Origin of the sequence: Neobacillus sp. GCM10027624, from assembly GCF_042675345.1 — a bacterium.
Lineage (GTDB): Bacteria > Bacillota > Bacilli > Bacillales > Cytobacillaceae > Neobacillus > Neobacillus cucumis_D.
Genome location: NZ_JBHTHD010000010.1, coordinates 1 through 57,671 on the forward strand (window position 1 = coordinate 1; position 57,671 = coordinate 57,671).

General features: G+C 42.2%; 51 protein-coding genes (1 of these 51 running past the window's edge). 36 read left to right on the forward strand and 15 right to left on the reverse strand.

All coding sequences use genetic code 11. From position 1 onward, the window contains the following. Positions 1-103: 103 nt before the first annotated feature. The 5 genes from ACFQZ9_RS14480 to ACFQZ9_RS14500 all read right to left on the reverse strand — a co-directional run bounded on the left by ACFQZ9_RS14480 (position 104) and on the right by ACFQZ9_RS14500 (position 2,139). Positions 104-286 carry a hypothetical protein gene (locus ACFQZ9_RS14480; RefSeq protein WP_026575729.1) on the reverse strand — a complete coding sequence of 61 codons (183 nt, stop codon included), beginning with the start codon at positions 284-286 and terminating at the stop codon, positions 104-106. A gap of 96 nt (positions 287-382) precedes the next feature. Continuing rightward, on the reverse strand, positions 383-820 hold the full coding sequence (locus tag ACFQZ9_RS14485) for a universal stress protein (RefSeq protein ID WP_198310651.1): 438 nt from the start codon (positions 818-820) through the stop codon (positions 383-385). 389 nt (positions 821-1,209) lie between these two features. Continuing rightward, on the reverse strand, positions 1,210-1,533 hold the full coding sequence (locus ACFQZ9_RS14490; RefSeq protein WP_498944311.1) for a BC1872 family protein: 324 nt from the start codon (positions 1,531-1,533) through the stop codon (positions 1,210-1,212). A 207-nt stretch (positions 1,534-1,740) separates the two neighbouring features. Further along, a complete protein-coding gene (locus tag ACFQZ9_RS14495; protein ID WP_198310649.1) occupies positions 1,741-1,938 on the reverse strand; it encodes a YwbE family protein in 198 nt (65 codons plus the stop codon). Positions 1,939-1,944: 6 nt separating this feature from the next. Beyond that, entirely contained in the window at positions 1,945-2,139 is a 195-nt protein-coding gene (locus ACFQZ9_RS14500) for a hypothetical protein (RefSeq protein WP_498944312.1), read from the reverse strand. Between the two features lie 185 nt (positions 2,140-2,324). Here ACFQZ9_RS14500 and ACFQZ9_RS14505 point away from each other — a divergent pair, with 185 nt between their 5' ends. Further along, complete coding sequence (locus ACFQZ9_RS14505; RefSeq protein ID WP_498944314.1) at positions 2,325-3,128, forward strand: prohibitin family protein; 804 nt, start codon at positions 2,325-2,327, stop codon at positions 3,126-3,128. 144 nt (positions 3,129-3,272) lie between these two features. Here the strand turns inward: ACFQZ9_RS14505 and ACFQZ9_RS14510 are convergent, their stop codons facing one another. Both ACFQZ9_RS14510 and ACFQZ9_RS14515 read right to left on the reverse strand, forming a co-directional pair. Then, a complete protein-coding gene (locus ACFQZ9_RS14510; RefSeq protein ID WP_498944315.1) occupies positions 3,273-3,536 on the reverse strand; it encodes a hypothetical protein in 264 nt (87 codons plus the stop codon). Positions 3,537-3,969: 433 nt separating this feature from the next. Further along, a complete protein-coding gene (locus ACFQZ9_RS14515; RefSeq protein WP_498944316.1) occupies positions 3,970-4,794 on the reverse strand; it encodes an aldo/keto reductase in 825 nt (274 codons plus the stop codon). Between the two features lie 300 nt (positions 4,795-5,094). Between ACFQZ9_RS14515 and ACFQZ9_RS14520 the strand changes: the two genes are divergently transcribed. After that, positions 5,095-5,580: a CBO0543 family protein gene (locus ACFQZ9_RS14520; RefSeq protein ID WP_498944318.1), complete on the forward strand. Its 486-nt coding sequence runs from the start codon at positions 5,095-5,097 to the stop codon at positions 5,578-5,580. Between the two features lie 92 nt (positions 5,581-5,672). Here ACFQZ9_RS14520 and ACFQZ9_RS14525 read toward each other — a convergent pair whose 3' ends face one another. Next, positions 5,673-6,182 carry a DoxX family protein gene (locus tag ACFQZ9_RS14525; protein WP_498944319.1) on the reverse strand — a complete coding sequence of 170 codons (510 nt, stop codon included), beginning with the start codon at positions 6,180-6,182 and terminating at the stop codon, positions 5,673-5,675. Positions 6,183-6,557: 375 nt separating this feature from the next. On the opposite strand from ACFQZ9_RS14525, the gene ACFQZ9_RS14530 reads away from it, so the two are divergent. The 5 genes from ACFQZ9_RS14530 (at position 6,558) to ACFQZ9_RS14550 (ending at position 14,186) form a co-directional block, all read left to right on the forward strand. Further along, positions 6,558-8,429, forward strand: a complete 1,872-nt coding sequence (locus tag ACFQZ9_RS14530; RefSeq protein ID WP_498944320.1) for a sigma 54-interacting transcriptional regulator — start codon at positions 6,558-6,560, stop codon at positions 8,427-8,429. 159 nt (positions 8,430-8,588) lie between these two features. After that, on the forward strand, positions 8,589-9,767 hold the full coding sequence (locus tag ACFQZ9_RS14535) for an iron-containing alcohol dehydrogenase (protein WP_498944584.1): 1,179 nt from the start codon (positions 8,589-8,591) through the stop codon (positions 9,765-9,767). A gap of 18 nt (positions 9,768-9,785) precedes the next feature. Continuing rightward, entirely contained in the window at positions 9,786-11,243 is a 1,458-nt protein-coding gene (locus ACFQZ9_RS14540) for a CoA-acylating methylmalonate-semialdehyde dehydrogenase (protein ID WP_498944322.1), read from the forward strand. Positions 11,244-11,375: 132 nt separating this feature from the next. Continuing rightward, on the forward strand, positions 11,376-12,668 hold the full coding sequence (hisD, locus tag ACFQZ9_RS14545) for a histidinol dehydrogenase (protein WP_498944323.1): 1,293 nt from the start codon (positions 11,376-11,378) through the stop codon (positions 12,666-12,668). Between the two features lie 75 nt (positions 12,669-12,743). Then, on the forward strand, positions 12,744-14,186 hold the full coding sequence (locus ACFQZ9_RS14550; protein WP_498944324.1) for a GntP family permease: 1,443 nt from the start codon (positions 12,744-12,746) through the stop codon (positions 14,184-14,186). A 95-nt stretch (positions 14,187-14,281) separates the two neighbouring features. Here the strand turns inward: ACFQZ9_RS14550 and ACFQZ9_RS14555 are convergent, their stop codons facing one another. Together ACFQZ9_RS14555 and ACFQZ9_RS14560 are read right to left on the reverse strand one after the other, a co-directional pair. Next, positions 14,282-14,791 (reverse strand): DoxX family protein, encoded by a 510-nt coding sequence (locus ACFQZ9_RS14555; protein WP_498944325.1) that lies wholly within the window; start codon positions 14,789-14,791, stop codon positions 14,282-14,284. 214 nt (positions 14,792-15,005) lie between these two features. Continuing rightward, positions 15,006-15,788: an IclR family transcriptional regulator gene (locus tag ACFQZ9_RS14560; protein ID WP_498944326.1), complete on the reverse strand. Its 783-nt coding sequence runs from the start codon at positions 15,786-15,788 to the stop codon at positions 15,006-15,008. A 288-nt stretch (positions 15,789-16,076) separates the two neighbouring features. Here ACFQZ9_RS14560 and ACFQZ9_RS14565 point away from each other — a divergent pair, with 288 nt between their 5' ends. From ACFQZ9_RS14565 to ACFQZ9_RS14575, 3 genes are all read left to right on the forward strand, one after another. Then, positions 16,077-17,240 carry a Gfo/Idh/MocA family protein gene (locus tag ACFQZ9_RS14565; protein WP_498944327.1) on the forward strand — a complete coding sequence of 388 codons (1,164 nt, stop codon included), beginning with the start codon at positions 16,077-16,079 and terminating at the stop codon, positions 17,238-17,240. 33 nt (positions 17,241-17,273) lie between these two features. Beyond that, on the forward strand, positions 17,274-17,561 hold the full coding sequence (locus ACFQZ9_RS14570; protein WP_498944328.1) for a putative quinol monooxygenase: 288 nt from the start codon (positions 17,274-17,276) through the stop codon (positions 17,559-17,561). Positions 17,562-17,674: 113 nt separating this feature from the next. After that, positions 17,675-18,649 (forward strand): Gfo/Idh/MocA family protein, encoded by a 975-nt coding sequence (locus tag ACFQZ9_RS14575; RefSeq protein ID WP_498944329.1) that lies wholly within the window; start codon positions 17,675-17,677, stop codon positions 18,647-18,649. 52 nt (positions 18,650-18,701) lie between these two features. On the opposite strand, the gene ACFQZ9_RS14580 is transcribed toward ACFQZ9_RS14575, so the two are convergent. Further along, entirely contained in the window at positions 18,702-19,319 is a 618-nt protein-coding gene (locus tag ACFQZ9_RS14580) for a TetR/AcrR family transcriptional regulator (protein WP_198310632.1), read from the reverse strand. A gap of 157 nt (positions 19,320-19,476) precedes the next feature. On the opposite strand from ACFQZ9_RS14580, the gene kynU reads away from it, so the two are divergent. The 4 genes from kynU (at position 19,477) to kynB (ending at position 23,842) form a co-directional block, all read left to right on the forward strand. Then, on the forward strand, positions 19,477-20,751 hold the full coding sequence (kynU, locus tag ACFQZ9_RS14585; RefSeq protein ID WP_498944330.1) for a kynureninase: 1,275 nt from the start codon (positions 19,477-19,479) through the stop codon (positions 20,749-20,751). Between the two features lie 110 nt (positions 20,752-20,861). Then, the gene (locus ACFQZ9_RS14590) at positions 20,862-22,253 is read left to right on the forward strand and encodes an amino acid permease (RefSeq protein WP_498944331.1); all 1,392 of its coding nucleotides are present in this window, start codon (positions 20,862-20,864) and stop codon (positions 22,251-22,253) included. Between the two features lie 16 nt (positions 22,254-22,269). Beyond that, on the forward strand, positions 22,270-23,109 hold the full coding sequence (kynA, locus tag ACFQZ9_RS14595) for a tryptophan 2,3-dioxygenase (RefSeq protein ID WP_498944332.1): 840 nt from the start codon (positions 22,270-22,272) through the stop codon (positions 23,107-23,109). 109 nt (positions 23,110-23,218) lie between these two features. Next, complete coding sequence (gene kynB, locus ACFQZ9_RS14600; RefSeq protein ID WP_498944333.1) at positions 23,219-23,842, forward strand: cyclase family protein; 624 nt, start codon at positions 23,219-23,221, stop codon at positions 23,840-23,842. A gap of 54 nt (positions 23,843-23,896) precedes the next feature. Here the strand turns inward: kynB and ACFQZ9_RS14605 are convergent, their stop codons facing one another. Then, a complete protein-coding gene (locus tag ACFQZ9_RS14605) occupies positions 23,897-26,113 on the reverse strand; it encodes a glycerophosphodiester phosphodiesterase family protein (protein WP_498944334.1) in 2,217 nt (738 codons plus the stop codon). A gap of 275 nt (positions 26,114-26,388) precedes the next feature. Then, a complete protein-coding gene (locus ACFQZ9_RS14610) occupies positions 26,389-28,503 on the reverse strand; it encodes a helix-turn-helix domain-containing protein (protein ID WP_498944335.1) in 2,115 nt (704 codons plus the stop codon). 147 nt (positions 28,504-28,650) lie between these two features. On the opposite strand from ACFQZ9_RS14610, the gene ACFQZ9_RS14615 reads away from it, so the two are divergent. The 18 genes from ACFQZ9_RS14615 (at position 28,651) to ACFQZ9_RS14700 (ending at position 51,133) form a co-directional block, all read left to right on the forward strand. Continuing rightward, positions 28,651-29,832 carry a M20 metallopeptidase family protein gene (locus ACFQZ9_RS14615; protein ID WP_498944336.1) on the forward strand — a complete coding sequence of 394 codons (1,182 nt, stop codon included), beginning with the start codon at positions 28,651-28,653 and terminating at the stop codon, positions 29,830-29,832. A 71-nt stretch (positions 29,833-29,903) separates the two neighbouring features. Then, positions 29,904-31,100, forward strand: a complete 1,197-nt coding sequence (locus ACFQZ9_RS14620; protein ID WP_498944337.1) for a hypothetical protein — start codon at positions 29,904-29,906, stop codon at positions 31,098-31,100. A gap of 409 nt (positions 31,101-31,509) precedes the next feature. Next, complete coding sequence (locus ACFQZ9_RS14625; protein ID WP_498944338.1) at positions 31,510-31,647, forward strand: hypothetical protein; 138 nt, start codon at positions 31,510-31,512, stop codon at positions 31,645-31,647. A gap of 255 nt (positions 31,648-31,902) precedes the next feature. Then, on the forward strand, positions 31,903-33,591 hold the full coding sequence (locus ACFQZ9_RS14630; protein WP_498944339.1) for a PucR family transcriptional regulator: 1,689 nt from the start codon (positions 31,903-31,905) through the stop codon (positions 33,589-33,591). Between the two features lie 172 nt (positions 33,592-33,763). Continuing rightward, a complete protein-coding gene (gene eutB / locus ACFQZ9_RS14635; RefSeq protein WP_498944340.1) occupies positions 33,764-34,768 on the forward strand; it encodes a threonine/serine dehydratase in 1,005 nt (334 codons plus the stop codon). A 295-nt stretch (positions 34,769-35,063) separates the two neighbouring features. Then, on the forward strand, positions 35,064-36,248 hold the full coding sequence (locus ACFQZ9_RS14640; protein WP_498944341.1) for a M24 family metallopeptidase: 1,185 nt from the start codon (positions 35,064-35,066) through the stop codon (positions 36,246-36,248). A gap of 25 nt (positions 36,249-36,273) precedes the next feature. Then, a complete protein-coding gene (locus ACFQZ9_RS14645; protein ID WP_498944342.1) occupies positions 36,274-37,278 on the forward strand; it encodes an ornithine cyclodeaminase family protein in 1,005 nt (334 codons plus the stop codon). 15 nt (positions 37,279-37,293) lie between these two features. Next, complete coding sequence (locus ACFQZ9_RS14650; protein WP_498944343.1) at positions 37,294-38,499, forward strand: cystathionine gamma-synthase family protein; 1,206 nt, start codon at positions 37,294-37,296, stop codon at positions 38,497-38,499. 30 nt (positions 38,500-38,529) lie between these two features. Beyond that, positions 38,530-39,774 carry a M20 metallopeptidase family protein gene (locus ACFQZ9_RS14655; protein ID WP_498944344.1) on the forward strand — a complete coding sequence of 415 codons (1,245 nt, stop codon included), beginning with the start codon at positions 38,530-38,532 and terminating at the stop codon, positions 39,772-39,774. Further along, positions 39,764-40,819 (forward strand): homoserine dehydrogenase, encoded by a 1,056-nt coding sequence (locus tag ACFQZ9_RS14660; RefSeq protein WP_498944345.1) that lies wholly within the window; start codon positions 39,764-39,766, stop codon positions 40,817-40,819. The genes ACFQZ9_RS14655 and ACFQZ9_RS14660 overlap by 11 nt, the downstream gene beginning before the upstream one ends. A gap of 25 nt (positions 40,820-40,844) precedes the next feature. Then, entirely contained in the window at positions 40,845-42,287 is a 1,443-nt protein-coding gene (locus ACFQZ9_RS14665) for an aldehyde dehydrogenase family protein (protein WP_498944346.1), read from the forward strand. A 36-nt stretch (positions 42,288-42,323) separates the two neighbouring features. After that, positions 42,324-43,499 carry a M24 family metallopeptidase gene (locus ACFQZ9_RS14670; RefSeq protein ID WP_198310613.1) on the forward strand — a complete coding sequence of 392 codons (1,176 nt, stop codon included), beginning with the start codon at positions 42,324-42,326 and terminating at the stop codon, positions 43,497-43,499. A 56-nt stretch (positions 43,500-43,555) separates the two neighbouring features. Beyond that, positions 43,556-44,839: an MFS transporter gene (locus tag ACFQZ9_RS14675; protein WP_498944347.1), complete on the forward strand. Its 1,284-nt coding sequence runs from the start codon at positions 43,556-43,558 to the stop codon at positions 44,837-44,839. A gap of 187 nt (positions 44,840-45,026) precedes the next feature. Then, the gene (locus tag ACFQZ9_RS14680) at positions 45,027-46,475 is read left to right on the forward strand and encodes a UDP-glucose dehydrogenase family protein (RefSeq protein ID WP_498944348.1); all 1,449 of its coding nucleotides are present in this window, start codon (positions 45,027-45,029) and stop codon (positions 46,473-46,475) included. After that, on the forward strand, positions 46,468-47,487 hold the full coding sequence (locus ACFQZ9_RS14685) for a Rossmann-fold NAD(P)-binding domain-containing protein (protein ID WP_498944349.1): 1,020 nt from the start codon (positions 46,468-46,470) through the stop codon (positions 47,485-47,487). Before ACFQZ9_RS14680 ends, ACFQZ9_RS14685 begins: the two co-directional genes overlap by 8 nt. A gap of 5 nt (positions 47,488-47,492) precedes the next feature. Continuing rightward, positions 47,493-48,332 carry a glycosyltransferase family 2 protein gene (locus tag ACFQZ9_RS14690; protein ID WP_498944350.1) on the forward strand — a complete coding sequence of 280 codons (840 nt, stop codon included), beginning with the start codon at positions 47,493-47,495 and terminating at the stop codon, positions 48,330-48,332. Between the two features lie 387 nt (positions 48,333-48,719). Continuing rightward, positions 48,720-48,908 carry a hypothetical protein gene (locus ACFQZ9_RS14695; protein ID WP_498944351.1) on the forward strand — a complete coding sequence of 63 codons (189 nt, stop codon included), beginning with the start codon at positions 48,720-48,722 and terminating at the stop codon, positions 48,906-48,908. A gap of 179 nt (positions 48,909-49,087) precedes the next feature. Continuing rightward, a complete protein-coding gene (locus ACFQZ9_RS14700; RefSeq protein ID WP_498944352.1) occupies positions 49,088-51,133 on the forward strand; it encodes a GW dipeptide domain-containing protein in 2,046 nt (681 codons plus the stop codon). 116 nt (positions 51,134-51,249) lie between these two features. Here ACFQZ9_RS14700 and ACFQZ9_RS14705 read toward each other — a convergent pair whose 3' ends face one another. Further along, positions 51,250-51,792, reverse strand: a complete 543-nt coding sequence (locus ACFQZ9_RS14705) for a hypothetical protein (RefSeq protein WP_498944353.1) — start codon at positions 51,790-51,792, stop codon at positions 51,250-51,252. Positions 51,793-51,882: 90 nt separating this feature from the next. Then, positions 51,883-53,571 carry an Ig-like domain-containing protein gene (locus ACFQZ9_RS14710; RefSeq protein ID WP_498944354.1) on the reverse strand — a complete coding sequence of 563 codons (1,689 nt, stop codon included), beginning with the start codon at positions 53,569-53,571 and terminating at the stop codon, positions 51,883-51,885. Between the two features lie 231 nt (positions 53,572-53,802). Here ACFQZ9_RS14710 and ACFQZ9_RS14715 point away from each other — a divergent pair, with 231 nt between their 5' ends. From ACFQZ9_RS14715 to ACFQZ9_RS14730, 4 genes are all read left to right on the forward strand, one after another. Further along, positions 53,803-54,177 (forward strand): transposase, encoded by a 375-nt coding sequence (locus tag ACFQZ9_RS14715; protein ID WP_498944355.1) that lies wholly within the window; start codon positions 53,803-53,805, stop codon positions 54,175-54,177. 575 nt (positions 54,178-54,752) lie between these two features. Continuing rightward, positions 54,753-56,321 carry a glutathione ABC transporter substrate-binding protein gene (locus ACFQZ9_RS14720; RefSeq protein WP_498944356.1) on the forward strand — a complete coding sequence of 523 codons (1,569 nt, stop codon included), beginning with the start codon at positions 54,753-54,755 and terminating at the stop codon, positions 56,319-56,321. 235 nt (positions 56,322-56,556) lie between these two features. Further along, positions 56,557-57,480 (forward strand): nickel ABC transporter permease, encoded by a 924-nt coding sequence (nikB, locus tag ACFQZ9_RS14725; RefSeq protein ID WP_308914153.1) that lies wholly within the window; start codon positions 56,557-56,559, stop codon positions 57,478-57,480. Between the two features lie 12 nt (positions 57,481-57,492). Continuing rightward, a protein-coding gene (locus ACFQZ9_RS14730; RefSeq protein WP_498944357.1) for an ABC transporter permease crosses the window boundary here: on the forward strand, positions 57,493-57,671 show its 5' end (the start). 718 nt of this gene lie beyond the right edge of the window; 179 of the gene's 897 nt are visible here — the first part of the coding sequence; it begins with the start codon at positions 57,493-57,495; the stop codon falls past the right edge of the window.

The window sequence follows — 57,671 nt, forward strand, 5'->3', positions numbered from 1 at the left end:
AAAGGGCATGAGTCCGGTTGAATACCGAATTCATGCCCAGGAAGCTGCCTAATATTTGTGTCTAACTTTTTGGGTTCAGATCAGAAAAGGTCCTCTTTCTTAACTATCTACTATTCAAATAATGGTCATACATTTCCAGACATTCCAGTAGTTCGGTTTTATAGACCATTAATGCCTTTTTTACAGTTTCAGTATGGCTTTTCTGAAGCTCTCGGTTACATTCCTCTAAATCTATTGTTTTCATAACCGTAAGTTCATGATAAATACTGGTCAAATCTCTACTCATTTCTCCGTTCCCCACTTCTATTTTTTGTATTCTGCTCTCTGCAATCAGCATCGCCAAAATACTCACTTTTTAAACAGAAGCAGAACCCCCATCAACTTATTTGATGATAAATACTGGGCACGGAGATTTTTGGACCACGTAATGGCTGACGCTTCCGAGGAATAGCTCTTTTAATCCACTCAATCCACGGCTTCCCATCACAACAAGATCGGCGTTTTCTTCTACAATGAAATTGACAATCGAGGTGGCCGGGCTTCCTTCAATGATGAAGGTTCTTACCTTGTTTGGCAGTTCTGAAAGCTTTTCTTTTACCGCATTGAGCATTTCTTTCGCTTCAGCTAACTGCGCCTGCCGTACGGGATCACTGTCAAAATTAACATAGTTATAAATAGTTGTTTGTGTATTAATAACGGTAACAACATTCACTTCGATTTTTTCATCCTGTTTGGCCATCGTAATCGCTGTTTCCAACGCCCTCTTACTTAATTCAGATTGATCATACGGAACCACAATTCTAGAGCAAATCGTTAACATCTTCATCATCCTCCCAGAAAAATCAATTTCCTCTTCCTTGTCTTCATTGTATCAGCATATATCAATCTATAACCCACTAAGATTTGACAATATTAAGGCATTGTAAAAGTGGTTTTGGCGCCCTTTTTGGTGCCTGTCACCACCCGAGATTTGTCGAAAAACAGATTGGATATACATGATTAAAAGATGAAGTGGAAAAATCAATGGATTTTTGAGGTTGGTAACTTTTGAGATTTCTAGCGCCTGAAAAGGCGAGGTCAGATAGAATTCGGTAGGCAATAAAGGCAAGGGTAAAATAGCTGGCAAGAAAGAAAAAGTGTCCTTCGATGCTCAATGAAGGACACTTTTTCTTTGGGGAATCTGATAAATTTCCTTCGAAAAACCAAGACTTAGCATAATTTCTGCCATACTCTTGAGCTGCTAACCACTGAGTTATTTTCAATAATGGTGTAGGCTGCATTCGTAATCGCCTGAGCCAACGTTGCCCCAGTTCCGCGCACTTCATTGAAGCAAGCCTCTGAATTGCCTTTTGTCGTAAATTTATACCCAAACTCCTCTAATCTTTCCACAATACGCATCGCATGATTAAGGTTATGCTCAGGCTGAAAATCGTTGTCATGAATAAAAGTATGGTTCTCATAATCATACCAACGATCCCAGCGATTTAACTTCCACCCTAAAATTCTCCGTGCAATTGAATCCGTTTTGTTCATACCCATTACCCTCTTTTCATTTTTTTGATCGTTCTATTATATAACAGTTTTGATTGATTAGTAATATTATATAACACAATCTCGAAAAACGACCACTATTTTTGGTTGGAATTTCATATTTTCATTCGACAAAATTCGGGTGGTGCCTGTCACCACCCGAATTTTGTCAAAAATAAAAAGCATTCAAGGTATAGGCCCTGAATGCTTTTATGTGTTGTGAATAACTTGGACTCGTCCAATTCTTCCATCTGTCAGCCTTACTTTGATTCCGTGTGGATGGGTGGCTGATTTGGTGAGGATGTCTTTTACAATGCCTCTGGTTAGTTTTCCTGTTCTTTGGTCTGCTTTTAAAACGATATCAACCGTCAATCCCGGAAGTACGTCTTTTCGATTTTGTCCGTTCATTCCACACTAAACGCCCATTTTTCTACGGGTATTGCTAGGTTTCTTTGTTTGCTGGCTTTTCATTTTTTTCGTGGAAAGATCGCCAGTGGACTTACCATTCCCAGCAGAGTTTTGGTTCTTTTTGTTTTCAAGCTGCTGCCTCATTGCTTCCTGCAGGCTGATTTTCTTTTTTGGTGCATCGGGTTGTTGATTTTCTGTCATCGTTAAATCCTCCTTTTTTCAAATAAGGTAGTTAGTCCAGTATAATCTTTTTCGATCATTTAGGAAAGTGGAAGAGGGATTAGGTTTGAAAATCATAGGGACAATCCCGAAAAAATTAAAAACCTTCATAAATAGGGCGCAACACTCATAGGTTATTTTAATGACCAACTAAGGGGGCCGAAGGAATGAAGTACAGAAAGTCGATAGTAGGCGGTCTTGTGGCGATTGTGGTCTTGCTACTTGTGTTTTCTTCCCTCACGACAGTGTCATCAGGTAATCGAGGAGTTCTTTTGCAATTCGGTGCGGTGAAACCGACCATTTTATCGGAAGGGCTTCATTTTAGGATTCCATTTATGCAAACCGTTCAACAGATTGAAGTTCGCGTGCAAAAAGAAGAAAGCTCGCAGTCTGCTGCTTCAAAAGATCTTCAGATCGTCACGACCAAGGTAGCGGTCAACTATTCGGTAGATCCCGAAGCAGTCAATAAACTTTACCAAGAAATCGGCTTGGAATATCGTTCCAGGATTGTGGATCCTGCGATAGCCGAGTCGCTCAAAGCAATTACGGCACAGTACACGGCAGAAGAGCTTATATCCAAGCGGCCGGAGGTTTCAGCCGAAGTGAAGGATATGCTTGGAAAAAAATTAACGAAGTATTATATGAAACTTGAGGATATCAATATTAAGGAATTCGCTTTTAGCGAGGAATTCAATAAAGCGATTGAAGCCAAACAAACGGCTGAACAAAACGCACTTAAGGCCAAACGAGATTTAGAGCGAGTCAAAATCGAAGCCCAGCAGCAAGTCACTCAGGCTGAAGCAGAAGCCCAATCCTTAAAACTGAAAAAACTCGAAGTGACCCCAGAACTTATCCAACTCAAACAAATCGAAGTCCAAGAAAAAGCCCTCGAAAAATGGGACGGGAAACTGCCAAACGTCACCGGCGGCGCCACTCCTTTCATCGATGTAAGTGGGATTACGAAGAAATAGTGGTTCGACAAAATTCGAGCGGTGCCTGTCACCACTCGAATTTTGTCGAAAAGAACAGTCTGATCTAAATCGGGTTTAGCGTCTATTCCTCTCTTTTATTAGACACATACACTATGTTGAAATTGATCTAAAGAGGAGAGATTGTTATGGAAAATAAGCCCTATACAGGTTCAAATGTAATGCCCAATCTACCGATGGCGCCGGCGAATGTGATGCCTTCAAATATTGCGCCAAATGTAATGCCGAATGTGGTGCCTTCAAATATGCCTTATGTAGCTCCGCAAGTGCAGCCGCAGCCATGTATGGTGCCGTATTATCAAAATTGCTGTTATCCGATGCAAAATCCGTGTTGTTATCCGATGTATAACCCTTGCTGCTATCCTGCTTACAATCCTTGTTGTTACCCAAGTTACCATCCTTGTTGTTAAATGGTGTTTGTTGCAAATAATTATAAAGCCCCATTTCCGTGGATCATCGGGAACGGGGCTTTTCTATGTGTGTATCAATAATATTTCGGGTCTTTCTTTTATCGATGCCTAATTATGAATTTTGGGAAAATTGATTAAGCAACTGAATAGAAAGTGCCATTCTTGTTGATATTGAGAGTATAGATGCAAATTAAAAAAGGGAGAGTTGTCTTATGCAAAAATTAGATGTGGAATTTTGGGAAGAAAAATATGCTCACTTAGGTGCGGTTGCAGCCATTACGGAAATGCTTAATTATGCGTCACATGAGGAATAGGGAATCCAAAATTCGACAGGCGCCTGTCACCACCCGAATTTTGTCGAAAAAAAGCCCATTTCAGCCATTAAGCTGGAACGGGCTTTTTGTGTGTAAATCTTATCGCACATGCATATCGTTTGGATGTGAACCCCTGCGGCGATTGCGATTAAGCTGATGAATTTGCTGCATTTCATCTGCAGTTAATTCGAAATCAAATACATTAAAGTTCTCCTCGATTCTCGATGGAGTAACAGACTTTGGAATTACAATTGTGTTGTTTTGTAAATGCCAGCGCAGCACGACCTGTGCAGGTGATTTGCTATGTGCTTCGGCAATTTTTAGAATTACTTCATCCTTCAGCACTTCTCCGCCCTGTTCAAGCGGGCTCCACGCTTCCACAAAAATATCATGTTTTGCACAGAAATCTTTTAATTCTTTCTGAGAAAGGTATGGATGGCACTCCACTTGGTTTAATACAGGTTTTACTTCACATTCGTTTAAGAGGCGCTCGAGATGTTCGATTTCAAAATTACAAACACCGATCGCTTTCACCCGGCCATCATGATAGAGCTTTTCTAAAGCTTTGTATGTATCAACGTATTGATCGAATTTAGGGGTCGGCCAGTGAATCAAGTATAAATCCACATAATCAAGGCCTAATCTTGCCAGGCTTTCGTCAAAGGCCTTTAGTGCATTTTCATAGCCTTGGTCGCTATTCCACACTTTTGTTGTAATAAAGAGGTTTTCGCGGGGAACAGGGGATTCTTTAATTGCTTTACCCACACCTTCCTCATTTTTGTAAATCATCGCTGTATCGATGGATGTATATCCGACTTCAAGTGCTTTCGCTACGGCAGTGGTAGCTTGGTTATCTTCAACCTGCCAAACACCAAAACCAAGCTGCGGCATTTTAACACCATTATTTAAAGTAACAAAATTCATTCGAACTTTCTCCTTTACCATTTATTTGTTTCCCAACAACAAAAGTAGTCTTCCCACTACTATTGGAAAAACACCCCAAATCACATGTTTATTATACTTCAGCGGCAGTGGGAAAGTATAGAATTTAGGATTACGAAATATTTGTGCAGCTGGTTGATTGGTTCGACAAAATCCGAGTGGTGCCTGTCGCCACCCGGATTTTGTCGAAAATTATTGATAGTTTGAACCCTTAGTCTCGGTGGAATCTCTAGGATAATATTCTTCCTTTTGGATATACTTCTGCGAGAGGGAGGTCGAATTATGTCGAAGGAAAAGAGAATAATTATTTCCTCTTTGATCGTTTCCTTATTGTTGCTTTTGTTTTTAACGCCTAAAAGAAAGATCCGTCAGGCTGCCCTTATTATTTTGTTCCAGCAAACCTATTCATGGATTACGGGGTTATTTGTGGTTGAAAAGGGATGGATTGCTTATCCGAAACGGATGTTTTTTAAGAAATCCTATAAAGGCAGCTTTACTTTTGAACATTTTGTCTTCCCAATTGTTTCTGTCCTTTTTAACCTTTATTATCCAGTTCAAAAGAAATCGGGATTTAAAGCACTTTACTATTTATTTTATTGCTCCGTTCTTTGTACGTTAGAGGTAATCGGCGTCAAATATACTCGAGTTATTACATATAAGAAATGGCACTGGTATTTTAGTTTTAGCAGTATGTGGATTTCATTTTATGTCTCTAGGGCTTTTTATAGGTGGTTTTTTCAATATGGAATTGTCAAAGATGAAAAATAGTTCTACAAAAATCAGGTGGTTACCACCTGATTTTTGTAGAATCTAAAAAAGCACCTCATTCCTGATTTTGGTCAGGAGGAGGTGCTTTTGCGTTAAGCAGTGTGGTTCACTGTTTTATTTCCTTTTGCAGTTGTTCTACGAATAAACGGTACTACCCAGCGGTCTAAACCGAAGCGGCCTGCGTTATAGCCGGCTGCAATGATGATTGCTCCCATGATAATATCAGTTGGGCTGTGAGAAACGGTTCCTGCCATTATGAATGAGAGGTTCATAACTACTCCAAAGAACGCAGCAGCAGCAGTTAAGCATCCAAGAATTAATCCTAACCCGACAAGGAATTCACCTAAAGGAATAATGGTATTGAAAAGATCTACATTTGGTAATGCAAAATGTTGTAAGAAACTTACATACCCCGCATAGACGGCGCTGCCATCCGGACCTTTGACCGGGTTGGCGATTGCGCCTTTTAGGAACCCAGCAGCGTCAAACCCGCCTGTTAGCTTGTGAAATCCAGCTGTTAACCAAGAATATCCAAGGTATAAACGAACGACGGTAAGAAGGGCAGCAGCGACTTTGTTCTCTCTTAAAAATTTGTTAAACATATAAAAGACCCCTTTAGAAAAAGTTTTATTAATAACTTGATTACACTTATAGTATAATCCGTTTATCTTGAAATGAGAGTTGTTTGTTCAGCATTTCACAAATCTGTAATAAAGGTTTGAACAAAATATTACAACTTGTAGGAGTAGTGGGGTTGCACTATAGATCATTCGAAGTTATGTCCTTCTTCATCAAATATTAGCCCATGTACACCCCATATGGACAATTTGAACATTTTGTCCACGCTTGGTGCCTGTCACCGTATGATGTGGGTGTGTGTTCGGAAAGTGTTTGGAAAATGTTTGAAAATATTCAAACTTGTAAAAAGGTAGTGTACAATTTTTGTATATTTAATTTTTTATAGGTGGGGAGCAAATATGTTAATTGATTATGAGGTGAAGCGTAAGCGCTTAAAAGAAATTAAAACGAATCAGCTTGTATGGGAATGGATGACACCTAATCCTGTTACAGTATTTCCGCACCAAACCATTAAAGAAGCCGTTTTAATCCTTGAAGCAAAGGGAATTGACGGTCTGCCGGTTGTGGATGAAGAGTCTCGGGTGATTGGATCCGTTACGAAATCAAGAATTCTCAGTTGTCTTATGGAAGGGCTTACACCGGATTACACTATTTCACAAGTGATGACCCGGGCGGTTGTCACGATCCATAAGGATGATTCAATCAAAAAGGCGTATGAGCTTCCTGTTGGGCGTCTACCTGTTGTTGACCATAATGGGAGGATTGTTGGAATTCTCACCCGAACCGATATCCTGCATTCTTATGCAGCACATCTGGACAAACTTCAGGAGACCCTCCACATTACCGAAACCCTAAGGACCATTTTAGAGAGTGCTTATGAAGGAATTGTCGTAGTGGATCAACATGGAATCATTCGTGAATTTAATGAGGCATATAGCCGCTTTCTTGGCAAGAAACGTGAAGATGTGATTGGCAAACCTGTCACCGGGATCATCGAGAATACCCGTTTGCAGGTAGTTTTGCAAACCGGGATCGAAGAAAGGGGGTATATTCAACGGATCCAGGGCCAGGATATGGTTGTCCATCGGATCCCCATCTGGAAGGATGAAAAAGTGGTCGGGGCAATTGGCCTTCTGATTTTTCAAGGGGTAACCGAGCTTTACAATATTCTCGGACGCATGCAGGAGTTGTCAAGGCAAATTACTGATCCCACTGTTATCGATCATTCTCAAGGAAAAATACATTGTGCATTTGACCAAATTATTGGACAGAGCCCAAAAATTCAAGCCGTTAAAAAAATTGCCCGCAAAGCGGCGAATACGCCGTCAACAGTACTAATCACTGGAGAAAGCGGAACAGGAAAGGAATTGTTTGCAAATGCCATCCATCGGTCCAGCCCATACGCTGAAGGCCCTTTTATTAGTGTTAATTGTGCGGCTATCCCCGAACACCTTTTAGAAGCGGAATTGTTCGGTTTTGAGGACGGTGCTTTTACAGGTGCAAAAAAGGGCGGAAAGCCCGGAAAGTTTGAACTTGCCCATAAAGGAACTTTATTTCTTGATGAAATCGGTGATATGCCGGCGCTGATGCAGTCAAAAATCCTACGGGTTCTCCAGGACCGCGAAGTCGAACGGGTCGGTGGAATTGTCAAGCATCCTGTAGATGTCAGAATCGTTGCAGCAACAAATCGTTGTCTAGAACAGATGATTCAGGATGGGAGTTTCAGAGAAGATCTTTATTATCGTTTGAACATCATCCGTCTCGAAATTCCTCCCTTAAGGGAACGGCGTGAAGATATACCAGAACTGCTGATGCATCATCTGCATCACTTTAGTGAGCGTTTTGGCCTTGGGCAAAAGCTGTTTTCTAAGGAAGTTACCGCAGCTTTGATGGAATATTCCTGGCCGGGTAACATTCGCGAGCTCGTCAACACCGTCGAAATGCTTGTCAGTTTATCTGAATCTCACTATATCGATGTACAAGAGCTGGCACCTAAATTTTTTGAAAAGAAAGAAAGCGCTCCAACTGTCCCAAACCTGCCAAAAGCAGCGGAGCAATATGTTGTTCCGAGCATACCAACATCAACAGGTCAAAATCTATTAACCAATGTAAAAGAAAAAGCACTTGAGCGCGAAAAAGCACTGCTGATTCAAACACTGATAGAAACTAACGGAAATAAGGCGAAGGCAGCGAGAATCTTAGGAATCCAACGTTCTACATTGTACGAAAAATTAAAAAAACACGAATTGTTTGATAAGTCGTACAATTAAACGTACACAAAACGTACACATATGTATGGTTATCCGTACATCACAAAAAGAAAAGTGTTGTTATTCCCGCCTTTTTTAAGTTGGCACACTAATTGCATATATAAGAGTGTGTAGCGAAAAAGGGAGGGGAAAGTTTTGAAAGGGTTTGCAGAATTTCGGATGCCTAAAACCGTTTTTTATGGAGAAAATTCATTGACAAAGCTTGGCGAGCAGGCGGCTTTATTAGGAAAAAAAGCCTTGATTGTCAGCGATAACATTATGAATCAAATCGGCGTGGTCGAGAGATGCCAGCAATTGCTCGAAGAAGCAGGAATGGCTTACGAGTGTTATTTGGAAGTAAACTCCGAACCAACTGACACATATGTAGCAGAAGCGTTAGCACTTTGTCAGGAACAACAATGCGATGTGGTAGTGGCAGTCGGCGGTGGCAGCTGTATTGATGCAGCTAAAGCAGTTGTGGTCGTTGCTACAAATGGAGGATACATTGGTGACTATATGGGTGGGAAAAAGAAAGTTGAAAATCCACCACTTCCTTTGATTGCCATCCCAACCACATCAGGTACAGGTTCTGAAGTTACTTCTGTAACCGTTATCAACAATACAAAAGACGATGTGAAAATGATGATTAAACACCCGGCGTTCATTCCAGAGGTTGCGATTGTGGATCCAATTTTGACCTATTCGGCACCGCCAAAGGTTACAGCTGCAACCGGCGTTGATGCATTATGCCATGCAATCGAAGCCTATATCTCACGTGTATCCCAACCGATGACGGATAATTTTGCTCTTTCTGCCATTGAATTAATTGTGAAAAATTTACGTTCAGCATACATAAACGGAACTGACCGTGAAGCAAGGGAAGCGATGTCATTAGCTTCCATGCAGGCAGGACTGGCCTTTACCAATGCATCCGTTACGCTTGTACACGGAATGTCACGTCCAATCGGTGCATTGTTCCACGTCCCGCATGGCGTATCCAATGCGATGCTGCTTCCGGCCGTCCTTGAATTTACGAAAGAGAGTGCCGTAGAACGCCTTGCAGTCATTGGACGCATTCTTCGTCCTGATTTGACAGCGCTCTCAGAGGAAGAACTTGCTGATGTAACTGTCCAAGAGATTAAGAATCTGTGCCGCAATTTAGACATCCCGAACATGGAGACCTATGGTTTGGACAAAGAAAAATTTGATCAGGTTGTTTCAAAAATGGCTAACGATGCCATTGCAAGCGGAAGTCCTGGAAACAACCCCCGCGTTCCAAGTCACCAAGAGATTGTCGAGCTATATCAGAAATGCTTTAACTATGACTTTAGTGTAAGTAAAACAACAGTTCATATATAAGAAAAGGAGTAGATGATCATGATTACAACTGAAGTAAAAACATTAAAAAACTTTATTGGCGGTGAGTGGGTAGACTCTTTATCCTCCAAAACAGAAGCTGTACCAAATCCCGCAACAGGTGAAATCTTAGCTAATGTCCCTCTTTCCAACCGTGAGGATCTGGACAGAGCGGTAGAAGTTGCGAATCAAGCATTTGAAACATGGAAGGACGTTGCGGTTCCAAAACGGGCCCGCATCCTATTCCGTTACCAACAGCTTCTTGTCGAGCATTGGGACGAGCTTGCACGCCTGGTGGTATTAGAAAATGGCAAAAACTATGATGAAGCTTATGGAGAAGTACTTCGCGGAATTGAATGCGTTGAATTTGCTGCTGGTGTTCCAACCTTGATGATGGGCAGCCAGCTTCCTGATATTGCGACAGGTATTGAATCCGGCATGTACCGTTATCCAATTGGTGTAATCGGAGGTATTACTCCTTTTAACTTCCCAATGATGGTGCCATGCTGGATGTTCCCGCTTGCGATTGCATGCGGAAATACATTTATTTTAAAACCATCTGAACGCACTCCATTGCTAGCAAACCGCTTGGTTGAATTATTTAAAGAAGCAGGTCTTCCTGATGGTGTTCTTAATATTGTCCATGGTGCCCATGACGTCGTAAACGGCATCCTTGAGAACCCAGATGTTAAGGCTGTTTCCTTTGTTGGTTCCCAGCCGGTTGCAGAATATATTTACAAAACAGCTGCCGCTAATGGCAAACGCGTTCAAGCATTAGCAGGTGCTAAAAATCATACAATTGTTCTTCCAGATGCCAATCTTGATCTTGCGGTTACAAATATTATTGGGGCAGCATTCGGTTCAGCCGGCGAGCGCTGCATGGCTTGTTCGGTTGTTGTCGCCGTTGGGGATGTGGCAGATGAGCTTGTTTCCCGACTTGTAAAAGCGGCAGAAGAATTACAAATTGGAAACGGTTTGGACAAAGGTGTGTTCCTCGGCCCGGTAATCCGTGATGCCCATAAAGAGCGCACAATCAATTATATTGAAATCGGAGAAAAAGAGGGAGCTCAGCTGATTCGTGACGGACGTAATGACGCAGCGGTTTCCGGTGAAGGTTATTTTGTTGGGCCAACTATTTTTGATGGGGTAACCACCGAAATGAAGATCTGGAAGGATGAAATTTTTGCACCTGTTCTTTCCGTTGTTCGAGTGGATGATTTAACAGAAGCCATCAAAATTGCCAACCGATCAGAATTCGCTAACGGCGCTTGCTTGTTCACCGACAGTGCCAAAGCAGTCAGACAGTTCCGTGATACGATTGACGCTGGCATGCTTGGGGTAAACATGGGGGTTCCAGCTCCAATGGCCTTCTTCCCATTCTCAGGGTATAAGAAGTCATTCTATGGTGATTTACATGCAAACGGTAAAGATGGCGTTGAATTTTACACGCGCAAGAAAATGCTTACTGCACGTTACTAGGTTACTTTTTTCATAGAGTCTTTAAATACAGCAGAACGGGGTGATTCTTTTGGCATCATGTCTTACAAGAACTTTTAAAACCTGTCAAAGGAACCACCCAGTTTGGTATTCAACCTATAGGAGGAGAACAAGATGGCAAAAGTATTGAAAGCTGGAAAAACAAAGGAAGAACTAGCGATTCAAGCTGCACAGGTTTCGGAAACCGTTAAAAGCATTTTGGGTGATGTGGAAGCAAATGGAGATGCTGCCGTTCGCTCGTACTCGGAAAAATTTGATAAGTGGTCTCCTGAGAGTTTTAAACTATCAAAGGAACAGATTGATGAAATTATAAAGAGTGTTCCGGAACAAACCATTGAAGATATCAAATTTGCTCAAGCACAAATTCGCCGCTTCGCTGAAGCACAAAAAGCCGCTTTGCTTGATATCGAAGTGGAAACTATACCGGGCGTCTTTTTGGGACACAAAAATATTCCGGTTAACAGTGTAGGCTGCTATATTCCTGGCGGCAGATATCCAATGGTTGCATCCGCCCATATGAGTGTATTAACGGCCAAAGTAGCAGGGGTTAAACGGGTGATTGCCTGCACGCCTCCAATTAATGGAGAAGTTCCGGCTGCAACGATTGCAGCAATGGCGCTTGCAGGAGCCGATGATATTTATTTGCTTGGCGGGGTACAGGCAATGGCTGCGATGGCAATTGGAACAGAAACGATTGCACCGGTAGATATGCTTGTAGGTCCTGGTAACGCATTTGTGGCTGAAGCAAAACGCCAGTTATTTGGACGTGTAGGAATTGATCTTCTTGCAGGCCCAACAGAAGTATTAGTCATCGCCGATGAAACATCGGATGCAGAAATTGTGGCAACCGATCTTCTTGGTCAGGCAGAACATGGACCAACTTCTCCTGCTGCCTTAATCACAACATCAGAGGAGCTTGCACTGGCAACGGTTAAAGAAATCGAGCGTCAGCTTGGGACATTGAAAACCGCCGATGTGGCGCGTGCTGCCTGGGAGGAATATGGAAAAGTTATCGTGGTCGACAGCCTTGAGGAAGCGGTTGTAGAAGCAGATAAACTCGCTTATGAACATGTGGAAATACTGACAGAAGATCCGCGCTACTTCCTTGAAAACATGACCAATTATGGGGCGCTGTTCTTGGGGCCGATGACAAATGTGGCCTATGGGGATAAGGTGATTGGAACCAACCATACGCTTCCTACAAAGGGTGCAGGCCGTTATACAGGCGGACTTTGGGTTGGGAAATTCCTGAAGACCTGTACATATCAAGAAGTAAAAACAGCAGAGGCAAGTGCCTTGATTGGGGAATACGCAGAGCGTCTTTGCGATTTGGAGAACTTTGCCGGACACCGTGAACAAGCGCTGTTACGTGTTCGCCGTTATGGAAAACAACTAGTAAAGAATTAAGCACCTTATCATTTAACGAAAATCCGGGTGGAGCATTTCCCCACCCGGTAAAACCACATCACAAGGAGGCTTTTTATGGAACTAATTGTTATTTTACTAGCATTAGGTTTCCTTATGTTTATCGCTTATCGTGGATTTTCCGTCATCTTATTTGCTCCAATCTGTGCCCTGTTTGCCGTCCTCTTGACAGATCCGGGCCATGTATTGCCGTTTTTTTCCAATATCTTTATGGTAAAAATGGTAGATTTCATAAAGAACTATTTTCCTGTCTTTTTATTAGGGGCAATATTTGGTAAGGTAGTAGAAATGTCAGGACTTGCTGAATCCATTGCCAAAACGATTGTCAGATTAGTCGGTCCAAAACGTTCGATGCTTGCAATTGTCCTTTTATGTTCGATTTTAACGTATAGTGGTGTCAGCTTATTCGTAGTTGCTTTTGCTGCTTATCCATTTGCGGCCAAGTTGTTCCAGGAGTCCAATATTCCGAAAAGGCTTATTCCGGGAACGATAGCATTGGGGTCACTTTCATTCACGATGGATGCCCTTCCGGGAACACCACAAATTCAAAACGTTATTCCAACGTCTTTCTTTAAAACCGATATTTATGCAGCTCCAGTACTGGGGATTATTGGTGCCATTTTTGTTTTTACTCTTGGCATGCTCTATTTGGAGTCACGCCGGAGAAAAGCGGCAAAATTCGGGGAAGGCTATTTTGGGTTTGGAAGTGCGCAGGAAGAAATGGCAGCAGCTGCCGAAGCACTTCAACCTGCGTCAATGCCATCCATTAGCACTGGAAAAACAAGCACTCTTCGTCAGATTCTTGCGTTTATTCCGCTGATCTTGGTGGGTGTTATGAATAAATTCTTTACCGTCATGATTCCAAAATGGTATCCAAATGGTTTTGATTTTTCAAAAATTGGTCTTGAACAGTTCGGAAAGGTTGAGACCAGTGCGGTTCTTGGGATTTGGTCTGTAGAACTTGCTCTAGTCATGGGTATTGCCGCAACACTTCTATTTAACTTCAAAGCTGTAAAGGTTGATTTCAAAACTGGTCTTAATGCTAGTATTGGCGGTGCGTTGCTTGCAGCGATGAACACTGGTTCCGAATATGGTTTCGGGGGCATCATTTCCTCCCTTCCCGGCTTCGGAGTCGTTCGTGACGGTATTTCCCACACCTTTACAAACCCGCTAGTTAACAGTGCTGTAACCACAAACGTTTTGGCTGGGGTTACGGGTTCTGCATCCGGCGGTATGGGGATTGCGCTGAGTGCGATGGGTGAAAAGTATGTACAAGCGGCACAAGCACACGGGATTCCGATGGAGGTTATGCACCGGATTACCGCGATGGCTTCCGGAGGTATGGATTCCCTGCCGCATAACGGTGCGGTTATCACTTTGCTTGCTATTTGTGGCTTGACCCATAAGCAATCCTACCGTGATATTTTTGCCGTTACGGTTATTAAGACTATTGCTACTTTCTTCATCATTGGATTGTATTCGCTTACAGGACTTGTTTAACACAAAAATCGGGTGGTGCCTGTCACCACCCGATTTTTGTCGAATCTAAAAAGCACCTCATTCCCGATAAAGTTCAGGTTTGAGGTGCTTTTGCGTTAAGCGGTGTGGTTCGCCGCTTTATGTCCTTTCACAGTTGTTCTACGAATAAACGGTACTACCCAACGGTCTAAACCGCAGCGGCCTGCGTTGTAACCCGCAGCGATAATCATAACGCCTAGTAAAATATCTAATGGGTTGCTAGAAACCGTTCCGGCCATTACATAAGCGAAATTCATGACTAGGGCAAAGAATACAGCGGCAGTTGTTAAGCATCCAAGAATTAATCCTAAGCCAACAAGGAACTCACCTAATGGAATCATTGTATTGAAAAGATCCGCATTTGGAAGGGCAAAATGTTTTAAGAATCCAACATATGTGGCGTAGACGATACTTCCATCTGGACCTTTAACTGGGTTGGCGATTGCACCTTTTAAAAATCCAGTAGCATCAAAACCGCCTGTAAGTTTGTGAAGACCAGCCATCATCCATTCATAACCGAGATATAAGCGAATGACTGTAAGAAGGGCAGCAGCAACTTTGTTCTCTCTTAAAAATTTGTTAAACATATAAAAGACCCCTTTTAGAAAAAGTATTATTAATAACTTGATTACACTTATAGTATAATCTGTTTATCTTGAAATAAGAGCTCTTTGTTAACTGTTTCACAAATCTGTAAAAAAGGTTTGAACAAATTATTACAGTGGTGTTTGGTTCGACAAAAATCGGGCGGTGCCTGTCACCACCCGATTTTTGTCGAATACCATCTACTTTTTCGCTGGGTTAAAGATTACTTTTTTTGATATTAAAATGCTGGTTAATAGCTTGGCATGTATTGCGTAGGGCTGCCGCGAGCTTCTGTTCGTTGCCATAAAAACGGGTTGATGGGAGCGGAATCGAGACAGCGCTTAAATTCCCCATTGAATCCAAAATAGCTGCGCCCACTGCACAAATTCCTGGAATATGCTCTTCCCTGGCAAAAGAAACTCCCTCTTTACGAACCACTTCCAATTCCTTTAACAATTCATCCCTGCTTGTAATCGTATGATCAGTGTATAGTTGCAGTTGCTTTGGCATTAATTTTTCCACGTCAGCAATAGACAATGAAGCCAGAATGGCCTTTCCGTTTGCGGTGCAATGTAATGGAAAAGATGCACCAGGTTGTGAAGTTGCTTGTAATGGATGCGGGGCAATAATTTGATCAACAAAAAGCACCTTACCGTTATCTAATACGGAGAGATCGACTGTTTCATTGACTTGATGTGAAAGTTGTATTAAAAATGGCCTAATTTCTTCTCTTAAATCACTATGGACGGCAGTCGCAAGCATCGCAATCTCGGGTCCAAGACGGAAACCGCCGTTAGTAGAGGCAGCTGCAACATATCTTTCCTCTTCTAGGGCTGTCACAATTCTTTGAACCGTTGACCTCGCAAGCCCCACCTCTTTGGCAATTTGCGATAGACTTAATCCTTTTGGATGTTCCCGAAGCGCCCTCAAGATTTTTGCCGCACGAGAGATGACTTGAACACTAGATGATTTTGTTTGTTCCTGCTTATCGATGTTCAAAAGTATGAACTCCTTCCTGTATCCATCCGTTCTATTATAACGAAAATTCATTATCAAACAGTGAAAAAATGGAACCATTCATTTGAGTCTTATCATAATAAAAGCTGGAAAGTAAGAATAGTAATTTTTTATGGACATGTGAATTAATGATACCTTATACTTGAAATAACCATATTACGATACAAGTGTACCACAATGTGGTTAAATATTAAAACCTTCATATAAAAATTATTATCACACTCGTTTCCAGAGTTTTTTTAAATCATCCCAAAAAGGACGGTGATCGATATGGGTTTAGTTAAAATTGGAGTGATCGGCATTGGAAATATGGGCAGTTCCCATGTTCAAATGCTTACCAAAGGCCAAATTAAAGGAGCGGTATTAACGGCAGTTTGCAGCAGGAATGAAAACCGAATTGAATGGGTGAAATCCCATACAAAGGGAGATGTGAAAATTTTCAAGGACGAACAGACCTTTTTCAATGATACAGAAATCGATGCCGTCCTTATTGCAACACCGCATTACAGTCATCCGGACCTAGCCATAAAGGCCTTTGCGAAAGGGAAACATGTCCTCATCGAAAAACCGGCCGGCGTCTTTACAAAAAATGTGCTTGAAATGAATGCGGCTGCGGAATCTTGTGGGAAAGTGTTTGGCATCATGTATAACCAAAGGGCAAATCCCCTTTATCAAAAAATTCGGGGCCTTATTCAATCCGGTCAGCTGGGTGAATTAAAACGAACAAACTGGATTATTACGGATTCGTACCGTCCGCAAAGCTATTACGATTCAAGCCAATGGAGAGCAACCTGGAAAGGGGAAGGCGGCGGTGTTCTTTTAAATCAGGCACTTCACCAATTAGATCTTTTGCAGTGGACGACGGGGTGTATGCCAAAAAGCGTTCGTGCTGTTTGCAGTGTAGGGAAGTATCATGATGTTGAAGTGGAAGATGATGTAACGGCATTTGTGGAATATGAAAATGGTGCGACAGGTGTGATCATTGCTTCAACTGGAGAAGCACCAGGGACAAATCGTTATGAAATCGTAGGGGACCGTGGAAAAATTGTTGTCGAAAATGAGGAACTTCTTTTTTATCAATTATCACAATCAGAACGCGAATTTAATGCTGCGTATGCAGGAGGATTCGGCAAGCCTGATTATGAAAAAATAAAAATTCCCGTAACCAGTGAAAATGCGAATCATGCAATCATTGTTCAAAACTGGGTGGATGCCATTAGGAAGGGGACACCGAAACTTTCACCTGGTGAGGACGGCGTCAATGCGCTGGAAATTTCAAATGCCATCTACTTATCTTCCTGGTTAAACGAAACGGTAGAATTGCCAGTTGACCCAGACTTGTATTTTGAAAAATTACAAGAAAAAATCAACACGTCTACCTTTGAGAAAAAGCATGTAACGAACACCACGTTGGATGTTAGCGGGACTCATTAGTAATTAATTTACAAAAGAAATGGAGTTACTAAAATGATTAGAGTAGTTTGTAAGGGAAAACTTAAACCTGGTATAAAGATTGAAGATTATTTAATTCTTGCTAGAGAAGTTGTATCAGAAACCCGGAAAGAAAAAGGATGTATCATGTACACGCTTCATGAGGATATCAATGATCCATCCATCATTACAACGATTGAAGAATGGGAAAATGAAGAGGTAATTAAACAACACAATAAAAGTGAGCATGTCCTGAAAATTGTTCCAGAGCTGAGGAAAATGAGAGAAAGCACAGAAATCAACCATTATCGAGAAATGAAATAACCAGTGCACTTTCCTCCCAAAGGGGATGTCACCTGGCCGGACTTAGTAATGCAACACGGAAACTAGAGAAAAAACCAAAAAATAAGTTATGAAAAAAGAAGGAGAATATTTCCATGAAATTTGAAAAAGTTCGTTGGGGCATTATTGGATGCGGTGATGTGACGGAAGTGAAAAGCGGACCAGCATTCCAAAAAATAAAAAACTCAGAGTTGGTTGCGGTCATGCGACGAACTGGAGAACTAGCAAAAGATTATGCGGAAAGACATCATGTTCCGAAATGGTATGATGATGCCGATGCACTGATTAACGATCCAGATGTCGATGCCGTCTATATTGCGACACCACCAAGTTCACATAAAGAATATACCATCAAAGTTGCAAAGGCTGGAAAACCGGTTTATGTAGAAAAGCCAATGGCACTCAATTTTGCCGAATGCAAGGAAATGATTGCTGCATGCGAGACTTCCGGGGTGCCTTTATATGTTGCTTACTATCGCAGAGCTTTGCCCAGGTTTTTAAAAATAAAAGAACTGTTGGATCATGGGGCAATTGGAGATGTTCGTTTTGTATCAACTACACAGTATCAAAAAGCTTCGGAAGATGTGTTGGACTCAAAAACGATCCCGTGGAGAGTTCAACCTGAAATATCCGGAGGGGGGCTATTTTTTGATTTAGCCAGCCATACTCTTGATCTATTAGATTTTTTGCTTGGGCCTATAAAGGATGTGCAAGGTTTTGCTTCCAATCAAGCAGGTTATTATCGTGCGGAGGATATCGTTACAGGTACCTACCGCTTTGAAACAGGAATCCACGGTATAGGAAATTGGTGTTTTTCTGCTTTTGAAGATGTGGATATGAATGAAATCGTCGGCAGTAAAGGGAAAATTACCTTTTCCACTTTTGGCAATGCCCCCATTGTTTTGACGACCGCTAATGGAACCGAACAATGGAGCTTTGAACCACCGCAGCACATCCATCAACCCCTTTTGGAAACGATAATAGCGGACTTAACAGGAGGAAGCAACCAGTGCCCAAGTACAGGAGAGACCGGTGCACGGACCAACTGGGTTATGGGGAAGATCGTTTAAAGATCGACAAAATTCGGGTGGTGCCTGTCACCACCCGAATTTTGTCGAATCCCTAAAGATAAAGTCCGTTCGCATAAACGGCGGTCATGGTTCCGGCGATTTCTTCGACGGTGCCAAGGTGTTCGTTGCGGACGATTTCCCATAGGTACATTTCGTTGGTGAAGAACCAGCCTCGGGCGACAAGTCCATGGTTTAGTTCGGGGCGGGCTAGGCCTCTTGCTTGAGCGAAGGCAATATCTTTTGAGATTCGTTGGATAAATTTTTCGCGGATCTCTTTCCATTTGGCAGATATCGAAGGGGAAATCCCGATGGCCTGCTCGAACAATTGCATCATGCTTCGTTCGGTTTCAGCCATTTTTAAAAAGGCAGTTGCCTGCGAAAGGATGATCTGCCGTGCTTCCTCCTTTGTTTTTGGTAAAAAGGAAACCTCGGCAATGTCATAGAATTTTTCCATGACATCATCCATTAAAACCATTAAAATTTCCTCTTTTCCCTCAAAATGAACATAAGCGGTCCCATAGCCTATCCCTGCTTTTTTTATCATTTGTGAAATCGTTGCTTTTTGAAAGCCTTCCTCAAGAAACACCTCTTTTGCCGCTTCCAACAGCTTTTGCTTTGTCTTTATTGAGCGCAAATGGCGTTTGTCAATCACATCATGTTTTTCATTCATATCCGTATCCCCCTGTACTCTCTACCTTAAAGCATATAAGGATTTTTCTAAAAATGAAAGTGGTTACAACATTAATAATTTTCAGAATTATAATATTGACATCATGTCATATTTATTGATATAGTTTCTTCAAGTAATAAAAAGGGGGAAGATCATAATGATGCAACCAACTTCAGAATACGCCAAACAGTTGGACAAAGAGGACTCGCTAAGGCAGTTTCGCGAGGAGTTTTATCTAAAGCCAGGGACGATTTATATGGACGGAAATTCATTGGGGCTGCTTTCGAAGCGGGCGGAACGAACCCTTCTCGAATCAGTCGAGGATTGGAAAGAACATGGAATTGACGGCTGGATGATGGGAAATCATCCGTGGTTTGCACTTTCTGAGAGATTAGCAGAAAGGTTGGCACCACTAGTAGGCGCATCTGCTGATGAAGTAATTGTAACCGGTTCCACGACCGTCAACCTTCACCAGTTGGTGGCGACCTTTTATCAGCCACAGGGAAAACGGACGAAAATTTTAGCTGATGAGCTGAATTTTCCAACTGATATTTATGCGCTAAAGAGTCAGCTTCGCATCCACGGAAATGATCCGGAACAGCATTTGATTCGTGTAAAAAGCCGCGATGGCCGCTTGATTGAAGAGGAGGATATCATTGAAGCGATGACCGACGAAGTTGCATTGGTGATTCTTCCAACTGTTCAATATCGAAGCGGGCAAATTCTTGATATAAAGCGGTTAACTGAGGAAGCACATAAACGCGGAATTTTAATTGGTTTTGACGGCTGCCATTCTGTCGGTGCGATTCCGCATTCTTTCAGTGAATGGGATGTCGATTTTGCCTATTGGTGCAATTATAAATATTTGAATGGCGGGCCGGGGAGTGTCGGCGGTTTGTATGTCAACCGCAAGCATTTTGGGGCGAATCCAGGGTTAGCCGGTTGGTTTGGTTCCCGCAAGGATAAGCAGTTTGACCTTGAACATACCTTCACTCCAGCGGAAACAGCGGGGGCCTATCAGATTGGGACACCGCATGTGTTAAGTATGGCGCCGCTGCTTGGATCCCTGGAGATTTACGCTGAAGCAGGGATTGAAAATATTCGAAAAAAATCGCTTGAGATTAATCAATATTTCATGGATTTAATTGAGGCGGAATTGGCGGGTCTTGGGTTTGAAATTGGCAATCCGCGTGATGATGTGCGCCGAGGCGGCCATGTTTGCCTGGAACATCCGGAAGCGGCACGCATCTGTAAATCATTGAAGGAAAATGGGATTATTCCAGATTTCCGTGCACCAAACGTGATCCGTCTTGCTCCGATTGCGCTATATACTTCCTATGAGGATGTTTGGAAAGTGGTTCAAATTTTGAAAAAGATTATGATTGAAAAACAATATGAGAAGTTTGCGAATGAGCGGGAAATTGTGGCGTAGATTGATTCGCGGATAAAACCCAAAAATCCGCGGATAAAATCCAATTACGTGTAATGATAGATTCTAGGATATTTCAAAAATCGATTCCTACAAAGGAAAGGCGGGGACATATGGAGAATAAGATGGAAAAGGGATTAAAGCGGGAGTTAAAAACAAAGCAACTTACGATGATTGCGATGGGGTGTGCCATCGGGACCGGGCTATTCCTCGGAAGTGGTCTTGCGATTAGTACGGCAGGACCTGGTGTACTAATTAGTTATGCAGTGGGAGCGTTTATTGTTCTACTGCTAATGGGCTGTTTAGCGGAAATGACCGTTGCGCACCCATCCTCAGGTTCATTCGGACTGATTGCCGAAAAATACATTCATCCGATGGCAGGTTATCTTGTCCGCTACTCGTATTGGATTGCCAATGTACTCGCGGTCGGCGTTGAGGTCAGCGCGATTGCTGTCTATATGAAATACTGGTTCCCAACTGTTCCGGGAATTGTCTGGATTTTGCTGTTTGGAGCCGTACTTATTTATGTAAACGCCACCAGTGTAAACACCTTTGCCACCTTTGAATACTGGTTTTCAATGATTAAAATCAGTGCGATTATCGGCTTTATTTTACTAGGAGCCTATGTCTTATTTGGGTCCACCTCAGGCGCTGCCAAAATTGGTCCTGAAAATTTCACAAACGATGGGGGATTTCTTCCGTTTGGCTTTAAGGGTGTTTGGATTGCCATCTTCATTTCACTGTTCAGCTTTTTAGGAACTGAATTGATTGCTGTGACCGCTGGTGAGGCGAAGGATCCTGATGTTGCTGTGCCAAAAGCCTTGAAGGCAACCGTTTTCCGCCTTTCTACTTTTTACGTCTTAACGCTTGCTATCATGTTGATGATAGTTCCATGGAAAAATGCTGGTATCGATAAGAGCCCATTTGTAAAAGTAATGGAAATTTTGAACATCCCAGGTGCATCCGGAATTATGAATTTTATTATTTTAACCGCCGCTTTATCGGCAATGAACAGTCAATTGTATGCATCGACGAGAATGGTGTTTTCCTTATCGCAGTCGAAGTTTGCCCCGGCCGTTTTTGGAAAGGTCAATAAAAGAGGAGTGCCATCATCTGCTCTTGCAATATCAGCAGTTGGGATTATAGTGGCAGCAGTTGTCAGTGCCTTGTTCCCGGAAACTTCGTACGCCTTTATGATGGGAATTTCGATGTTTGGTGCAATTTTTACCTGGTTAATGGTATTTATCTCGCATTTGTTTTTTCGAAAAATGTGGGAAAAATCAGGCGGACGCAAGCTGCCGGTGAGAATGATCGGGTTTCCTTATTTGACCATTCTTGGGGCGGCTCTGTTAGTGAGTTTAATGATTACGACGTGGTTTACGCCTTTTAAAATTTTGCTTCAGTTCGGCATCCCATGGCTGGTGTTTTTAACGGTTGTGTATTTCTTTTTTCATAAAAAAAGGGTGGAGGCAGCTGCCCAACAGGATATTGTGATAGAGGATTAAATAGGAGGTCTTAAAAATGGAAAACACAGAGAATAAGAACTTAGAAAAAGGCATTCAATTAGACTTTAAAAAGGATATGTCTTATGGCGATTATCTCCACCTTGATAAAATTTTATCGAGCCAGCATCGGCTTTCGGATCACCATGATGAAATGCTGTTTATTGTTATTCATCAGACAAGTGAGCTGTGGATGAAGCTGATTTTGCATGAAATGAATGCAGCGATTGCGTGTATCCGTCAAAATGATTTGGAGCCATCGTTTAAAATGTTGTCGCGGGTATCGCGGATTCAACAGCAATTGATTCAGTCGTGGAGTGTTCTTTCGACGTTGACTCCGTCTGAGTATATGCAATTCCGCGATAAATTGGGTCATTCTTCTGGATTCCAATCCTATCAGAATCGTTTGATTGAGTTTGCGCTTGGAAACAAGAATGCTCGTACTCTTGCTGTCTATCAGCATCAGCCGGAGCTGTATCCGGTGATGGTGGAGGCTCTAAACGAGCCGAGTATTTATGATGCCGCGATTTCGGCGCTTGTGGCACACGGGTTATCGGTTGATGAAGAAGCCCTGAATCGGGATTGGTCACAAAATTATGAGCCAAATGCGAGTGTCGAGGCTGCGTGGCTGACTGTGTACCGCAATCCGGATCAATATTGGGATTTATATGAGCTGGCGGAGAAATTAGTGGATATCGGTAACCAGCAGCAGCTATGGCGATTTAATCATATGACGACGGTGGAAAGAATTATCGGGAACAAAATGGGAACGGGCGGTTCGTCTGGGGTAACGTATTTAAAAAGAGTACTCGATCAGCAGTTTTTCCCTGAGTTGTTGAGTTTACGGACGAAGTTGTAGGATGTAAGAGGCGGTCTTCCTGGTGATGGGAGGACCGCTTTGCGTGATATTTGCGTTTCGGGTCTAAACAAGAATTTTTTTCGACAACAAATAAAGGAGGACATCTCACATGAATCCTTGGATTGATATTTCACAACCGCTTAATAACCAGATTGCAGTCTGGCCGGGAGATACCCCATTTACATACAAAGTCAATTGGAGCAAAGAAGAAAGCGGCTCAGTTAATGTTGGGCAAATTACGATGAGTACCCACACCGGTACCCATATCGATGCTCCGTTTCATTTTGATAACGAGGGGAAAAAGGTCATTGATCTTGATGTAAATCTATACATCGGCCCTGCAAGGGTGATTCATCTGCCAAAACCAACATCAATCGGAATAAAAGAATTATCCGATTATGAACTTGACGGGGTTACTCGTCTGCTAATCCGAACAGATTCCTGTGAGGACCGGTACCAGTTCCCAAGCGCGATTCCAGAGATTGAACCCGAATTAGCCGCCTATTTAGCTGGCTTCGGCGTCCGTCTCCTTGGGCTCGACCTTCCATCCGTCGACCCAATCGACAGCAAAGAACTAACCGCCCACCACGAACTAACCAGGCACGGAATCCATATCCTCGAAGGACTGGTCCTGGAACAAATCGAACCGGGTGAATATGAGATAGCCGCACTCCCACTCCCATTAATAGAAGCCGATGGAAGCCCAGTCCGCGCCATCTTGCGGAAAATCTAAAATCGACAAAATTCGGGTGGTGACAGGCACTACCCGAATTTTGTCGAATTCCTATTAATCTTCAAGTTGAAAATCATGGCTGAAATGAATTTTTCCATTTTCATCTCGTATTTCTACTGTGGCCTTGTTCGTTGCCGGGTCGACTTTGAACACGCCAAAGTTGAAGAAGTTGCCTTCTTGGTACATGCTTTCCGGGCCGAAGGTTGGGTCCAGTGTACCAGGATTGATTTTTACCGCGCCGATTGGACCGCTGATAAGCTCGTGATAATCGGTTTTGCTGTCATGATTGGCATCATATTTAATCACTTGAGCAAAATGGACATCCGTCGTAACAAAGAATACATTCTTAATTCTTTTTTCCACAATAAAATCAGAGATTTTTTTGAACTCATTCTCATATCCGGTCGGATCATTTGGGTTTACTTGATTGCCATTTGCCCAACCATCCCTGGCATTTGCCTTTCCAGTTGGAACAGAGATTGGCACAGAAGTAGCAACCAGTTTAATTTTGGCATCCGATTCAAGAAGCTGCTTCTTCAGCCACTCTAACTGTTCCTCGCCAAGCATCGTTTTATCCGCACCATCTGCCTGGGTATTTGGATCACGGTAACCGCGGTTGTTCAAAATCATCATATCGAGGGTATTGCCCCAAGAATAGGTGTGATAAAGCTTGTCTGCTGCACTGCGTTCATTCGAAATCGGCCAATAATCTTCAAATGCCCGAAGGCCAGTCGGTGTCAATGGCTGAGATGGTCCCGAAAAATCGTTGGTCACTTCATGATCATCCCAAATCGAGAAGGTAGCCGTTTTTTGCAGCAAGCTACGTAATCCAGCGTCTGTACGGTTCTCCTTATATTTTGCCCAGAAATCCTGTACCGATTGAGATGGGGGATTTGGCACAGCCGGTGTCTTATTATCGGCATAAATCGTGTCACCGCTGAACAGGAAGAAGTCCGGATTTAAAGCGGACATCGCCTTAAAGGAGTTATATGGCGGAATTTCTCCTTGTCCGCCCGTATCGCCTCCCCAGACCATGGTCAATGGCTTTAAGCTGTTCGCGGCCGGTGCTGTTTTGAATGAGCCATTTACGGTATAGCTGCTGGAAACAGCATGGGCACGGTAAAAATACGTCGTATCCGGCTTCAAGCCATCCATTTTAGCCTTTACTGCATAATCATCTTCTGCCTCAGCATGAACGGTCTTTACCATAGAGGGCTTTTTAAAACTGTTATCCGTAGATATCTCAAATTGAACATTCGCTGCACCATTCGTACGAGCCCAAAGAATCGCTGATGAATCGGTGACATCTCCGCTTGCAACGCCATGTGAAATAAATGGCTTATCAACCAATTCAACCATTTTATCAGGATTATTGGTAAACTCGCCGTCTACTCCGAGTGAAAGAAGTGATGCTAAATCATCCTGGGAATTAACCGTCCATGGATGCACAAGCAGTTGATTTTGGTGTGCAGCCTCCATGAATTTTGGAACAACGAGTTCCTTACTTGGACCAACACCAGCGGCGTAATCAGAAACTCGTTTGAATTCCTGATAAACATCTTTACCCTTCAGCATCGCCCCCGAATATAGCTGAATCAGCTTTACATTTGGCGCCAATGTTTTCAACTTGCGCAGGCTGTCCTCACTGAATGATTCTAGAAAAAGATTCTTGCTATCTAGCACCTTGTTTTTTTGTAAGATTTCAATCAATTTTTCTTCCATTCCCGGATAAACATCTGGTGCTTTTGTTTCCATATAGAGGCCGACTTTTCCATTCCCATGCTTTTTCACAAATTGAATCGCTTCGTCAAGAGTAGGGACACGCTGCCCAATATATTCTTTCTTCGCTAGATCTGGATGAGCAGCATTAAACCATGAACCGGCATCAAGGCGTTTAATCTCATCCAGGGTAAAATCCTTCACACGCCAAGGTGCACGGTCCGGGTACAATTCCTTTGCATTGGTCGTTCTCGCCAATGTTTCATCATGCATGGCGATCAATTGACCGTCCTTGGTCATTTGTAAATCAAATTCCACGTAATCAGCTTTCATTTTGATCGCCTGTTTATAGGCAGCCAGTGTGTGTTCCGGCCCGTACGCAGAGGCTCCCCGATGGGCAATAACCGCTACATCAGAGGTGATTGGCTGTAAAGTAGATTGTCCATTATCGGTCGCAACACTTTGATGTGGAGCTGCTAGAACTGCCCATGGAGCAGCTGAGGATAATGATAAAGAAAGACAAGCAATTCCCGCTACTAAACTCTTTTTCACTTTTCATTCATCTCCTATAAGTTATGTACTCGTACTTAACTTATAGGAGAATTGTAAAGTGGCTTTTAATAGAATATAAATGTTTGGTAAATTTAGAAGAAATAGTAAGTATTACTTATATAAATAGATGTAAAAGATGCATTTTTAATGAAAAATACCTATTCGACAAAAAAACGGGTGGTGACAGGCATCACCCGTTTTTTGTCGATGACATGTTTATTAAGATAATAGGCTTTAAAAAGGAATTGGGGCGACATTAACCAAATCTTACTCTATCAGAGCTTTCGTGAAAGCAAAAGACCTTCCCGAAAATGGCAGGCTAATAGAATTTGCAGGTAGTCCTCCGGGTTGTGCAACTCGAGCCCGAGCAGTTCTTCGATTTTTTTAATGCGGTTATATAGTGTGTTTTTATGAATATGAAGTGCTTCAGCCGATTCAATCATCGACTTATTGCATTTTACATAGGTCATGAGTGTTTTCTCCAGATCATTATTCCTTGCTTTTTCCGTCCGAAGCGGTGCTAATATTTCTTCGGCAAAGCGCTCAATTTCCGGAGAAGATCCTGTCGGAAATAACCGATTGATTCCCATTTTCTTATAATCCATCATCCCTGTTTGCTTTCGACTGATCAAATAAGCCAGGGATTTATTTGCTTCCTCATGGCATTTTACTATCGATTGGATTCCTTCGTGCGGTGTACTTAGGCCGGCATGAAGCGGCATTTCCTCGCGATCACTCCACCTGACTAACAAGGAATGAAGCGAATGGACCCATTCGTTTATTTCGTGTGTGTGCTGTGTCGAGAAAAGAATCGTCACTTTATTATGAAATCCAAAAATCAAGGTTCCTTGGCTTGCAATCCGCCGCTTTAATTGGGAAATTAAGCGGTGAATCATCGCTTCTAATGTTTGTAAATCCTGATAAGCGGCCACCTCAACTAATATGACAGAAAAATGGGATTGAGAATTCAAACCTAATAATTCGCCTATTTCCTCTAAGGCTGATGGGTCTTTATATTGCAGCAATTCATTAAATAATTCCTGCGTTTTTTTGTAGTATACCTCTGCCTGGGTTTTTCGTTTCGTTAATTCCAATGCTAGAACAGAACTGGCCTGCTCAATCGTCATTTTATCCTGCGGGGAAATCGGCTCCCGTAGCGGGACGAAAAAACAGCCAAGTGAAACACGATCCGAGTGGATCGGATACACATAGTACTCAATTTCGCTCCCATCCACAATCTTCATTGAAAAAGGCCATCTTCTTGTTCTCAGAATTTTTGAGAATTCATCATTACTTAAATAGGGGGAAAGAATGTTCTTTTTTGGAAAAAGCTCCATATCAAGATGATCGAAAAAGAAGAGTTCGCTGTTCATCATGCGGTTCACTTCTAGAATGATGGATTCGACACTCTTATTTTGCAAGGAAAGCTGTGTTAATGTTTCATGAATTTCCGCCCGTCTTAAAAGCAATTTATTTTTTTCCTCTAATTCGTGTGTTAAATCTGTGATTTCCGCCAATCGGGCATTCTTTTCTTGAAAAAGCTTGGCATTTTGAATCGCAATCGCTGCTTGGGCGGCAAAGCCTTGTAATAAGCTGAAATCACGCTCTCTCAATTTTCCCTCTGTATTAAATTGTTGAATCGCCATGACTCCAATGGCTTTATTCTCCAAGATCAGCGGAATCGCAATCATCGATTTTATTTTCAAAAAATCAATCGATTTTTGAAAAAGTGTTAAATTTCCCTTCGTGATCGTTTTCATCTCTTCGAACACTTCAGAGGGTGATTCATACATCACAGGGGTTCTGTCCTGAAAGACTTTTCCGGTAATTGATTCCCCGCTTTTTATTTTTACAGCCTGAAGTTTTTCGTTGTATCCGACAGCTGCCCGCGGGATTAATTCATCTGTTTTTTCATCATATAGCTGCAGGTATCCTTTATCTGCTGCCGGAATGACGCCTAGTGCTTGCGTAATGATTTTATTTAACACCTCTTCAAGCTCCAGTGAGGATGTAATCGTCAGACTGCTTTCAATCATACTAGCAAGTTCCGCTCTTTTCTCCCGTAACGTATTTTCCGTCTCAAGAAAAGAAAACATCACATGCAATTGTTCGAGTTCTTTCTCTGAAAGGTTCACGTTAGGGCTGGAAAGCGTGAGAAGGACCTGATTGTGCTCTGAGTAGTAAAAAGAAACTGCTGTTTGGTTTCCATCAAATTGAATCGTGATGTTGTCTGTTGCTGGAGCAGGCAGCATCATTAAGTTATTGGTCATTGTTTCATTATTTGTATATACCAATTGAGGTGATTGCTTTCTGTTTTCAAAAAAATAAATTTGAAAAGGGATTGGATTGAATTTTTTACAAAGAAAGGTGTAAAGATGTTGATTTTTCATGTAGAGGACCTCCCTATGGACTAGTATACAGTAAATGAGTAATTTTATTGTGCAATCGTACATTGATATAATTTTCAGATATTTTATACTTTTTAGTATAGTAGAAAAACATACACAGTAATTTTTTTTATATAGGAGGTCAATGAAATGAACAAGCTTTATGAATTATTGGATCAGGCATACGAAGAAATGGTAAAAATTCGCCGTTATTTACATCAACATCCTGAGCTTTCCTTTCAGGAAGAGAATACAGTCAAATATATTGCCGAGTATCATCGGAATTTGGGACATGAAGTCCGGACGGGTGTAGGCGGAAATGGTGTTGTTGCTACATTGCATGGCGGTAAACCTGGACAGACAGTAGCCTTACGTGCTGATTTTGATGCATTGCCAATTCAGGAGGAGACCGATGTTCCGTACAAGTCGCAAGTGCCAGGTGTCATGCATGCATGCGGACATGACAGTCATACAGCAACCCTTCTCGGACTCGCTAAAGTGTTAAACCGCATGAAGGATGATATCGAAGGAAATGTCGTCTTTATCCATCAGCACGCAGAGGAACTTCTTCCAGGCGGGGCGATTGCGATGATCGAAGATGGCTGTTTAGAGGGTGTCGATGTCATTTTCGGTCAGCATATTTGGTCCCCAACTCCTGTTGGGACGATTGAGTACCGGATTGGCCCGATGATGGCGGCAGCAGACTTTTTTAAGGTAAAAATTCAAGGCAGCGGCGGACATGGATCCCAGCCGCATTTAACAAAAGATAGTGTTGTGATTGGAGCGCAGCTTGTTGGTAACATCCAGCAGATTATTTCACGCCGAGTAGACCCGCTCGATTCAGCCGTGATTTCGATTGGTTCCTTTGAAGCGAAAAATGCCTCGAATGTCATTGCCGATACCGCTTTTCTTCAGGGGACAGTCAGAACCTTTAAGGAAAGTACACGAGAATTTATTGTAGAAGAAATTGAAAGGATTATAAAAGGGACATGTCTTGCTGCTGATTGCACGTATAGCTATGAATATCAAAAAGGCTATCCCGCTGTTGTAAACCCTAAGGAAGAAATGGAGTTTGTCGCAGAACTTGCGAAATCAGTTCCTGGCGTTACCTCTGTTAGGGAGTGTGAACCTCAAATGGGCGGTGAAGATTTTGCTTACTATTTACAGCATGTGAAAGGGGCATTTTTCTTTACAGGAGGCCAGAGCCCGGAATGGACTGAAACCTACCCACACCATCATCCGAAATTTAACATTGACGAAAAGGGTATGTTACTTGCAGCGAAGGTTTTAGGATCGGCTACATTAACGTATTTAGAAAATCATAAAAAATAAATTGGCTTTGGCGCTTGATCCTCGAAGGGTCAAGTTCCTGCCGAAAATAAAAAAAGAAAGAAGGGATTCTCATGTCTCAGATGCTTGCACTTGTAATCGTTGTTCTTATTTTATTTATTGGAGACGTTGTGGCGGTTAAAACCAAAGCTTGGATTCCTTCTGTATTTATCAGTGCGGTTTTATTCCTGATTGGGTATTGGACGTTTTTTCCGAAAAATATCGTAGAGCTAGCGGGCGTGCCGCCGGTTGTAGCAACGATGATGATCTACTTATTGATCACCAATATGGGTACTTTACTTTCTTTAGAGGAATTAAAGAAACAATGGAGAACGATTATCATTTCACTTGCCGGAATTGCTGGAATTATTGCGTTACTATTTGGAATTGGAACCTTTATTTTTGGCTTTAAAACCATCGTTGTGGCGATTCCGCCGTTAGTCGGCGGCTTGGTATCGGCCTTGATTATGTCGGAAGGGGCAAAGGAAGCAGGGCTTACAACGTTATCCGTCTTTGCCATCGTCATTTATGTCATGCAAGGATTTGCCGGTTATCCGCTTACCTCGATTGTATTGAAAAAAGAAGGCAGAAATCTTCTTCAGAAATATCGCAGTGGTCAATTGGGAATGGCTCAAGCAAGCGAGGAGGTTGCTGCAACTGTCGTCGCGGAACCAAAGGAACTTAAATTATTTAAAAATTTACCAGATAAATATAATACGGATTATTTCAAATTTTTACGACTTGCGTTTGTCGGCTTCTTAGCCTTCATCGTTTCCACTTTATTGAAGCCAGTCGTCGACATTAGTCCATTTGTTTTATGTTTATTATTTGGTGTTATTGCACGCAGTGTCGGCTTTCTTGAAAGGCATGTATTGCAAAAAGCGAACGGTTTTGGAATCGCCATCATGGTTCTTATGCTGTTTGTGTTCGATCCGCTGCAAAGAGCAACACCAGGGATGATTATGGAAATTTTATATCCTTTGATCGGCTGTATTGTGTTAGGTGTCATCGGAATGTATATTTTCTCGTTCATTATCGGAAAAGCCCTTGGGGTCAGCAAACACATGGCCTTTGCCGTATCACTAACAGCACTATACGGATTCCCATCCGACTACATCATCACAAACGAAGTCATCAAATCCCTAACCAAAGACGAAAAAGAACAAGAAGTATTGACCAGCCACATGTTGCCACCAATGCTCGTCGGCGGATTCATCTCCGTCACCATCGTCTCCGTCATATTAGCTGGAATATTTGTAGGATTTTTATAATATAGGTTCGACAAAAACCGGGTGGTGCCTGTCACCACCCGAATTTTGTCGAATTCTTTTTTTAGTTTTCAAGTCATTGTATCGTTGTATATTAAAGAATGTGATTGGATTTTTATACACCTCTTTTTTAAGCGGAAATGTTTTAGTGCTTGTCTAAGTGGGCAGTATTTCTATACTTCGGTCACTTTGTCAAAACTTGTAATATAATATTCTTTGAATATGTAAACGTTTTCAATTATAATAAGGATAGGTGGATGGCGCGCGTGGCCATCATGGTATTGAGCGTAGGGTGGGGCCGATACTTATCAAGATTGATTACTAGGTATGTAGTGACAGCAAAACGAACATTCTAATTGTCAAAAATTTATAACGAAAATCCAGCGAAGGAAAAAGAAAGGGGTAAAAAAACGTGGAGAAACATAAAAACTTGTTTGATCTTTTTGTACATGAAGACCGATTTGAACTTCATTCCTATTTAACTTATTTGTTCACCCAACTCTGTGATCACCTTCCAGACCATGTCGAAGAAAAATTGGCGAACCAATAAAATATGGATAAAATTATGAATAATACAAAACCATAAAGGCGGTCATTTTATTTCATTGAAAATAAAATGACCGTTTTTTTGTGGTTTTTAGGGACTGGCACACCCGGATGCTTTTGAAAAAGGATGGTGCCTGTCACCACCCGGATTTTGTCGAATAATATCCCTTAATTTACATAATTTACTGAGTAGTCAGAGTTTGTTAGAATAATATTATACGTAGATAATAAATCAGTATGCAGCAGGACAGGAGGTTCCATGGGATTACTTGTAAATGATATCTTACAGTTAGAGATTATGAAGGACGCTATAGTTGTTGCCGGGGAACATTTGGTACAGGAAAAAGAGGTTCAATGGGTTTCTGCTATGGAAATGCCGGTGGAGAGTTTTGTACGAAAGAATGAATTTGTATTAACTACTGCAATTGGCTGCGGTCAAAACGTGAAGGAATTTGAAAAGTTTGTACAAGATGTGATCAATTCCGAGGCTTCCGCACTGGCAGTAGCTTTAGGACGCCATATTTTTGAGATTCCAAATGAAGTAATTGAAAAAGCGCATCAGAATCATTTAATTCTGATTGAACTGCCGTGGGAATTGCGCTTTTCTGATATCATTGAGGAAGTCATGCTTCAATTAAATGATGTCAATTATAAGGAAAGCAGAAGATCCGAAAAAGTTCAGCAGGAGCTTTTGAATTTAATATTAACCGAGACCGGCCTTACTTGTATTTCGAATTATTTGTATGGGTGTATTGAGTACCCGATTGTGATAACAGACCAAATTGGGACCATCCAGGCTCAAAGTAAAGATGCCCCCAATTTTCTCGAATATTGGCGAGGCTATGCTGTAAAAGGGGTCCTTCCTCAGCGGAAGCCCACGCTAAGATCGTCACATGATCCAATGATTCAAAAAATCCAATCCATTTATATCGAAGAATATTGTATCTTACAGCTCCCCGTCATTCAGGTCTCAGGAAATACCCCGGGCTATTTATTCGTCATCTTGCCGTCTGAAGTATTGCTAGATCAGTTTTTAACTCCGTATATTGTCAATGTATTAGAGCATGCTGTCACAACCGTCGCTTTGTGGTTTTCAAGAAAAAATGCCGTTGAAGAGGCAAAATCCATTCTTCACGATTCTTTTGTCAAAGAATTGACGAGTGGAGAATTTACTTCTTGGGATTCAGCAAATTCCAAAGCTGAAATTGTCGGCTATAACTTGAATCTTCCCTATATTTGTTTGATTGGCGCGCCGGAAAATTTAAAAAAGCTTTTTCAGAAAAATAATTGGGATGAAATGGCTTATCAGCAGTGGGTTGAAAGCATGATTCATTATATAAAAGAAGAAATTTATTATGCTGCCCAGTCTTTGAATAAAGAAGTGATGATCACCTATCAGCAAGATAAGCTAATCGTGATGATTGAAATTTCTTTAGAAAACAAAAAAGAAAGCGTAACCAATTTTTTAGATCTTGTTGAACGCCGCCTGCGCAGTTTACTTCCAAAAGTGGTGATTTCTTGGGGGATTGGCAATTACAATGAAGGGGCTTTAGGTTTTAAGGAAAGCTATCAAAATGCGCTGACCGCCCTAAATATCAGCAGGAATAAAAAAGGAATCGGAAACCGGGTGATGTATGAAAACACAAGGATTGACCGAATCCTTCTCAACCTCTTTCAAAACCAAGAAATGAAAGAAATCATTACAGCCACAATTGAACCGCTCGTTGAATATAACAAACAGCGAAATCTTGATTTAATTGATACCATCAGTACCTATAATCATTATCAGGGGAATGTAAGTAAGACTGCGAAAGCATTATTTTTGCATCGGCAATCCTTACTTTACCGTTTACGAAAAATCGAAGAGTTAACTGGGCTGTCACTTGTGGACCCGGATGATTTGTTTTTATTAGATTTGAGCATAAAAACTTGGAAAATGGGGCAATAAATTTCACGGATCATTTTATAAAAAGCTGGCAAATGAAATGGAAGTCATTTTACTTGCCGGCTTTTTTATTCAAAGTGTATGAAAAATCCACCAAATTTATCGACAGTTTTGACAATTGATATCCCATTAACAAAAACTTAGGATTAGAGTAAAAAGCACGGAGGATGGTTCTATGACGGCTATTAAAGGGATAAAAGAATTAATGAAAATTCGGGACGTATGGGAAGCAAGACAACGAATTAGCCCGCTCATCAAACGAACACCGGTCATTCAGTCGTCCATTTTATCAGAAAAAATTGGCCGCAATGTGTATTTAAAGCTCGAAAACGTTCATGAAGTTGGAGCCTTTAAAGTAAGAGGAGCAGCCAATAAGATCCTAAGCTTAAGTGAGGAAGAAAGAAAACGAGGAGTGGCAACGTACTCAACCGGAAATCATGGCATGGCGGTGGCTTATGTAGCGAAAAAGCTTGGCATTAATGCGGTTGTTTGTATTTCCAATCGGGTGCCAATGGCAAAAGTCGACTCCTTAAAAAGGCTTGGTGCCCATATTGAAATTGTCGGTGACAGCCAGGATGCCGCAGGTGTGCGCTGTTATGAGCTTGAAAAGGAGAAGGGATTAACGGTTATTGAGCCATTTGATGACCCATATGTGATTGCCGGTCAAGGAACGATTGGGCTGGAATTATTGGAGGATCTCCCCAATCTAACTGATGTAATTGTTCCGCTTTCGGGCGGAGGGCTGCTATCTGGAATCGGTTTAGCAGTGAAAGCTAATGATCCAGGCATCCGTGTAACAGGTGTTTCAATGGAAGAGTCTGCGGTGATGTATGAGAGTTTGAAAGTGGGGAAGCCCATCCTGCTTCCGGAAAGTGAAACGCTCGCTGATAGTCTTCTAGGAGGAATAGGGCTCGAAAATCAATATACGTTCCCGATGGTTAGGCAATATATGGATGAGGTTGTTCTGATTCCTGAAGAGGAAATAGCCTATAGTATGGCTTTTATGATGGACAAACACCGGATGATGATGGAAGGTGCTGCGGCAACAGGAATCGCAGCTGTTTTAGGTAATAAAATCCCTCACCAAGAAGGGGATGTTGCCGTTATTATTAGCGGTCAGAATGTTGATCTTTCTGTGATCCATTCGGTCATTGAAAAGTATCTTTCATTACACAAGTGATATCGTCACTTGTGTTTTTTTGAAAGAAGGTTGTTTTTTTCAATTCGCTGATAAAATAGTTTGATTCGCTGATAAGGAACCAAGAATCGCTGATAAACTGGTCAGAAACGCTGATAAATCCCGGAAATTAGCAGATAAAGTTAATCTTCACTTACCTTTTTGCTAATTTTGACTATAAACTAGCAAAATCTTTCATACAGAATGACAGATGAAAAAGCTTTTAACAGTTTTATATAATACAAACAAATAGAAATATTCAAAAAACAACATAACGATACAGGAGTGAACAAGATTTATGTCATTCTCAATAACAGAATATAAAGAACGTATCCGCAAAACAAAAGAACGAATGGCTGAAAAAGGGATTGAGGTTCTCTTAATCACCGACCCAGCTAATCTAAACTATCTTTCCGGTTATGACGGATGGTCGTTTTACGTACACCAGATGCTTGTCGTCATTATTGATGAAGAACAGCCAAAATGGATTGGCCGAGGACAGGATGCTAACGGAGCAAAAGTAACGACATGGCTCTCACATGAAAATATCATTTCTTACCCAGATGATTATGTTCATTCCGATCTCAAGCACCCGATGGATTTTGTTGCCGATCGATTAAAAGAGTTTGGTAAAGCCAATTGCTCCATTGGCGTAGAAATGGAAAATTACTACTTCACAGCCAAATGCTATCAGCAGTTAACAAAGGGGCTTCCAAATGCCGCTTTCCAAGATGCAACCCTACTCGTCAACTGGGTCCGTTTAATCAAGTCGGATGCAGAAATTGAATATATGAAACGTGCAGCCAAAATTGTTGAAAAAGCAATGCAGGCAGGAATTGATTTAATTGAAGAAGGCGTAAGGGAATGCGATGTAGCTGCGAAGATTTTTTACAACCAGATTACCGGTACCGAAGAATTTGGCGGCGATTATCCATCAATTGTTCCATTATTGCCATCCGGAGAAAAAACTTCGACACCACACTTAACCTGGACAGATGACCGCTATAAAGACGGGGATGCTGTTATTGTTGAAATAGCGGGCTGCTATAAAAGATATCATTCACCGCTAGCCAGAACAGTTCAAATTGGAAGACCTACGGATGAAATGAAAACCCTTTCAAGTGTTGCAGTTGAAGGCATTAACGCCTGCTTGGATATGATTCGTCCGGGTATCGCGGCTGAAGAAATTGAAGAAACCTGGAGAAAAACAATTGAGAAAAGCGGATTTGTGAAGGAATCACGCCTCGGCTATTCAATGGGCTTGAATTACCCGCCAGATTGGGGCGAGCACACCATGAGCATCCGAAAAGGAGATAAGACGATTTTACAGCCTAATATGACCTTCCATCTCATTCCAGGATTGTGGCTTGACAAATACGGCTTTGAAGCGAGCGAGTCCGTTCGAATTACGGAAACCGGCTGTGAAACCTTTGCGAAACTTCCTAGAGACTTAACATTAAAGGGACATCAGCTTTTAAAGTAAACCTTAAATGGGGGTGAATCATACGATGCGAATCTTCACAGAGCAGGAACTAAAGCAATTTGTTTCATTAAATTCTGAAGCAGTAAAAGTGGTTGAAGATGCTTTTACCAGCTTATCGCAAAAGCAAGTTTCCATGCCGCCGATTATGAGAGTGGACATTGACGATCAAAACGGTGAAGTCGATGTAAAGACGGCTTATATCAAGGAAAAAGAAATGTTTGCAATCAAAATCTCTTCCGGCTTTTTCAATAATCATCTCCTTGGGCTGCCAAGTGGCAATGGAATGATGATCCTGATTAACACGCAAACGGGGGTTCCGGAAGCTGTCTTACTCGACAACGGCTACTTAACCGATGTCCGCACCGCGGCAGCGGGAGCGGTTGCAGCCTCTTATCTTGCCAAAAATACGATTGAAACGGTCGGAATCATTGGAGCAGGCAGTCAGGCAAAATATCAGCTGCGGGCACTGAATATTGTGAGGAAGTTTCAAAAGGTCCTCGTGTACGCCCGGTCAGCGGAACGCGCTCAGAAATACGCGGAAAAAATGACCGCTGAATTAGGAATTGAAGTGGTAGCCGTAGACAGCGCTGAAACGGTAGTCCGGAACAGTGACCTTGTGATTACCACAACCCCGGCAAAAGAGCCGATCATCAAAGCCGAGTGGCTGCATCCTGGTCTTCATATTACTGCCATGGGGTCAGATGCTGAACATAAGCAGGAATTAGAAGCGGAAGTATTGGCAAAAGCAGACATCCTCGTCTGTGATACAAAAGCCCAATGTGCCCGGTTAGGGGAACTGCATCATGCTCTTACAGCTGGTGTCCTCAAGGAGGAGTCGGAGGTTGTCGAATTAGGTGACCTGACATCCTTATGGGTGGCCGGACGTAAAAACGACGAACAAATTACTGTATGTGATCTAACAGGAACGGGTGTACAGGATACAGCCATTGCCCTGTTTGCTTATAAAGAAATGGTGAAAAGAAACAAAGGCATAACCATCGAAAACAATAAAATTTTACAAAAAAACTAATGAGGAGTGGTTTTAATGACGAACACAAACGCAAAAATGGGAACGAAAGCAGTATGGGCTGGAGAAAAAGATTACTTGGTGCACGGTGCGACACAAGTACCGGTTGTTTTAAGTGTAGCTTACGGCTATGACGATATGGATGAGTGGTATGATGTTGCAATTGGTAAAAAGAAAGGACATATTTATGGGCGTAATACGAACCCAACCGTTCAAGCTTTTGAAGATAAAATCAAAATCCTTGAAGGCGCAGAAGCAGCAACAAGCTTTTCAACAGGAATGGCTGCAATCAGCAATACGCTTTCCACTTTCTTAGTACCTGGAGACAAGATTATTTCCATTAAAGATACTTACGGCGGTACGAACAAAATCTTTACAGAGTTCTTACCTCGTCAAAATGTAGAAGTAGTTTTATGTGAAACAGGAAACCATGAGCAAATCGAGCGTGAAGTAGCGAAAGGTGACGCCAAGATTCTATATTTGGAAACACCAACCAACCCAACTGTAAAAATTACGGATATTGAACGAATGGCAAAAGCAGGAAAAGATGCTGGAGCATTAGTGATTGTTGATAACACATTTGCAACTCCTATGAACCAAAATCCTTTAGCATTAGGTGCTGATTTAGTTATCCATAGTGCAACTAAATTTCTAGGCGGACACGCGGATGCATTAGGCGGCGTTGTTTGTGGATCCCATGAGTTGGTTGAAAAGATTTATCACTTCCGTGAAATTAATGGTGCGACAATGGACCCAATGGCAGCTTACCTTATCCTTCGCGGAATGAAAACGCTCCACTTGCGTGTGCGCACACAATGTGAGAATGCTATGAAACTAGCAAAATACCTACAAACAAAAGATCTTGTTGAAGGGGTTTATTATCCAGGTCTTGAAACTCATCCGCACCACGATGTTGCGAAAAAACAAATGAAGGACTTCGGTGGTATGCTTAGCTTTGCGGTTAAAGGCGGCGTTGATACGGTTCGCGATCTTCTTCCTAAATTACAGTATGCCAACCGTGCTGCGAACTTAGGTGCAGTAGAAACAACTGTTGGACCTGCTCGTACAACTAGCCACGTTGAGTGTACACCAGAAGAGCGTGCTGCAGTGGGAATTCCTGAAGGATTGATTCGTATTTCTTGCGGTATTGAAGATATTGAGGATATCATTTCTGACTTTGAACAAGCATTTGCCCATGTTGAAAATCTTTTAAAAGTAAAATAAGACTTCCAAATTAGTAGGAGGAATGAACGGATGGAAAATCATCCTACAGCAGTTCAAGCAAAAGCATTGAGCGAGCAGCTGATTGAATGGAGGCGCCATTTTCATCAACATCCCGAACTCAGTTTTCAAGAGTTCGGGACCTCCCAATTTGTTGCAGAAACATTAGAAAAGGTTAAGGGTTTACAAGTTGAAAGAGGGATTGGTGTCGAAACAAGTGTTGTCGCTACCTTAACATCAGGCGAAGGACCCGTGATTGCGATTCGTGCAGATATGGATGCCCTTCCGATTAAGGAAGAAAATACGTTTGATCATCATTCGAAAAATGAAGGTGTCATGCATGCATGTGGTCATGATGCCCATACCACCATCTTGCTTGGAGCGGCCCATCTTCTAGCAGAGAAATTTGAAAAAGAAGAACTGAAAGGGACCGTAAAATTTATTTTTCAACCAGCAGAAGAGGCAACAGACGAACATGGACTTTCCGGTTCACCGTACATGGTTCAGGCCGGAGCCTATGATGATGTCGATGCAGCGATTGCCCTTCATATGTGCCCATGGCTCCCAGTTGGAGCGGCCCAGGTGAATGATGGATACAGTATGGCCAATGTCGATGTGTTTACAGCGAAAATCTTTGCAAGCGGTGGTCACGGAGCTTATCCCGAGCTAGGAACGGATCCGGTTTGGATGCTGGGACTTGTGATGCAGGCTCTGCATGGTGTTGTAGCTCGCAGAATTCCAGCATTGGAAGCGGGTGTCATCAGTATTGGTCAGATCCATGCCGGAACGGCAAGCAATATCATTCCAAGTGAGGTTTTCATCTCTGGGACAATCCGCAGCTATACGCCTGAAGTACGGGACTTATTAAGTCTAGAACTGAAGAAGGCACTGTCGATTGTGGAACCAATGGGCGGAAGCTACACACTTGAAGTGGAAAGAGGGGAACCTGCCTTAAACAATGATCCTCATGTGAACGAGTTATTTTTAAAGTCGATGGAAGAAATGTATCCGGATTTGCAAATTGTTAAGCGTCCCTTTGGGATGGGCGGCGAAGATTTTGGCTATGTGACGCAAAAACTGCCAGGAGCTTTATTTTTCCTAGGAAGCGGGACAGAGGATGGGCTCAAGCGGGATTTGCATACACCAATCTTTGATCTTGACGAAAGCAGCTTGTCCATTGGCGCGTCGATTCTGACACAAACGGCTGTGAATTTTTTAAAAGAAAAATCCCAATCGTCAATCGGTAAAAAAACGGAGGTACAGGTACATGGCTCATAAATTAGCGTTTATCGGATTCGGTGTTGTTGGTCAGGGTTTAGCTGAAATATTGCTTGATAAAAAAGAAGAATTAGAGCAAAAAGAAGGATTCGAAGCAACGGTCGTGGCGATTTCCGACTTTATTAAAGGGTCGATCTATCACCCGAACGGTCTTGATTTAGATCTTGTTTTGAAAACCCTAAGAGAGACAGGAAGTTTGGAAAATTACCCTCAGACATCAGGTTTAATCACAGGCTGGGATAGTTTTCAAACGATCAAAGGTACAAACGCAGATACGGTTATTGAAGTTTCCTATACGGATGTCAAAACCGGTCAGCCGGCGATTGACCACTGCAAAGCAGCATTTGAAAGTGGAAAAAATGTCGTGATGACCAATAAAGGGCCCGTTGCCCTTGCTTATAAGGAATTATCTGAAATTGCTGAAAAGAATGGGGTTCATTGGGGCTTTGAAGGGACCGTAATGAGCGGTACCCCATCCTTAAGAATGCCAATTGAAACGCTGGCAGGAAATGAAATTAAGGAAATCCGCGGAATTTTGAATGGTACAACCAATTATATTTTGACAAAAATGGAGCAGGAAGGCGTTTCCTATGAATCGGCATTAAAAGAAGCACAGGAGCTTGGGTATGCGGAAGCGGATCCGACAAGTGATGTCGAAGGCTATGATGCAAGATATAAAGTTGTCATTCTAGCAAACTATATCATGGGTCTTCCATTAAAGGTAGAAGACGTTTCTTGTAAAGGAATCACCGAGATTTCGTTAAAGGACATTGAAGAAGCGAAGGCTGAAGGCAAACGATGGAAGCTGCTTGGGAAAGTGAAAAAGGAAAACGGCGAAGTGACAGCTTCGGTAGCACCGGAAAAGGTTGAGATTACCGATTCTTTAGCCTCCATTGGCGGTGCTGTCAATGCAATTACGTATGAATGTGATCTGCTTGGCCCTGTTACCTTGAGCGGAGCAGGAGCTGGTAAAAAAGAGACAGGATTTTCTTTGTTAATCGACTTGATTCATATTAACCGTGAGCGTAAACCGGTAGTCGTTTAATTATAAATAGAAAGGCGGGAAAGGGATGACAGTTCAAATCAGAGGACAGAAGATGTTGCTTGGCGGCCAATGGGTAGAGCGTGATCAAGTGATTGAAGTGCGCGACCCCCAGGATAATCGTTTGATTGATACCGTTCCAGCAGCAACGAAAGAAGATATGCTTGATTGTATTGAAGCGGCAAAAGAAGGGGCAAAAATCGCTTCCGCTATGCCTGTACATGAAAGAATAAGTGTCATCAATGCGGCTGCTGATTATATTGAAGAACATAAAGAGCGTTATGCTTCGATCATCAGTCATGAAGGAAGCAAAACGATTCGCGAAGCACAAAAAGAAGCCGCCCGCAGTATTCAAACATTAAGAATTAGTGCAGAAGAGGCAAGGAGATTAAATGGGGAAACGCTCTCCTTTGATCAAATGCCTGGCAGTGAAAATCGCGTTGGGTATTACTATCGCTTTCCAATTGGAATTATTGCCGCGATTACTCCTTTTAATGATCCGTTAAATCTTGTTGCCCACAAGGTTGGGCCGGCGATTGCGGCCGGCAATGCGATTATCGTAAAACCTGCAAGCGTGACACCGCTAAGTGCCCTATTGCTTGCAGAAGCCTTCTCCTCTGCAGGACTTCCTCCTAAAGTGCTATCTGTCATCACCGGACATGGCCGTGAGATTGGGGATATTCTTGTCACCCATCCAGCGATTCGGATGATTAGTTTTACAGGAGGACTGGAAGCGGGAGAAGACATCGTTCGGAAAGCCGGTTTGAAAAAGATTGGTATGGAGCTTGGTTCCAATTCCCCTGTTATTGTGCTCGAGGATGCAGATCTTGAGGATGCGGTTGAATCTTCCGTATCTGGTGCTTTTTGGGCAGCTGGTCAGAATTGTCTTGGTGTACAGCGTATTTATATCCAAGAGGGGATTATGGCAGCATTTCAACAAGCATTTGTTGGGCGAACAGAGCAATATCATGTTGGCGATAAACAATCTGTTCTTACCGACATGGGTCCGCTGATTACCGAAAAGGAAGCAATCCGTGTAGAAAAGATGGTGGAAGAAGCCATTGAAAAAGGTGCGGTTTTATTAACAGGCGGAAAACGAAACGGAGCCTTTTACGCCCCGACTGTTCTAACGAATGTTCCAGAAAACTGCAAAATTGCAAAAGAAGAAATATTTGGACCGGTCGTTCTTCTTTACCCAGTAGCGGATCTAGATGAGGCCATCCAAAAATCAAACAGCGTGGAGTATGGCTTGCAGGCGGGAATTTTTACAAAAAATATCGAAAAAGCTCATAAGGCCATTGCCCAATTGGATGTGGGCGGGATTATGATCAATGACAGCAGTGATTATCGAATTGATGCGATGCCGTTTGGCGGTGTGAAAAATTCTGGATTAGGCAGAGAAGGCATCAAGTTTGCTCTTCAAGAAATGACCGAACCAAAGGTCGTGTGCTTTAAATTATCGGAGCGGTAATTTTAAAAATGATTCCATCAAGGGGGAAATTGGCTCATGTCATTTGCAACAAGTGAGTATAAAGAGAGAATACGGAAAACAAAAGAACGAATGATGCAAAAAGGAATCGATGTCCTGCTTATCACCGATCCGGCCAATATCAATTATTTATCCGGGTACGATGGCTGGTCGTTCTATGTGCATCAGATGCTTGTTGTCATCATTGACGAAGAACAGCCGATGTGGATTGGAAGAGGAATGGATGCGAATGCTGCTAAGGTAACGACTTGGCTTTATCGCGAGAATATCATTCCTTACCCAGATGATTATATTCATTCAGACACTAAGCATCCGATGGATTTCGTGGCTGGCTTTTTAAAACAAATTGGCCAGGAAAAGCGCTCTATTGGGGTCGAAATGGAAAACTATTATTTTACAGCCAAAAGCTACGAGCAATTAAAAAAGGGTCTTCCAAATGCTAGCTTTCAAGATGCGACTTTACTCGTGAATTGGGTGCGGCTCATCAAATCCGATGCTGAAATTGAATATATGAAACGGGCAGCGATAATCGCTGAAAAAGCGATGCAGGCAGGAATTGAGCTGATTCAAGAGGGGATCAGGGAATGTGATGTAGCTGCTAAGATTTTTTACACCCAAATCACGGGAACGGAGGAATTTGGCGGAGATTATCCGGCGATTGTACCGTTATTGCCATCAGGTGAAAAAACCTCGACCCCGCATTTAACTTGGACGGACGAGCGATATAAAGATGGGGATGCAGTTATTTTGGAATTGGCTGGCTGCTATAAAAGGTATCATTCTCCGCTGGCTCGAACCGTTCAAATTGGCAAGCCGAAAGAGGAAATGGAAACCCTTTCAAGGGTGGCAGTCGAAGGCATTAATGCTTGCCTTGAGATGATTCGCCCTGGTATCGCGGCGGAGGAAATTGAAGAAACCTGGAGAAAGACGATTGAGAAAAGCGGCTTTGTAAAAGAATCACGGCTTGGTTATTCAATGGGCTGTAATTACCCGCCGGATTGGGGCGAGCACACGGTAAGTATTCGTAAAGGGGACAAAACCATCCTACAGCCGAATATGACGTTCCACCTGATTCCGGGATTATGGCTCGACAAATATGGTTTTGAAGTGAGTGAGTCCATCCGGATTACCGAAACAGGCTGCGAAACCTTTGCCAAATTACCAAGAGACCTGACTTTAAAAGAACTTGTTTAGGAAGGTCAATCTAGCAAGCTAAAATCTATTCGATTAAATAAGGGGATGATGCATGGATGAAGAAAGCTACAATGGCTACTGCAATAGGGAATCTAGTTGAATGGTATGAATACGGTATCTATAGTTATACTGCGGCTCTTATTGGTGCACAATTTTTTCCGGAAAAAAGTAGTTCAGTAGCTTTGTTATATGGATTTGCGATTTTTGCCATTTCGTTCTTCTTTAGACCTCTCGGTGGAATGATCTTTGGTTCGATTGGTGACCGTTTGGGGCGGAAGAAAGTAATGGTGGTAACGATTATGGTCATGTCCTCTTCAACCGCTATTATCGGGTTGATTCCCAGTTACGGGTCCATTGGTATTTTTGCACCGCTATTATTAATTTTGATGCGGATGACACAAGGGTTAGCCGCAGGCGGGGAGTATACAGGAGCATCTGTCTTTATGAATGAGTCAGCTCCTAATAAGAAACGCGGACTTTTTACGAGTTTATTAGAATCAGGATCCTTGCTGGGCTACATTATCGGTTCCATTTTTGTAGCATTGATTACTTCCGGGCTCGGCCATGAGGATATGGCAGCATGGGGATGGCGAATTCCATTTATTTGTTCCTTGCCTTTAGCGTTAGTGGGAATGTATGTTAGAACAAAAGTGGATGATACACCAACTTTTATTCAAATGCAGAAAGAGAATACTTTATCTAAGAACCCTCTGAAAGAAATGTTTTCAACTGCGCGGAAGCCGCTTGCGATTGCCTTTTTAAATGTGGCGTTTGCCAATGGCGCTTATTATACTTTATTAACCTATCTTCCGTCTTATTTTGAGACACAGGTAGGGCTTTCGACAATGCAATCCCTTGTGGTTACGACGAGCGGGATGTTGTTCATGATGATTCTCTTTCCGATTTTTGGTATCCTGGCAGATCGATTTGGCAGGAAAAAGTTTCTGCTCTTGTCATCCTTACTAGCTATTTTTACAGCGGTTCCGATTATTGCTTTCGTTTCTGGCGGATCTTCAGCCGGTCCGTTAGTAGGTTTCTTTGCCTTAGGAATTATTGTAGCGATGTTTATTGGTGTATTTCCTTCGACCATTCCATTGTTGTTTCCGGACCGAGTAAGAAACAGTGCCTATGGGATTTCCTATAATGTTTCGACAGCCATCTTTGGAGGCGGTGCACCATTCATTATCACCTCCTTACAAACTGCTACAGGAAACAACCTCATGCCGGCTTTCTATCTAATCGGTACAGGCATAATGGCCGTCGTTTCCATCATGCTCATACCTAAAACCGTTAAAAATGCAACCAACGAGGCAATCGAATCAGACACCCACACTGCCTAAACAGAAGATCTAAGACCACTCGTCCCCATGGACGGGTGGTCTTTTTGAATTCGGCAAAAACCGGGCGGTGCCTGTCACCACCCGAATTTTGTCGAACCCTTCATTTGGAAGCGTTCGATTCCATTATTTATCCATTACTTATGTTAATATAGGTTCTAGTGAGGTTTTTGGAAGGAAGTTGTCATTTATGAGTGATTATATAGATGAAAGCAGGCGTGATGATAAGGGTTTTAAGCTTGCGGTGGCGGGGACCGGTTATGTTGGGCTGGTTGCCGGTGTTTGTTTTGCGGAGGTAGGCCATGTAGTGACGTGTGTGGATGTTGATGGAGATAAGATTGCCAGGATGAAGCAGGGGATTTCTCCTATCTTTGAGGCGGGACTTGAAGAGCTTTTACAGAAGAATTATGCAGCCGGCCGATTGCAGTTTACCACCGATTATTCACAGGCATACAGGGATGCCGACGCAATTTTTATCGGAGTCGGTACCCCGGAGCAGCCGGACGGTTCGGCGGATCTTTCATCGATTGCCACTGTTGCGCGGCAAATTGCTGAAACCATTGAGAAGGACTGCTTAGTAGTGGTGAAATCAACGGTTCCAGTAGGGACCAACGATAAAGTAGAACAGTTTATCCACGATTTTCTACCTCATCGTGGCGGACAAGTAACGGGAAATGGGGCCGCCTCGGATAAACCAATCCGGGTCGAAGTTGCGTCAAATCCGGAATTCCTCGCACAAGGTACAGCCGTTTATGATACGCTGCATGCCCGAAGGATCATCATTGGGACGGAAAGCAAGTGGGCAGAACAGATACTGCAGAAGATTTATGAACCGTTTCAACTGCCGATTGTTTCTGTCAGCCGGCGATCGGCGGAAATGATTAAATATGCCGCAAATGATTTTCTTGCACTAAAAATTTCCTATATGAACGATATCGCGAATCTATGTGAGCTAGTTGGCGCCGATATTGAGGATGTGGCGGTTGGGATGAGCTTTGATGAGCGGATCGGTGGTAAGTTTTTACATGCGGGAATTGGCTTTGGCGGCAGTTGTTTTCCAAAGGATACAAAGGCGCTCAACTATTTGGCGGAGCAGCATGGGTATGAGCTGCGGACCGTCAAGGCGGCCATTGACGTGAACATCGATCAAAAGACGGTCTTATATAAGAAGGCCAGCAAGCGGCTGATCACCTTTAATGGTTTGAAGGTGGCTGTGCTCGGTTTGACGTTTAAGCCAGGAACGGATGACACACGGGAGGCGCCGTCCCTTGATAATGTTCCATTGCTATTGGAGCAGGGGGCTGAGATTTTTGCCTATGATCCGGTTGGCGCAGACCAATTTAAGCGGCGATTTCCTGAGGGTTCCATCGGCAAAGGGAGTATCACTTATGTGGAAACGGCTGCAGAAGCGTTAGAGGGTGCCCATGTCTGTTTTATTTTTACCGAGTGGGGCGAAATCAAAGCGGTGAAGCCTGACGATTATAAGAAGTGGATGCGAACACCGCTGGTTTATGATGGCCGCAATATTTACGCGGTGGATGAAATGAAGGAAGCCGGGGTTGAATATTATTCAATTGGAAGACAAGCGGGAACACGGAGAAGCGCTGCAGTGCGGGAAAGGGAAATAAATCATGTTTGAAAAAAATAAAACCTATCTTATCACTGGAGCGGTGGGGTTTATCGGCTACTTTTTGGCGCGAAGGTTATTGGAGCAAGGCTGCCGGGTCATTGGGCTTGATAATTTAAACGATTATTATGATGTGAACCTGAAACATGCCCGTCTGGAAAAACTCCGAACCTTTGAGCAGTTTATTTTTATAAAAGGGGATATTTCTGATAAGGAAGTGGTCTTCGGAGCATTTGAGACTTATAAACCGCATATCGTGGTGAACTTGGCCGCACAAGCCGGGGTTCGCTATTCGATTGAGAACCCGGATGTTTATATTCAAAGCAATCTGATTGGTTTTTATAATATTTTAGAGGCATGCCGGCATCATCCGGTCGACCACCTTGTTTATGCATCGTCGAGCTCGGTTTATGGGGCGAATGAAAAGGTGCCTTTCACTGAGACGGATTTTGTCGATCACCCAGTTTCGCTTTATGCGGCAACGAAAAAATCAAATGAGCTGATGGCCTATACGTACAGCCATCTTTATAAAATTCCCGCCACAGGGCTGCGCTTTTTTACGGTTTACGGGCCGATGGGGCGGCCGGATATGGCCTATTTCGGATTCACTCAAAAATATTTTGCGGGTGAGCCGATTCGGATTTTTAATAATGGTGACGTGGAAAACGATCTCTATCGCGATTTTACGTATATTGACGATATTGTTGAAGGGCTGGTGCGTCTACTGGAAGTACCCCCTAGGGCGGATGGAGGCGTACCACATACCGTCTTCAATATTGGCAACAATCGCCCGGAAAAATTGATGAATTTTATTGAGACATTGGAAAAAGCTTTAAGCCGTTCGCTGGGCAGAGAGGTTCTTTTTAAAAAAATCTTTGAACCTATCAAGCCGGGGGACGTTCCGGCCACCTTTGCTTCGACAGATAGGCTTGAAAAAGCGGTAGGCTTCAAGCCTTCAACTTCAATTGAAGAAGGACTGCAAAAATTTACGAATTGGTATTGTGAATATTATCAGGTGAAATAAAAGGGATGAGTAACATAATGACAGGGGAAAGAGTATTAAGTCAGCCATTGGTTTCGATTGTGATCCCAACCTACAACCGGCTTTATCAATTAGCCGAGCTGGTGGAGGCACTATGCAGGCAGACGTACAAGAATTTTGAGGTAATCATTGTTAACGATTGTGGGGAAAAGGTCGATGTCCTTCAAGAGGTGTATCCTGATTTGAATCTCGTGATGGTGGAGCTGGAGGAGAATTCGAAGCATGTTTTGGCGCGCAATCAAGGGGTATTAAGGGCTAAAGGCGAGTTCATCATGCTGATTGATGATGATGATTTAATTATCCCAACCCATCTCGAAACGATGGTCGGCGCGATACGGGAGTATGATTTGGTTTATTCCGATGTGGAGATTGTGAATTTTACGATGGAGAACCGGATGAGGGTTGCGGCCAGCCGGTTTTTGTTTGCTTATGAAATGGATTTAACGGCAATGAGAAGCTTCTCCACCTATGTTCCCTCCGGAAGTCTTTACCGACGGGGGCTGCATCAAACATTGGGGTTGTTTGACCCAGACGTACATAACTATTGGGATTGGGACTTCTTCTTGCGGGTAGCGGAAAACCATCGGATCCAGCGTGTACCGGCCGCCGGTGTGCTATATGACTTTTCGGATGGAAATAACAACCAATCGAAGGACTCTGCTTCAAGAAAAGCCTATCTCGACAAACTATCCGAAAAACACCAGCTCGGCAGCCTCCCAACCAAAAACTTCTTCCAACTCTTAGAACAACCCGAAGTCAAACAAAGACAAGCCGAAAGCCACATCCTCTGGGACGGCCAACCATTTCGGTCACGATTAATTGGGTGAGAACGAGAAGTTCGTTTGATTCGACAAAAATCGGGTGGTGCCTGTCACCACTCGATTTTTGTCGAATTTTTTAGTGATTTCTAAATACTTTTATTTTTTGTGAGGATATTATTAGAATATAACGTGTTTTTTTACTAATGGTACTCTAAAGATGGTATTAAAGGAGTTTAGGCAATATTTCCTCTTGCTACTTGATATTTCAATATTATTTACTATTTTTTTAAATATTTTTACTTTTATTATCTTTGTTCACATGAAAAATGGACTATGATACGATCAATTTGGTTTTGGAATTGTTGTGCCCATCAATCGAACAATGAAACAACAAATTGAATCAGTCATCATACCTTCCAAAATCATCAAAATTCTTTAAAAGAGGTGTGGATGATGAAGCTAACCCAAGCTTTACAAAACGAAAACCTAAAACTTTTAACGGAAATCCGTGATCTTAAACTCAAAATGCAAAAACTCTACCAAGAAAAAGGTCCAAGCACCCCCGACTACATCACACTTTCACTAAAACTCAATTTCCTCATGAACGAATACTTTGATGAAAAATTAGTTCATCTGCAATAGACTTATTATCCTATTCGACAAAATTCGGGTGGTGCCTGTCACCACCCGAATTTTGTCGATTCTCCCCTTTTTTTACAAAAAAATCTCAAAATATCTCAAAATATCTTAAATTTTGTAATAGAGTAATAGTATAATTGTCTTATGGAAATATTTCGAGAATGAAAATATGGGGAGGAAGTATGAAAAAAGCAGTTATTTTAATTGTGGTTATGTTGATGTGTTCGACATTGTTCCCACAATGGCTGACAGGGGGACAGGCCTTTGCGAAGGCCAAGTATCCGGATGTGAATGATTATATTAAAACAAAAAAGCTCACACCGGTGAAATTCGAATATCAGCATATCAGTAAGTTTCCAGACTTCAATTATCGCAATGGCTATGCGATGGTTGAAGGGGTCGTCGCCCATGAAACGGCAAACAGCCACTCGACCATCTACGGTGAAATCGCCTATATGTCGAAACATTATAATAATGCATTTGTGCATGCATTTGTCGATGGCTCGCATGTCATCGAAATCCAGTCTCCCAATTATGGGGCATGGGGTGCAGGGAGTTATGCCAACAAACGCTTTGTCCATGTCGAACTGGTCCGAGTCCATAGCTTTGATCAATTTGCCCGCTCCATCAATAACTACGCGAATTATCTTGCCTTTTTACTATTTGAATACAATCTAGGCGTCACCAGCGCTGAAAAAACAGGCAAGGGCACATTATGGTCCCATAATGCTGTTTCCAAATTCCTTGGTGGCACAGACCATGGCGACCCGCATGGTTATTTTTCTCAGTGGGGCTATAACTGGAATGACTTTGTTAAGCAAGTCACGCAAAAATACAATACCTTAAATACAACCATCGATACAAAAAGACTAGGCTACATCAAGAACGAAGGCGCAAAAATTTATCACGAAATTGGCGATGACACCACCGCCATCACAGCAGATTCCACCTATACCAATCGCGTTTATTACATAAAAGAACAAGCGATCGAAGACGGTCAAATCTTTTTTCTATTAAGTAATGAAAAAGGAATCATCGGCTGGGTAAAGTCAGCGGATTTATCCGTTATGCCATACGCCCTCATCAGTAAAAAATCAAAGAATTTTATTTTAAAAGGAACCGGAAAAGCCTATAGCAAGGAATGGGGCCAGAAAAATGATGCCGTCATCGCGACGCTTTCTACCTATGCCGACCAAGAATTCACGGTCAACGCAACGGAGCAAATCGGAAACTCGATTTGGTATCGCGGAACGCTTGCAGGCCAAACGGTTTGGGTGTATTCAAGTAACGTAACGACCATCACGGAAAGCAGCACAAACCGATTAGGTGTGGTCAAAAATCCTGACGTTAAGATTTATAAGAACATTGGTGAGGAAGCGACTGCGAATCCATCAGGTGCAACGAATACCAGCACTGTTTTTTACATTAAAAAGAAAGCTACGGCAAACGGTAATACCTATTACCTGCTTAGCACACAGACAAGTAGTACAAAAGGAGTAATCGGCTGGGCAAAATCGACGGATTTAACAACGCAATCCTATGCAGAAGTTGATAAAAATCCGAAGATGTTTTTAATCAATGGAACCGGCAGCGCCTATAGCAAGGCATGGGGCGGTGTAAAGGATTCCACTATTAAAAATCTATCCGTCTATAAGGAACAGGGATTTAAGGCGCAGCTAACCGCTAAAATCGGCAGTACCATTTGGTATCGCGGACAGTTGGACGGTAAGACGGTTTGGGTTCCTTCTTATTCTGTCAAATCAATCAAAGAGAGTAGCACAAGCCGTTTAGGCCGGGTAAGAAGCAGCAGTGTTAAGATTTATAAACTGATAGGAGATAGCTCGTCTGGCTTCAAGGCAGGTTCAACCTATACGAATCATGTCTATTATATTAAGAAACAAGCAAGCTTTATGGGACAAACCTATTACTTGCTAAGCAATCAGGCTAGTGCAAGCGCAGGAGTCATTGGCTGGGTGAAACAAACTGACCTTTCCTCACAAAGCTATGCGCAGACCAAACAAAAAAGCAAAAAACTTGTCGTCAAAGGAACCGGCAGCGCCTACAGCAAACCATGGGGCAGCAAAAAAGACACCACCTACAAAAGCCTATCCAAATACAAAGGAAGAACCTTCAAAATCACTTCCAAATGGAAAGTCGGGAAAGCAACCTGGTACTACGGCAACTTCGGCGGCAAAAAAGTATGGATCGACAAAAATTATTTGAAATAGTGATTCGACAAAATTCGGGCGGTGCCTGTCACCACCCGAATTTTCTTATTTCACAGTGGTAAGTTCCACAATTAAAAAGCGGCCTCTCCTTTGAATCGGAGAGGCCGCTTTTGTGTTTATGAATTAGTGATTTCGTTGTAGGCGACGAGTTTTAGTGCGGTGATTTCGTCCTCTGTTAGTTTGCTTCGAAGTATCTGGAGGACTTCAGCTTTTGTCATGGTTCCTGCTTGTACTTTTGAGTACATGTCCTTAAGCTCGGGTAGGCCAATTTTTGAAATTAATAGCTTTGCTGCATCTTCTTTTGTATTAAAAGGTAGCTTATGGATTGGAGCCTGAGTGGTGATAGTACCGCCGTGGTTGGATGCTGTTTGTGCTTTTGTTGTTGGCTGTCGTGCCGTGCTGGTGCTGACAGAAGCGCCGGAATCTGCTTTTTTCACAAGGTTTTTTAATTTTGGATCGCTTTCAACTGTTTTTCTTACGTTTGGATCGTTTTGAATTGACTGCTTGATTTTTGACAAATCCCCTGATGTTTCTAAGTCCTTTGAAACATTTTCAATTAATTTAGCAGAGGCCATGTTCAGGCCAACTCGATAAACCCCATACCCAATGCTGCCAAATACAACGAGAACTGCAACAAAAACGGACAATTTCCTTTTCATGATATGCTCCTGCTAATAATAAATTTTCGTTAACCATTCTGGAAAAAACAATAGAAAGGACAGACCAAAAGGGTCTGCCTGATTCAATGATTATTTCGCTGCTTTTACAACTACTTTTGTTTTGTTGCTTACGTTTTTAGCCTTATCTTTAGCTGTTACATATAAGACAGTGCCTTTCTTTTGGGCCTTGATTTTGATGCTGAAGTTTCCTTTGCTGGTAACTTTTCCAGTCGCTAATACTTTTGAACCTTTTTTGATCGTAATGGTAGCGCCTTTTTCCGCTTTTCCTTTGATGACTTTATCGTTTGAGTCAACAGAGTAAACAGTTGGTTTTGCCGGTGCAATCTTATCATGGACTGTAACGGTTGTCGCTACACTTATATTACCTGCTTTATCTTTTGCATAAACCTTAAGGACAGTACCCGCTTTTTGCGTCTTCATCTTAAGTGAGAAGCTGCCGTTTGAAGAAGTATAGCCTTTTGCAATCGTTGTTTTACCATATTTTACGGTGATGTAAGAATGTCCTTCTGCTGCTTTTCCTTTGATTACTTTATCATTGTTGTCAACGGAGTAAACGGTTGGTGCTGCAGTGTATTTGTCTAGTACTTTATAGATTGTTGTCTTACTTGTATTGCCTGCTTTATCCTTTGCGGTAAGCGTAAGGATCGTACCGCCTTTTTGGCGTTCAATTTGCAGAGCAAAAGTTCCTTTTGATGAAGCATAACCCTTCGCAACGGTAGTACTGCCTCGTTTTACAGTGATGTAGGAATTGGCTTCTGCTTTTCCGGAAATCACTTTGTCTCGGTTGTCAAAAGGATCGACTTTTGGCGCAGCTGGTGCAACCGTGTCCTTCACGGAAATTGTTACATCTTTTGTAATAACCGGCATGTTTAAATAGTAAGCTTGTACTTTTACTTTTCCAGCTTTTTTGGCTGTCAGTTTATTGCCGCTGAAGGAAGCAATTTCTGAATTGGTTGTTTTCCATTGAACATTCTTCGTAAAATCTCCTAAAATAGCAACTTTAAATAGGTAGGAAGCTGATGAACCTGCATATATTGAGCTTGAGCCATAGATGTCGCCACCATTACTACGAATCAGTCCTGATGATAATCCTGCAGAGGCAGATTTCACGGGGTCCGTAGCTTTTTCTGCATTAGCTTTGATGGCTAGTAGGGTATCAAGGGATACGCCTAATTTTTGCGAGAATAAACCTTCAACCCCTTTAGCCTTTGCAGCATCATTAGCAGCTGCTTTTACGATCGTATTAAAGCTTGAGTTGTCTTTTTTAATAAAGGATTGTACAAGTTTATTTTGCAAGCGATTTTCAAAATCGGCAAATAATAGGATGGCTTGATCAACCGAAAGCTTTCCGTCAAAAATCTTAGTAAAATGATCCTTGTGGTCTGTTCTGAACTTTTCAAGTGCTGCTTTGAAATCTTTTGAGTTTGTTTGATATTGTAGCTTGGCTAGGTCCTTTGCAATTGCAACCGCTGTACCTTTAGATGAAGTTTTCCCGTCAATTTTCGCTACTAAACTAGCACCAAGAACCTTTGAAAAATCAACTTTGTCTACCTTACTGTAAGCCGCTTTAATATCCGCAATATCAGAAGCTGTCAATTTTTTATAAATTGCATCATGATACGCAACAATACCAGCTGTCGCATCCGTCGCCGCATGAGCAGTATGTGGAGCAATCGCAAAATTCGCTGCAATCGGCGTCAAGGCAATCGTCCCAGCCAAAACGAAACTAAAAGCATTCTTATGTAATCTTTTCTTCATTTCCCATTCTCCTCCAAATTTCTACACATTTCTTAGTATACTTCATAGGACAAAAGTAGGAAAGTGTAATATTTTTCGACAAAATCCGAACGGCGGCAGACGCTACTCGGATTTTGTCGAATGCTTTTTGTGGTTTGTTGCAGGATTTTGAGTGGTTTTGTCGAATTAGTTTTGTGATTTAAATCCATTCTGTTTGGAGGTTGTTTTTAATGTCTCGTAAAAAGAGAATCTATGTTCCATATCTTTTTTATCATAATCCTTTATGAGCTCCATGATCAATTCCACTTTGAAATTGCCTCTTATTGTTTGATGACCAACCACTATCACCTTCTCATTCGTTCACAAGAAGTTCCGATCTCAAAACTAATGTCAATTATCAACAGAAGGTATGCCGATTACTATAACACAAAGTACAATCTAACCGGTCATGTTTTTGAAAAACGTTTCCATGATAATATCATCCTTGATCGAAAAGAAATGCTTGATGTGTGCCGCTATATTCATATGAATCCTGTTGAGGCTGGTATGGTGAAGAACCCCGAACTCTATCCTTGGAGCACTGTCATTTATTTAAGGAGCCGATGGCCCCGCAGCCGGTTTTCATGAATATTGATAGTCTGTTAGATTTATTTGCTGGATCGACCGAAGAAAAAAGGAAATTATTCTGGATGGTTATGAATTTTCCTGAAACTGGGGAAAGGAGAAAGAATTAATGGATATTCCCACATTTATATAGAGCATAGGGGCTATCTGTTACTTCCGAGACTCGCTCAACCGTTTCCAGTCATAACCCGGAATATAAAAAGATATTGTGACTCGACAAAATTCGGGTGGTGCCTGTCACCACCCGAGTTTTGTCGAAATCTTCTCGTTGAAAACGGTTTCGATGAAAGATATAATGATTTTAACTTTTCAAGTTTGGTAGGTTCCTATTTTTTTGTTGTATTAATTTCATCAGTGGAGAAATTAAACTTAAAAAGAGCGGATATCCCCAATAAAATGACTCTAATTCAAAGCAATTATTAACACCGCGGGTGAAATTAGATTTACGATTACTTCAATCTCTATTCCTGTTATAGGAGACGAAATAGAAGTAATCCAATCATATTCTTTCAAGGGTATAACTCACATCAAACACAACAAGCAAAGTACCTGAAAAAATTATCAAAGGGGGAAGACAATTGAAGAAGACTCATTTTTGGAAAACGCTGCTGTTAATCGTTCTTTCGGCAATAGTGGTCGTTGGATGTTCCAGCAAGGAAAGCAGCAGTGAAAAGAAGCCTGGTACCAAATCAGGTGACAAAGAAATGGTGATCGCAGTAAATGAAAACTTTATTTCGATGGACCCGCATAATACGGGTGATACCAATTCTAACTCCGTACAGTCTGCCATGCTTGAAGGACTATTGGGCTTTGATTCAGAAGGAAAAATTATCCCTAAACTAGCTGAAGAGTACAGCGTTAGTGATAATGCATTGGAATATACCTTTAAACTGCGTAAAGGGGTAAAGTTCCATGATGGAGAGGACTTTAATGCAGAAGCCGTAAAAGCCAACTTTGAAAGAATCATGAAAGATGACAGCCTTCGTTTAAACAGCCGCGGATTTAATCTCATCACGAAAATCGATGTAATCAATGATTATGAAATGAAAATCACTATCAAAGAACCATATGCAGGGATGTTAACCCGATTTGTATCCGCAAAAATTCTTAGCCCGAAGCTCTTAGCTAAAGGAAATGACAAGATTGCCAAAAACCCAGTTGGAACAGGTCCATTTAAATTCGTTGAATGGGTTCAAGGCGATCATTTAACTGTTGAACGTTTTGATGGGTATTGGAACAAAGCTGACCGTGTGAAAAAGATTACCTACAAACCAGTTCCGGAAAATGGATCTCGCGTTGCTATGTTAAAAACAGGTGAAGCACAGGTCATCTATCCACTGCCTAGTCAAAACATTAAAGAATTAGAAAGCAATTCTGACGTTAAGGTAGAAAAAATTCCTTCTACGATCGCACGGTATGTATCCATTAACACGATGAAAAAGCCATTTAACGATCCGCGTGTTCGTCAGGCATTAAACTATGCCGTTGATAAGGATGCTTTTATCAGTGTTGTCAATGCGGGCTTCGGGCTTCCTTTAGACTCGATTATACCGAGTAAAACGCTTCACTATGTAAAACAGGAAGAATATCAGCAAAATATCGAAAAAGCAAAGCAATTATTAAAAGAAGCTGGATATGCAAATGGCTTCAAAACGGAAATTTGGGGGAATACAAACTCCGACACGATGAAGGGGATGCAATTCATCCAGCAGCAATTAAAAGCGATTGGCGTCGATGTAAATATTAAATCAATGGAAGAAGGCACTCTTTCAGATGAAATTTACGGAGCACAAAAACCGGAAGATACAAAATTACAAATGTGGTATGTAAGCTGGTCTGCCTATCCTTCTGATACAACCAATGCAACAAAACCATTATTCTATGGCGGTTCATTCCCTCCAGAGGGTGCAAATACGGCTTATTATAAAAATGACCAGGTAGACAAATGGATGGATGAAGTGAATAAAACAGCCGATGCAGCAAAACAGGATGAAATCTACAGCAATATCCAGTCCACCATTTATAAAGATGCTCCATGGATTTTCCTAGGCGTCGATGAAATTTTAACTGGCAAGAGAACAAATGTGGAAGGTGTCAACATTACGCCGGATGGCGGAATTGACGTAACAAACGCAAACTTGAAGTAATTTTAATGGTTTAAAAGAGGCCTCGGGGGACTCTTTCCCCCGAGGATTCTTTCCTTCTTTGAAGATGAAAGAGATCAATCTGCGACTTTGAGAACTGTCCAGCTCCAGCGCCTAGCCCCTCGAGGTCGCTTCGGCCCTGCCGATGAAGTCAAAGAACGACTTCACCGTCAGGTCCTCCAGCGCTTGTCAGGGCTGACCAAGGCGCTTACGCTTTTCTATGAAAGGGGTTTTCACCATGCTCCAATATATTTTAAAAAGAATTCTAGAAATGATTCCAATCCTATTTATTGTTTCTATTTTAATCTTCCTCTTTACCCACTTAATTCCAGGCGACCCAGCACGACTGGTGGCAGGAAAAGACGCCACGTTAGATGAGGTCGAAGCGATTCGGGCGCAGCTTGGGCTCAATCAGCCGATTTGGGAGCAATATTTTACCTACATGGGCCACCTATTTCAAGGGAATTTAGGTACCTCCCTGAAGACAAAATTACCAGTAACGGATATGTTTGTTGACCGCTTTATGCCATCGATTTATCTAACATTAGCCAGTATGGTTTGGGCTTTAATCATTGGATTAATTATTGGAACATTCTCCGCTGTTTTTAAAAATAAATGGCCCGATTATCTTGGGATGGTAACAGCGGTTTCGGGAATTTCGTTACCAGGTTTTTGGTTAGGGTTAATCCTCATTCAGATTTTCTCCGTACAGCTGGGATGGTTTCCAACAGGCGGTGCAGAGGGCTGGCAAAGCTATGTGTTACCATCGTTAACACTGGGTGCCGGTATCATGTCGATGCTTGCTCGGTTTACCAGATCTTCACTACTCGAAACGCTTAAGGCTGATTTTATCCGTACTGGACGTGCAAAGGGGTTGAAGGAATCGGTTGTCATTCCTAAGCATGCCCTGAGAAATTCACTTATTCCGGTTGTAACCATTGCTGGTTTGCAGTTTGGCTTTTTACTGGGAGGATCCGTTGTAGTAGAAACTGTTTTTAGTTTCCCGGGAATGGGCCGGTTATTAATTGACTCGATTGCCTTTCGTGACTACCCTGTCATCCAGGCTGAATTATTACTGTTCTCCGTTGAATTTATTATTGTCAATTTAATTGTCGACCTTTTATATAGTTATCTTAATCCTAAAATCCGCTACGTTTCATAGAGGAGGGCCATAATGGAATTATCGAAACAAGTTACTCAAAATCAGACGATCATCACAGAAAAAAGGTATTCTCCGTTTAAGGACTTTTGGAAAAATTGGAAAAAGCAAAAGACAGCGTTCTGGGCAAGTTTTTTTATCCTATTACTGATTATCATCGCAATTATAGGTCCTTATATCGCGCCGTATGACCC

Excerpts from the sequence above, each read along its gene's own strand:
- ACFQZ9_RS14480 (WP_026575729.1), bottom strand. The coding sequence starts at position 286 with ATGAGTAGAGATTTGACCAGTATTTATCATGAACTTACGGTTATGAAA.
- ACFQZ9_RS14485 (WP_198310651.1), bottom strand. The coding sequence starts at position 820 with ATGTTAACGATTTGCTCTAGAATTGTGGTTCCGTATGATCAATCTGAA.
- ACFQZ9_RS14490 (WP_498944311.1), bottom strand. The coding sequence starts at position 1,533 with ATGAACAAAACGGATTCAATTGCACGGAGAATTTTAGGGTGGAAGTTA.
- ACFQZ9_RS14495 (WP_198310649.1), bottom strand. The coding sequence starts at position 1,938 with ATGAACGGACAAAATCGAAAAGACGTACTTCCGGGATTGACGGTTGAT.
- ACFQZ9_RS14500 (WP_498944312.1), bottom strand. The coding sequence starts at position 2,139 with ATGACAGAAAATCAACAACCCGATGCACCAAAAAAGAAAATCAGCCTG.
- ACFQZ9_RS14505 (WP_498944314.1), top strand. The coding sequence starts at position 2,325 with ATGAAGTACAGAAAGTCGATAGTAGGCGGTCTTGTGGCGATTGTGGTC.
- ACFQZ9_RS14515 (WP_498944316.1), bottom strand. The coding sequence starts at position 4,794 with ATGAATTTTGTTACTTTAAATAATGGTGTTAAAATGCCGCAGCTTGGT.
- ACFQZ9_RS14520 (WP_498944318.1), top strand. The coding sequence starts at position 5,095 with ATGTCGAAGGAAAAGAGAATAATTATTTCCTCTTTGATCGTTTCCTTA.
- ACFQZ9_RS14525 (WP_498944319.1), bottom strand. The coding sequence starts at position 6,182 with ATGTTTAACAAATTTTTAAGAGAGAACAAAGTCGCTGCTGCCCTTCTT.
- ACFQZ9_RS14530 (WP_498944320.1), top strand. The coding sequence starts at position 6,558 with ATGTTAATTGATTATGAGGTGAAGCGTAAGCGCTTAAAAGAAATTAAA.
- ACFQZ9_RS14535 (WP_498944584.1), top strand. The coding sequence starts at position 8,589 with ATGCCTAAAACCGTTTTTTATGGAGAAAATTCATTGACAAAGCTTGGC.
- ACFQZ9_RS14540 (WP_498944322.1), top strand. The coding sequence starts at position 9,786 with ATGATTACAACTGAAGTAAAAACATTAAAAAACTTTATTGGCGGTGAG.
- hisD (WP_498944323.1), top strand. The coding sequence starts at position 11,376 with ATGGCAAAAGTATTGAAAGCTGGAAAAACAAAGGAAGAACTAGCGATT.
- ACFQZ9_RS14550 (WP_498944324.1), top strand. The coding sequence starts at position 12,744 with ATGGAACTAATTGTTATTTTACTAGCATTAGGTTTCCTTATGTTTATC.
- ACFQZ9_RS14555 (WP_498944325.1), bottom strand. The coding sequence starts at position 14,791 with ATGTTTAACAAATTTTTAAGAGAGAACAAAGTTGCTGCTGCCCTTCTT.
- ACFQZ9_RS14565 (WP_498944327.1), top strand. The coding sequence starts at position 16,077 with ATGGGTTTAGTTAAAATTGGAGTGATCGGCATTGGAAATATGGGCAGT.
- ACFQZ9_RS14570 (WP_498944328.1), top strand. The coding sequence starts at position 17,274 with ATGATTAGAGTAGTTTGTAAGGGAAAACTTAAACCTGGTATAAAGATT.
- ACFQZ9_RS14575 (WP_498944329.1), top strand. The coding sequence starts at position 17,675 with ATGAAATTTGAAAAAGTTCGTTGGGGCATTATTGGATGCGGTGATGTG.
- ACFQZ9_RS14580 (WP_198310632.1), bottom strand. The coding sequence starts at position 19,319 with ATGAATGAAAAACATGATGTGATTGACAAACGCCATTTGCGCTCAATA.
- kynU (WP_498944330.1), top strand. The coding sequence starts at position 19,477 with ATGATGCAACCAACTTCAGAATACGCCAAACAGTTGGACAAAGAGGAC.
- ACFQZ9_RS14590 (WP_498944331.1), top strand. The coding sequence starts at position 20,862 with ATGGAGAATAAGATGGAAAAGGGATTAAAGCGGGAGTTAAAAACAAAG.
- kynA (WP_498944332.1), top strand. The coding sequence starts at position 22,270 with ATGGAAAACACAGAGAATAAGAACTTAGAAAAAGGCATTCAATTAGAC.
- kynB (WP_498944333.1), top strand. The coding sequence starts at position 23,219 with ATGAATCCTTGGATTGATATTTCACAACCGCTTAATAACCAGATTGCA.
- ACFQZ9_RS14610 (WP_498944335.1), bottom strand. The coding sequence starts at position 28,503 with ATGAAAAATCAACATCTTTACACCTTTCTTTGTAAAAAATTCAATCCA.
- ACFQZ9_RS14615 (WP_498944336.1), top strand. The coding sequence starts at position 28,651 with ATGAACAAGCTTTATGAATTATTGGATCAGGCATACGAAGAAATGGTA.
- ACFQZ9_RS14620 (WP_498944337.1), top strand. The coding sequence starts at position 29,904 with ATGTCTCAGATGCTTGCACTTGTAATCGTTGTTCTTATTTTATTTATT.
- ACFQZ9_RS14630 (WP_498944339.1), top strand. The coding sequence starts at position 31,903 with ATGGGATTACTTGTAAATGATATCTTACAGTTAGAGATTATGAAGGAC.
- eutB (WP_498944340.1), top strand. The coding sequence starts at position 33,764 with ATGACGGCTATTAAAGGGATAAAAGAATTAATGAAAATTCGGGACGTA.
- ACFQZ9_RS14640 (WP_498944341.1), top strand. The coding sequence starts at position 35,064 with ATGTCATTCTCAATAACAGAATATAAAGAACGTATCCGCAAAACAAAA.
- ACFQZ9_RS14645 (WP_498944342.1), top strand. The coding sequence starts at position 36,274 with ATGCGAATCTTCACAGAGCAGGAACTAAAGCAATTTGTTTCATTAAAT.
- ACFQZ9_RS14650 (WP_498944343.1), top strand. The coding sequence starts at position 37,294 with ATGACGAACACAAACGCAAAAATGGGAACGAAAGCAGTATGGGCTGGA.
- ACFQZ9_RS14655 (WP_498944344.1), top strand. The coding sequence starts at position 38,530 with ATGGAAAATCATCCTACAGCAGTTCAAGCAAAAGCATTGAGCGAGCAG.
- ACFQZ9_RS14660 (WP_498944345.1), top strand. The coding sequence starts at position 39,764 with ATGGCTCATAAATTAGCGTTTATCGGATTCGGTGTTGTTGGTCAGGGT.
- ACFQZ9_RS14665 (WP_498944346.1), top strand. The coding sequence starts at position 40,845 with ATGACAGTTCAAATCAGAGGACAGAAGATGTTGCTTGGCGGCCAATGG.
- ACFQZ9_RS14670 (WP_198310613.1), top strand. The coding sequence starts at position 42,324 with ATGTCATTTGCAACAAGTGAGTATAAAGAGAGAATACGGAAAACAAAA.
- ACFQZ9_RS14675 (WP_498944347.1), top strand. The coding sequence starts at position 43,556 with ATGAAGAAAGCTACAATGGCTACTGCAATAGGGAATCTAGTTGAATGG.
- ACFQZ9_RS14680 (WP_498944348.1), top strand. The coding sequence starts at position 45,027 with ATGAGTGATTATATAGATGAAAGCAGGCGTGATGATAAGGGTTTTAAG.
- ACFQZ9_RS14685 (WP_498944349.1), top strand. The coding sequence starts at position 46,468 with ATGTTTGAAAAAAATAAAACCTATCTTATCACTGGAGCGGTGGGGTTT.
- ACFQZ9_RS14690 (WP_498944350.1), top strand. The coding sequence starts at position 47,493 with ATGAGTAACATAATGACAGGGGAAAGAGTATTAAGTCAGCCATTGGTT.
- ACFQZ9_RS14695 (WP_498944351.1), top strand. The coding sequence starts at position 48,720 with ATGAAGCTAACCCAAGCTTTACAAAACGAAAACCTAAAACTTTTAACG.
- ACFQZ9_RS14700 (WP_498944352.1), top strand. The coding sequence starts at position 49,088 with ATGAAAAAAGCAGTTATTTTAATTGTGGTTATGTTGATGTGTTCGACA.
- ACFQZ9_RS14705 (WP_498944353.1), bottom strand. The coding sequence starts at position 51,792 with ATGAAAAGGAAATTGTCCGTTTTTGTTGCAGTTCTCGTTGTATTTGGC.
- ACFQZ9_RS14710 (WP_498944354.1), bottom strand. The coding sequence starts at position 53,571 with ATGAAGAAAAGATTACATAAGAATGCTTTTAGTTTCGTTTTGGCTGGG.
- ACFQZ9_RS14715 (WP_498944355.1), top strand. The coding sequence starts at position 53,803 with ATGTTCCATATCTTTTTTATCATAATCCTTTATGAGCTCCATGATCAA.
- nikB (WP_308914153.1), top strand. The coding sequence starts at position 56,557 with ATGCTCCAATATATTTTAAAAAGAATTCTAGAAATGATTCCAATCCTA.